We start from the raw sequence: 48,086 nt of genomic DNA on the forward strand, positions 1-48,086 counted from the left end.
TCGACGCCCAGGTGGACGCGGCCGTGCGCCCCTACGACGGGCCCCGCGCCGAGGGTCAGCCGGCCCGCGACCGGGAGTTGGCGATCGCCATCTCGGAGATGAAGCTGGTCAAGGACGAGTGGGAGATCGGCCAACTCCAGGACGCGATCGACGCCACCGTGCGTGGCTTCGAGGACGTGGCCCGGATCCTGCCGGCCGACCGCGCGGTCTCCGAGCGGCTGCTGGAGGGTGTCTTCGCACTGCGGGCCCGGCACGACGGCAACGACATCGGCTACAGCTCGATCGTCGGCGCCGGCGAGCACGCCACGATCCTGCACTGGGTGCACAACCACGGCGCCACCCGGCCGGGTGACCTGCTGCTGATGGACATGGGTGTCGAGGGCCGAAACCTCTACACCGCGGACGTGACCCGGGTGCTGCCGGTGAGCGGGCGGTTCACCGCCCTGCAACGCCAGGTCTACGACATCGTGTACGCCTCACAGCAGGCCGGCATCGAGGCCATCCGCCCCGGGGTGAGGTTCAAGGACGTCCACCTGACCTGCATGCGGGTGCTCGCCGAGGGCCTGTCCGAGCTGGGTCTGCTACCGGTGAGCGTGGACGAGGCGATGGACGAGAAGTCGACGGTCTACCGGCGGTGGACGCTGCACGGCTTCGGCCACATGCTCGGCATCGACGTGCACGACTGCTCGAACGCCCGCAAGGAGACCTACCGCGACGGCGCGTTGGGCGAGGGCTACGTGCTCACCGTCGAGCCGGGTCTGTACTTCCAGCCGGAGGACGAGCTGGTCCCCGCCGAGCTGCGCGGCGTCGGCATCCGGATCGAGGACGACGTGCTGGTCACCGCGACCGGCGCGGTGAACCTGTCGGCCGGGCTGCCGCGCACCTCCGACGAGGTGGAGACCTGGCTGGCCGAGCAGCGCGAGGCCGGCCCCCGCCTGCCCGGCTGACCGCATCGCACCGCACCGCACCGCACCGCAGGCGCATGATCCACTCGGGTTTCTTGAAATCGCGGTGTCCGGACCGCGCCGATACCGCGTTATCAAGAAACCCGAGTGGATCACGCCCGTCCAGTCGGCCCGACATCCACCCGGCCTGCCATCCGACGTGACGTCGACCCGCGCGTACCCGCCCGCGACCTCCCGGCCACGCACCGCCGGGGCCACGGCGAACGTCGACAGGCGCGCACGCGCACCCGCCCGCGACCTCGCGGCCACACACCGCCGGGGCCACAGCGAACGTCGACCCGCGCGCACCCGCGCCCGCGACCCCGGCGACGAGCAACGAGCAACGAGCACCCGACGCCCCGCCCACCCCCACCCAACGTGACACCCACCCGCCACCCGAAGCGGCGTCCACCCCGCCCCGCCCACCGCCCGACGCGGCGGCCGTGACCGCCGCGATGGCGAGCACCTGACGGCGACGCCTGGTCACCACGACGCCTGCTGCGGACTTCCGTACGCCAACAGCACCGTTCGCGTGGGCTCGTGCTGCTCGCACCCTTCGTATCAGCCCCACCGCGCTCACCACCCCTGCCCCCGCCTGAGCCGAATGTGGGGTTATCTCAGATAAGTCCTCATCACGAGGATGGTTCTCATACGGTGTGGATCGGAGGCTACAACCCATTTGTAGCTGGTCGTGGCGCTTCGGGTGGTGCGACCCCGTCTGGCAGCAGGAAAGGGCGGAAGGCTCTGATGTCCAACGACGTAACGAGTACCGACGGCGGGGCCTCGACAGCTCCGCCGACACGACGACGGCGGGCGCTCTGGGTCGCCGGCGTGGCCGGGCTGACCGGCGTGGTCGGCCTGGCGGCCCTCGGCGGTGTGGCCGCCCGGGACGACAAGCCCAAATCCGAACGGGTGTCCGACGCGCAGCCGTCGACCAACCGGCAGAACGTCGGCGACGCCGGCGGCGCGAACGACGACAACACCAAGAAGGACGGCGCCAACGAGGACCGCAGCCGGGACGAGTGGAGCGGCGGCGACTGGAGCGGCTTCGACGACCGGTCCGGCACGGACGACAGGCGCGCGGACGACAGGCGCGCGGAGAAGGACCGCACCAAGCAGGTCCCGTGCGACAGCGACAAGCTGATCCAGGCGATCACGTTCGCCAACGAGGACGGCGGCGTGCTGGAACTGGCCAAGGGCTGCACCTACACGCTGACCCGCAACCAGGACGGCAACGGCCTCCCGGTGATCACCGAGCACATCACCCTCAAGGGTGAGCACACCACCATCGGCCGTGAGGCTACCGCCGACTACTTCCGCATCCTCAACGTCGGTGCCGGCGGGCACCTCACCCTCAAGGGCCTGAGCATCAAGGGCGGCCAGACCCTTCAGCCATCGGTGACCGCCGACCCGGCGACGGTCTGGGCACCCTACTCGGCCCTGGTCCGACCGGTCGCGGCCGGCACGGCGACAAATCCGACGGTCACGGCCGGCACGGCAACCAAGCCGACGGTCACGGCCGGCACGGCAAATGAACCGGCGAGCACGGTGCCCGGATCCCGCGCAGCAACCGCGGCCAAGCCCACGGCGGGGAAGCCCACGGCGGGGAAGCCCACGGCGGGGAAGCCCACGGCGGCCAAGGCCACCGCAGCCAAGCCCACAGCAGGAACAGCAACCAACACCACCGCGACCAAACCCGCGGCAGCAACCCCGGCCAAGCCCACAACGGCCAAGGCCCCAGCAGGAACAGCAACCAAAGCCGCAGCAGCCAAACCGGTAGCCGCGACAGCGCAGGCCGGGGCGGCGGTGGCGCCGCTGGTGGCGGAACCCGGGTTCAACGACGGCGCCGGGGTGCTGGTGCAGCCCGGTGGACGGGCCGAGATCCTGGACAGCGAGTTGCTCTACAACCAGTCCGGTGGCAACGGCGGTGGGCTGGCCAACTTCGGCAGCACCAGGCTCAGCAAGACGACTGTCGCGCACAACACCGCCTTCTTCGTCGGCGGCGGCATCTTCAACGCCGGCGTACTCCAGGTCGACGAGTCGAAGATCAAGGACAACACCGCAGTCATCGGTGGCGGTGGCATCTCCAACGGCGCGCCGGCGATTCGCAGCGAGGGCGTTGTGGGCGGTTCGGTCTGGGTCCACAAGAGCGAGGTCACCGACAACGAGACGCTCGGCTTCGGCGGCGGCGTGCTGGATGTCGAGGGCACCACGACGCTGCACCAGACGACTGTCGGTGACAACACCGCGGTGCTCGAGGGTGGTGGCGTCGCGGTGGCGGACAGCCAGCTCACCCTCAAGGACGCCACGGTGGTCAGGAACAGCACCGCTCGCGAGGGTGGCGGCCTGTTCGTGAGCTCCGACAGCGTCGCGACGATCGAGAGCAGCAGGATCAAGGACAACACCTCGGTCTTGTGGGGCGCCGGCCTCTACAACGACGACGGCGTCACCACGCTGCGCGACAGCGAAGTGGTGGGCAACCGGGCCGTCGGTCCGTCCGCCCGCGGCGGCGGCATCGTCAACGCCGACGGGAGCGAGGTCAGACTCCACCGGACGAAGGTGGCGCACAACTTCTCCACCCTTGAGCCGGGGGGCATCTTCAACAGCGTCGGCGGCACCGTGACGCTGGACGACGAGTCCGCGGTCACCGCCAACCGCCCGACCAACTGTTTCAACGTTTCGGACTGCTTCGCCTGATCGGGTGGGGCTGAACCACATAGAGGGCGCGCCCCTTCGAGCCGTGAACGGCTCGGAGGGGCGTACCCATTTGGGCAGGTCAGGCGCGTGCAGGCCGGCTTGGGCGGCGGCGTGTCGGTCCAGGCCCCACTGGGGGCAACATGAACCGAATGTGGGCCTTTCTCGGATAAGCCCGCGAGGCGAGGAACCTTCTCATACGGTGGTTTTGGGAGCTACAACCGATTTGTAGCAGGGGACGTCCGTCTGAGGGCGGCGACCCTGTCTGGTACGAGGAGAGGGCAGAGAGCTCCGATGTCCAACTACCTAACGAACAACGAAGCCTCCGGGCGGGCGACGGCCAAGCGCCGCCGCAAGCTCTGGCTCGCCAGTGGCGTGGCCGGTTTGACGGGCGTGATCAGTCTCGCGGCGGTGGGCGTCGCGGGCAGCGCCGGTGCGGTCGGCTTGAACTGGAACACCGCGCAGGTCAGCAAGGACGGCGACCAGCGGGGTGAAGAAGGACGCGACTGGGACAAGGACAAGGACCAGGACCGCGACAAGGACCGCGACAAGGACAAGGACAAGGACCACGAGCGCGGGAAGGAGGTGCCCTGCGACACCGACAAGCTGATCCAGGCGATCGTGTTCGCCAACAACAAGCACGGCGGTGTGTTGGAGCTGGCCAAGGGCTGCACCTACAACCTGACCCGCAACGACTACGAGGGCAACGGCCTCCCGGTGATCACCGAGCACATCACCCTCAAGGGTGAGCACACGACGATCTCCCGGGAAGCCACGGCGGACTACTTCCGCATCCTCAACGTCGGCAGCGGTGGGCACCTCACGATCAAGGGCCTGACCATCAAGGGTGGCCAGACCCTGGAGCTGGAGAACGGTGTCGAGCCGGCGGCGGTCTGGGCGGCGTACTCGGACTCCGAGGCGATCGCGGCCCAGGTGAAGGCCGGCACGCCGTTGGCCCAGGTGCTCAGCGTGCGGCAGGCCAACCCGAAGGCGGGCCTGAAGGCCGCGCCGAAGGTCACCCCGAAGGCCACGCCGGGCGTCGTCAAGCCGCTCGTCGAGGAGCCGGAGGAGAACGACGGTGCCGGCATCCTGGTCCAGCCGGGCGGCACCGCCGAGATCCTGGAGTCCGAGGTCGTCCTGAACCAGTCCGGCGGCAACGGCGGCGGCGTGGCCAACTTCGGCACCACGAAGATCTGGCACAGCACCGTCACCCGCAACACCGCCTTCTTCTTCGGTGGTGGTGTCTTCAACGCCGGCCTGCTCAAGGTCGAGGAGTCGAAGATCAAGGACAACACCGCAGTCATCGGTGGTGGCGGCATCTCCAACGGCGCCGCGGAGATCTTCACCGACGACGTCGACGGCGGGACCGTCGAGCTCAAGAAGAGCGAGATCACCGACAACGAGACGCTGGGCTTCGGCGGTGGCTACCTCGACATCGAGGGCAACACCACGGCGTACGAGACGACGTTCGCCTCGAACACCGCGGTCCTCGCCGGCGGCGGTCTCGCGGCGGTGGACAGCCAGTTGAACCTGCACCACGTCACGATCGAGAAGAACAGCACCGTCGGTGTCGGTGGCGGTGTGGCCATCGCCTTCGACAGCGTGGCCACGTTCGAGAAGAGCACCATCAAGGACAACACCGCCGGCTTCTTCGGCGGCGGGCTCTTCAACGCCGACAGCGTCACCACGCTGCGCGACAGCGAGGTCGTCGGCAACCGGGCCGTGGGCCCGATCGGGGTCGGCGGCGGCATCTTCAACATCTTCGGCGAGGTCAACCTGTCGAAGACGAAGGTCGCCCACAACTTCTCCACCTTCGAGCCGGGCGGTGTCTTCAGCTTCTTCGGCGAGGTGAGCGTGGACGACAAGTCCGCCATCACCGCGAACCGTCCGACGAACTGCCTGGCCATCCCGGGCGGCACCATCGAGAACTGCTTCGCCTGATCAGGGCGCAGCGCCAGCACGACGAGCCGGCCCCCTTCCGCACCACGCGGAAGGGGGCCGGTTCACGTCACGACCTCTGGACGAACACCGCCACACTGCGCGCCGGTACGGTGAACGTGCCGGCGGCCCGGTCGAACGAGGCGGTACGCAGCGCCGGGTCGGCCGAGTCGACGAGCACCGGGTGCAGTGCCACGTCGGCACCGCGCAGACCGGTCACCGTCTGCGCAGCCGCCGACGGCGTGCCGTTGAAGACGACTGTCACCGACGTCCACGCCCCGCCCAGCCCACGCGCGTCCAGGGTCATGGTCAACACACCCGGCGTCTCCCGCGCACCGGACAGCGGGAACGCCACCCGCCGCTGCACCTGCTCGGCGGTGGCCAGGCCGAACACCGGCGACGACGCCCGGATGCGCAGCAGCTCGGCGTACCGGGCGTCGGTGGTGTCAATCGCCGTGCAGTCCGGCACCAGCGTCGGGTCGGCCAGCAGGGGCAGCGCGAACGGCCACTTGTCCTCGTTGTCGGGCGCGGGCGGCAGGCCGATGCCGAACCCGTTGCCCCGCTCGCAGCCCCAGCGGATCTGGTTGAACCAGTCACCGGAGTTGTACGAGTTGCGGTCCAGCGACTTCGACCGCAGCCGTTCGGTGCCGGCGGTGACGAACCCGGTGCCCTGTCCCAGCACCACCGTGCCCAACGCCAGCACCTGCATCCGGGAGCGGTCCGCCGCCGAGGTGGCCTGCGGCAGCTTGTACGCCAGCGCGTCGTACAGGATCTCGTTGTCGTGCGCGTCGACGTAGGTGACGGCCTCCCCCGGCGCGGCGGTGTAGCCGGCCGGGGAGCCGTTGTAGTCCACCTGCGCTCCGGTGACCTGCCGTCCGGCGGTGTCGGTGAACCGGTACCCGCGCAGGTTGCCGGTCAGACCCACCTTGATCAGGTCGTGGGCGTGCAGCAGGCGGGCCTTCTGCTCGGCCGGTGACCCGTTGACCGGGTCACCGTTCGGGTCGGTGTAGAGCCCGGACGCGAAGCCCTGCACCCGCGGGTTGGTGTCGAACGGCCCACCGCCGCGCACCGCGTCACGCAGCCGGTCGTTGAAGGTGCCGATGCCGGTGCCCGCCATGTTGGCCTGGGTGGCCTGTACGAACCGGGCGTCGCCTGCCACCTCGCCGAAGTTCCAGCCCTCGCCGTAGAGCAGGATCGAGCGCCCGTCCACGCCGTCGCGGGCGACGGTCAGCCGGTCCAGGGCCGCGCGGACGGCCAGGATGTTCGCCTTCGGGTGGTGGCCCATCAGGTCGAAGCGGAAACCGTCCACCCGGTACTGCCGGGCCCAGGTGACGAGCGAGTCGACGACCAGCTTGCCCATCATGGCGTGCTCGGGGGCGGTGTTGGCGCAGCAGGTGGAGTCGGCCACGCTGCCGTCCTCCAGCAGCCGGTGGTAGTAGCCGGGCACCACCTGGTCGAGCACCGACTTCGGGTCGGTGCCGGCCGCGGCCGTGTGGTTGTAGACCACGTCCATCACCACCCGCAGGCCGGCGTCGTTCACCCCGGCGACCATCCGCCGGAACTCGGTGGTCCGCGCCGCGCCGACCGGGTCGACGGCGTAGCCGCCCTCCGGCACGGTGTAGTGCAGCGGGTCGTACCCCCAGTTGTAGCCGTCGGTGTCGGCGACCGCCGCCACGCACGTCTGCTGCTCGGCGGAGTCCGGCGGCAGCGCCGCCAGGTCGCAGGCCGGCTGCCGCTGGTCGGCCCGCCGCTCCGGGATGGTCGCGAAGTCGAACGCCGGCAGCAGGTGCAGGTGGGTGACCCCGGCGTCGCCGAGCGCCCGCAGGTGGGTCATGCCGGCTGTCGCCGGGTCGGCGAAGGCGAGGAACGTCCCCCGCCGCTCGGCCGGCACGGTGTCGTCGGCGATGGAGAAGTCCCGCACCGACAGCTCGGTGATCTGCGCCTTCGCCGCCGGGGCCGGCTTGCGTAGCGTCCGCCACCCGGGAGGTGCCAGTGCCGGGTCGTTCAGGTCGACCAACTGGCTGTGCGTGGAGTCCGCCGCCAGGGCCACCGAGTACGGGTCGGTCACCGAGGCGGTGACCAGCTTCTGCGCCGCGGGTTGCCACGCCCGCACCTCGTACCGGTAGAACCTGCCGGTCCAGGTGTGGTCGCCGCGCGCCGACCACACGCCGGTGCGGTCGTCGCGGCGCATCGGCACCGTCTTCGGCGACGCGGTGGGCGAGTCGAACAGGTGCAGCGCCACGCTCTGGGCGGTCGGCGCCCACAGCGCGACGCTCGGTGTCCGGCCGTCGAACGTCGGGCCGAGGGTGGCGTCGGTGGCCGGGGAGTACACGTCGTCGAGCACGCCGGGGATCTGCACCCCGGTCGCGGCGAGCAGCGCACCCTCGGCGTCGCGTTCGGTGACCAGCAACTGCCCCCGCAGCGCCGCCGGGACCTTCGCGAGGTCGCGCCGGTCAAGGGCGAAGCTCCGGTACGACCACAGGTGCGGGAACCTGTCGCGTTGGGCCTCGGTCAGCCCGTCGCGCTGCGCCCGCAGCGGCAACGTGGTGTACGCCCCGGTCAGCTCACCGTCGACCACGCTGACCCCGCCGTTCGGCGCGGCGACGAGCGCGTACGTCCTGCCGTCGGTCGGCGGGGTCTGCCACGCCACGGTGGACCTGTCGATCCAGTGCGCCTTCTGCTCGCTGATGTCGGTGTCCCCACTGGTGGTGGTCGGCGGGTCCGGCTCTCCGATGGCCGCCTGCCCGCTCGGGTAGATTGCCGGGTCGCCCTGTTTCAGCCAGATCTCCGCGGTCCGGGTGACGTCGATGCCGCGGTCCTGGGCGACGTCCTTCGAACCGGCCTTGTCGACAACCAGGAAGTTCAACCACGTCGCGCCCGGCTTGAGTCTTACCCACGCGAAGCGGCCGTAGGAGTCCTCCCCCGCGAACGGCTGCCCCGTGGGCCACTCGGTCACGTACGCCGGGTCGATGTCACCCCAGGCGTACAGCCCCCAGTCGTCGTACCCACCCGCGGGGCGCTGGTAGTGCACCACCGCCCACTCCCGGAAACCGCCCTGCGGCGGCTCAGAATCCGCCACAGCGCACCCCGTCGACAGTGCACACCCGGGGGGTGCCGGAGGCCCGCTCCTGGTGGAACCGCAACGACACCGACCCACCGGGCCGCACGTCCACCCCACTGACGTACGTGAAGCCGCTGCCGTCCTGCCGCACCGTCCCCTGTGGCACACCCTCCACCCAGGCGGTCACCAACCGCCCACCGGAGAACTCCAACCGGACCGTCCATCCACGACTCTCGGCGGACCGGTTGACCATCGACACCTCACCGATGAAACCCCCGTCGAAGCTCTGCACGACCCCGTACCGCCCACTCATCGCCGGCTGCCCCTGGGGAGCCCGGCTCGGTGACCGCGACGCACCCCCCGTCGCGCCGACAGACGGGCCGGCCGAGGGTGACCGCGACCCGGCCGTGGCGCTCGGCGGCAGCCCGCTCGCCCGCCCGGACAACCCCGGCCGGACCGGTGGGGGCGACGACGCCGGGCCGGGAGCGCTCGGCACCTCCGCAAGCGTCGGCAGCGGCAACGCCGGCGGCCTCGACGCGCCGTCCGGCGCAGGACTACGCCCCCGGTACGCACCCAGAGCCATGAAGAGCAGCACCACCATCACGAGGACACCAGCGCCCACCACGATCCAGGGCGACGACACGATCGCAACCGGACCGTGCGGCAGTCGCGGGGCACGACGCATGCCGGACATGTACCTCCTTCAGCGCACCGTCCGGGCAGCCTAGCGATCGGCGGCCGGGGCCGGTAGCACCGACGACGCGCCCCGCCGTGACACCGACCCGACCCGGCTCGGCTCAGCCCAACCGACAGTCGACCCCGTTGATCGTGCACCGGAGCGGCCGCTGCGCCGACTCGCCCCAGCCGACACGCAGTCGCAGCGTCCGAGAGTCACCCACGTCCAGCGAACGGGTGCCGCGCAACACGAACTCGCCGTGCCCGCGGCCCCGCACCGAGACCCCCGAGTCGTCAGCGACCCGCAGAGCCCACAGGTCGTCGTCGAACGCCAACTCCACCACCCAGTCCATCGACCGACCCGACTCGTTCGCGATCGACAGCACCGCCGCGTCACCGTCCCAGCCGTTCGTACCGACCTGGTACCGAGCACTGACCGCGCGCTCCGCCGGCGCGCCCGACACCAACGGACCGACAGACACCGCCGGAGCGCTCGTCCGCGGCGGAGTCGGCGAACCGGTCACGGTCACCCGTGGCGACGGCACCCGACTGCTGCGCGACGGCCGCGGCGACACCGAACGCCGCTCCACACCGGCCGGAGTCGGCCCACCGGTCGCCGACGCGGCAGCCGGCACGGTCGGCAGGAACACCGGAGGCTCGGCCCGCGGCGCGACTTCCCGCTCCCGGGTCCGGAACGACAGCAACGCGATCACCAGGAGCACCACCAGCGCACACACACCGAACAGCACCACGATCCACGGCGCCGACGTCAACACCCGAGCCGCTCGCGGCCCCGCCGCACCATCCGGCCGCACTGCCATCAGGTCTCCCCTCGTCCCCACCGACGCGACAGCGTAGCCAGCGGCGCACGGACCGGGAACCGGGCGGGTACGGATCGGGCCGACCGGCCCGGGTCGGTCAGCCCGTCCGGACGACAGTGCAGATGAGTGGCCCGCCAGCAGAGACCCGCAGCAGGTAGCGGTACCGCTCCCCCGGCACCGCCTGCCCCCGACTGTCCAGGAACTCCCACTCGACAGCCACCATCGTCAACATCGCCGACAACGGCTGCACGTCCTCGATCCGGGCGTGGGCCGCGACCAACTCCCGGTCCTGGTAGTCGGGCGCGGCACCCACGAAGGACAGCGCCACCGCCGCCGCCGACGTGAACGAGAAGCTGTAGGTGTCGGCCACCACCAACCCCGGCAGGGCGTAACAGCCGGCGATGGCCGGCAGATCGCCGGAGGTCAACGCCACGCCGTACCGGTCGAAGAAGTCGGCCAACGTGTCAAGATCCGTGGAGGCGTTCACGGTCACAGCAGTTGCCGGTCACCGCCCAGGTCAAACCTCAGCGCGGCGACACCCGTACCTCGATCTCCGCACCCAACCGTGCGTCGGCGGCCAGGCCAAGGTCGTCCCCACTCCAGAACCGCCCCGGGTCATACCAGTTCGGACGCCGGCCCGCCGGCAGCAGCCCCATGGCCTCGTAGGTCACTGCCACCACCTCGGCGCAGTACGCCGTCTCCAGTGCCCGATCCCGTTCTCCCGCCGAGCCGGCCGGGCGGCCGGAGGTGGCCGGGTTGGCGTGGGTGGCCGAGTTGGCGCGCGTGGCCGGGGTTGGCCGGCCAGGGAGCGGCAGCGCGGACAGGCGGCCGGGGCGCGGCAGCGTCGGCACCCGACCACGCACCCAGCGCCACGCCAACTGCGCGGTCGACGGGAACGGCGTGCCGTCGAGCCGCGCGATCGTCCGCAGCACCGCCCGCTCCATCTCAGCGTCGGCCGGCGGGTCGAGTTGCCGCAGCCAGGCTCGTTGGCCGTACCGGTTGGCCCAGACGCAGACCGCGTCGCGCAGATCGTGTAGTTGGACGCCACGCTGGTGGGTGCCCGACCACAGGTCCGGCAACGACCGACCCAGCTCCGCGTGCCACATCAACGGGGGCATGTCGTCCAGCACGACAGCCATCCCGACGTGGTTGACCGGGCTGTTGGTGGTGAACTGGATCGCCCGGTCCGGCACGCTGCGACCCCGGAACACCCACACGTCTCCGGTACGGGTCAACTCGACGGCCTCATCCAGGCTGATGCTCATGAGGGACTAGCCTAGGCCGATGCGGCAAGGATTGCGGTGGTGGAAGGTTCTCGGGCTGGCCGGCCTCGCCGGCGTGGCGGCCTCCGGCGTGGTCATCGCGCGGGCCGAGCGGCGTCGACGCGCGTACACCCCGGAGGAGATCCGGCAGCGGCTCCTGGAACGGCACGCCCAGGCCGGCGACGCCGCGAAACCCGGCAACCCGGCCTGACCCACCGTCCTCCGGAGAAAGCGCGCGGGGCTGGCGTTGGGCTAGGTGCGGAGGTATTTGAGCACGGCCAGCACCCGGCGGTGGTCCGTGTCGGTGGGCGGTAGGTCGAGTTTGGTGAAGATGTTGCTCACGTACTTCTCGACCGCGCTGTGGCTGACCTTCAGTGCCTCCGTGATGCCGGTGTTGGAGCGGCCCTCCGCCATCAGTCGCAGCACGTGCTGCTCGCGCGGTGTCAGGCGCCGCATCGGGTCGTCGCGACGCACCAGCAGTTGGGCGACGACCTCGGGGTCCAGCACGGTGCCGCCGGCAGCCACCCGGCGCAGCGCGTCGAGGAAGTCCGACACCTGCGCCACCCGGTCTTTCAGCAGGTAGCCGACCCCGCTCGTCTCGACCGAGAGAAGGTCGGTGGCGTACCGTTCCTCCACGTACTGCGAGAGCACGCACACCGCGATCTTCGGGTGCTGCCGTCGGATGACGAGCGCGGCCCGGATGCCCTCGTCGGTATGGGTCGGAGGCATCCGCACGTCGACCACCACGACATCGGGTCGGTGCGTGTCGACGGCGGTCAGCAATTGGCCGGCGTCGGGCACCGCGGCGACGACCTCGAAGCCACCGTCGGTGAGCAACTTGGTGAGACCGGCCCGCAGCAGGACCGAGTCTTCGGCTAGCACTACTCGCATCGGAGATAAACCGTAACGGTTGTGGGCCCGCCGGGCGGACTCATCACGGTCAGGCTGCCGTCGACCGCCGCTGCTCGCTGCGCCAGACCGCGCAGGCCGGTGCCGGCACCGGTCACCGACGCGCCGCCGCGACCGTCGTCGGTGATCGTGATGATCAGCCGGTCGCCGGCGCGCTCCGCCACGACCTCGGCACGGCTCGCGTTCGCGTGTTTGGCAATGTTCGTCAGCGCTTCGGAGACGGCGAAGTACGCGATCGCTTCGACGCTCGGCGAGCAGCGCGGCACGACGTCCACGTGCAGTTTCACCGGCAGCGGCGCCCTCGCGACAATGCCCGAGAGCGCCGCGTCGAGCCCCCGGTCGTTGAGGACTGCCGGGTGCAGGCCGCGAACGAAGTCGCGCAGTTCGGCCAGCGCGGCGGTGGCCTCGTCGTGGGCCGCGGCGACGACTCCCAGAATCTCCGACGGCCGGTCGGCGAAGGCGGCGCGGGCCATGCCCAGGTTCATCGCCAGGGAGACGAGGCGCTGTTGCACACCGTCGTGCAGGTCCCGCTCGATCCGGCGCCGTTCGCTGTCGGCGGCCTCGACCAGATCGGCTCGACTGAGCGCCAGGGACTCGACCCGCTCGGCAAGTTCCTCGGCGTGACTGCGGCCGAGGAGACGCCGTGCCACGGCCGTGTCGATCCCGGCAATGCCGCGTGCGACCCACGGCGCGGCGAGCAGCAGGGCTGTGGCGCCGCCGAACCACAGGCCGTGCCCCACCCCGGACACGCGCTCGGCCCACAGGGCGGCGAGCGGGAGCGCCGACCAGCAGAACACGACGATCACCCCGCCGAGGCCGCCCAGCAGCGGGGCGAGCAGGTGGTAGGCGAGCTGGCGCCAGGTGGTTCCGACGCTCCACGGCTGGTAGATCCGGTGCCAGCCGGTGCCAGGGTCGCGCTTCGGCGCGGCTATGTCGACACCGAGTAGCGCCCGGAACCGCTCCCGTTGCAGCGCGCTGAAGAGCCACGCGAACGGTGGCAGCGCCAGCGGGCTCAGGACGGCGACGACCACGTACACCACCGCGAGCAGCCGGTGGCCGGTCGGGCCTTCGACGAGGCTGGCCACGGCTGCCCACCACAGCACGCCCACGAGCCAGAGCACCGTGCCCGTGCTGGCGGCGAGGAACATCCCCGCCACCACGTGGAAGGTCGCCTGCCAGGTACGCGGCGACGACAGCGGGCGCAGCACGGCCAGCGGCCCGGTGGCCCGCTCATCCGTCATCGCTCCTGCTCCCGCTGAGGTCATGTGCTCACGCTAGGTATCCCGGCGTCGGTCGGCTATCGGGAAAACCCACCGTCCGGGGTGGGGGAAACCGCAGTGCGTCCGGCTGGCCGCCCCACTTACCGCGCCGTCATGCGCTGGCAGCGTAAACGTCAGTCGGACGAGGTGAGGAGCAACAGGCGATGATCCAGGTGCGGGAACTGACAAAACGGTACGGCGACAAGCTCGCCGTCGACGGGCTGACATTCACCGTCAGCCCGGGAATGGTGACCGGTTTCCTCGGACCGAACGGCGCCGGCAAGTCCACCACGATGCGGATGATCCTCGGGCTGGACGCACCGACGAGCGGTTCGGTGCTGGTGAACGGAAAACCGTACCGGGCGCACACCGCGCCGTTGCGTGAGGTCGGCGCGCTGCTGGAGGCCCGCGCGATCCACCCGGGCCGCAGCGCGTACAACCACCTGTTGGCGTTGGCCCGCACGAGCGGCATCCACCGCTCGCGGGTCGACGAGGTGATCGAGGCGGTCGGCCTGTCCGGCGTGGCGCGGCGGCGGGCCGGCAAGTTCTCGCTCGGCATGGGGCAGCGGCTCGGCATCGCCACGGCCATGCTGGGCGACCCGCGCACGGTCATCCTCGACGAACCGCTCAACGGGCTCGACACCGACGGCATCCGATGGGTGCGCGCGCTGTTGCGGAGCCTCGCCGCCGAAGGCCGAACCGTTTTCGTCTCCTCGCACCTGATGAGCGAGATGGCGCTCACCGCCCAGCACCTCATCGTCATCGGCAGGGGCCGCCTGATCGCCGACACCGGTGCGGCGGAGTTCGTCGGGGCAGACAGACGCAGCGTGGTCCGGGTGCGCACCACCCATCCGGAGGCGCTCGCCGCCCGCTTGTCCGGGCCTGACATCGAGGTCTCGTTGGACCGGGACAACGCGCTGACGGTGTCGGGGTTGACGACCGACCAGATCGGCATGGCCGCCGGCGCGGCCGGCATCACACTGCTCGAACTCACCGCCCAGCAGGCCTCGCTGGAGGAGGTCTTCATCGATCTGACCCGCGACGCGGTCGAGCACCGCGCGAATGCCTTTGGAGCGACGTCATGACCAACGTCAACCTTCCCGCGTTCCCCGGCGAGCAGCAGGTCAGTCAGGTGCGCGTCATCCGCTCGGAATGGACCAAGCTGCGCTCCCTGCCGTCCACGATCTGGTGCCTGCTGGCCACGGTCGTGCTCGTGGTCGGCGTCGGGCTGGCGTACACCACGCTGCGCGTCGCCCGCCCACCCGCGGATCCGACCACGTTCGACGCCGTCTCGGTCAGCCTCGCCGGCGTGCAACTGGCGCAGCTCGCGATCGGCGTCCTGGGCGTGCTGTTCATCACCGGCGAGTACGCCACCGCACTGATCCGGGTGAGCCTGGCGGCGGTGCCCGACCGCCTGCCAGTGTTGTGGGGCAAAGCTGTCGCGTTCGGGCTCACCACCCTCGTGGTCTCCGTCCCGGCCGTGCTGGCGTCGTTCCTCGTCGGCCAGTCGATCCTGTCCGCCAAGGACCTGGATGTCGGGCTCGGCGAGCCCGGCGTGGTACGGGCCGTGCTCGGCAGCGCGCTGTTCCTGACCGCGGTGGGCCTGCTCGGCCTCAGTCTGGGTGCGCTGCTGCGCAACACCGCAGGCGGGGTCTCGGCTCTGTTCGGGCTGCTGTTCGCGCCACAGCTCGTGCTCGGGCTGCTGCCGGAGTCAGTGTCCGACGCGGCGTACCGGTATCTGCCGACGCCGGCCGGCGCGGCCGTCAGCTCTGTCCACCAGGACCCCCTCGCGCTCGGCCCATGGAGCGGGTTCGCCGTGTTCTGCCTCTACACCGTGGTCGTGCTCGGGCTCGCCGCTTGGCAACTGCGCCGTCGGGATGCCTGAGCCGTCCACCTCGACCGGCATGATCCACTCGGCTTTCACGATGTCGGGGCGTTTCCGGCGCCCGGACGCCGCGTTTTCGGTAACCCCGAGTCGATCATCCCGCCCTCGCCGCCATGTCCAGTTTCCCATGGGCCAATTGTCCGGTTTGACGGACGTCGTCGGGTGGTCGGGGGCACACCGGCGGGGGAATCGGTGGCCGGCCGGGGTCGTTATACCTGGCATACGACCGCGACCATGAGGTCGTGGGGCGTGGCAGCCGCCGGGAACACCCGGCAGGTCGCCCCGGTTACATCCCCGGCACGGCCGAGCACCACCGCAACGGCCGACCCCCCGCGGGTAGGCGGAATGAGACGCCACCGGCAACGGTTACACCCTGTCCCGACGCCGACCCCATTGCGCGGGTCACCGGGCAAGGCTTTCCCCGCAAGGCACGCACCCCCCGTTGACCGCCGTGCGGGCACCCCCGATGCAGAGGAGCACGCCATCATGCGTACCGATCTGATCCGCAAGACCGCTCTGACCGCCGCCGGCCTCGCCTTCACCGGCGGCGCCATCGCCGGACCGGTCACCACCGCCTACGCCGCGTCCGACGCCAAGCCCGCCACGCAGACCCAGACCGACCGCAAGCCCAACGGCGAGCGGGAACTGGGCGTGCGCTACGAGGCACAGCCGAACTTCTACTACTGCGGCCCCGCCGCCACCCGCAACGCCCTGAGCGTGCAGGGCAAGAACATCAACGTCGACGACATGGCCAAGGAGATGGGCACCACCGAGGCCGGCACCAACAGCATCAACGACATCACCCCGGTCCTGAACAAGGAAACCGGCAAGGCCGACGCCTACCACAGCGTGGAGATCAGCAGCCCGGATGCCGACGCCAAGCAGACCGACACGCTGCGCGCCGACATCGTCAAAACGATCGACAACGGTCGGGCCGTGGTCGCCAACATCGCCGGCACCAGCACCGACACCACCGGAACGACGCACTCCTACGAGGGCGGGCACTACATCAGCGTCGTCGGCTACCGCGACAACGGCACCACCGTCACCATCGCCGACTCCGCCGACCCGAACCAGGCCGCCTACCAGATCAGCGTCGAGCACCTCGCCGACTGGATCGCCACCCGCGGCTACGCCACCAGCTGACACCCACACACACCGAAGGGCCGGACCCCACCACGGGGCCCGGCCCTTTCGGCGTACTCGAATCAGGGTTCGCGACCCACGCGCGCCGGCCTGGCGTCCGCCACCGGCCCAGCGTCCACCGCTGGTTCACCACCCACCGCTGGGTCGGCTGCCTCGATGCGGTGGGCCCGTCGGCGTAGCCACCAGGTGCTGCCCAGACCGGCGAGCACCGCGAGGACAAGCCCGGCCCAGGAGATGTCCTTGAGCCAGTGCTCGGCCGCCCGCCCCACGGTGAAGAGCAGGTAGGTGGTGCCGAACGCCCAGACCAGCCCGCCGGCGGCGTTGGCCAGCAGGAACCGCCGGTACGGCACGTACAGCGCCCCGGCAAGCGGGCCGGCCAGGATCCGCAGCAGCGCCACGAACCTACCGAAGAACACCGCCCAGACGCCGTAGCGGGCGAAGCTCTGCTCGGCTCGGACGAGTTGGGCGGGGCCGAGATGACGGGGGAAGCGCCGGCCCAGTCGTGCCAGCAGTGGACGACCACCGCGACGGCCGACCGCGTACCCGATGGAGTCGCCGACGATCGCACCGGTCGCCGCGGCGGTGGCCACCCACTCCGGCTCGACCACGCCCGTGGCGGCGAGCAGCGCGGAGCTGACCAGGACGATCTCGCCGGGCAGGGGAATGCCCATGCTCTCCACGCCGATGACCCCGCCGACGAGCAGGTACACCGCGATCGGTGGCAGCGACACGAGCCAGTGCTGGACGTCGAACACGGTTGACCCCTCCTCCGACCGGGCCCCGAACCCTACCCGCGCCAGCCGCCCCGACCCGCCCGACCGCCCCGACCGCCCCGACCGGCACCGCCCGAGCAACACCGCCCGACCGGCCCACGACACTCCCCCTAACGCGTCCTAGGAGGCTAGGGGTGGGGATGGGGGCGGGGGCGACACTCGGGTTGCGCAACTAGCAAGACGGACGTACGGTTTTGTTGAGAGCGGAATCGGCGGTAAGTGTCACCTAACCTCGGCGGCCTCCCGACCGGTGCGAAAGACTGCTCAGGACTACTCACGGTCGCTGGTGTGAAGGAGTACGACGTGGCGAGCCTCGACACCTTCGGTGCGAAGACCCAGCTACGCGTCGGAGACGCGAGCTACGAGATTTTCAGGATCGACAAGGTGGACGGCCACGCACGGCTGCCGTACAGCCTGAAGATCCTGCTGGAAAACCTGCTGCGGACCGAGGACGGCGCGAACATCACCGCCGACCACATCCGCCAGCTCGGCGGGTGGGACTCCTCCGCCGCCCCGAGCGTCGAGATCCAGTTCACCCCGGCGCGGGTGCTCATGCAGGACTTCACCGGCGTGCCCTGCGTGGTCGACCTGGCCACCATGCGCGAGGCCGTGCGTGACCTGGGCGGCGACGCCAGCAAGGTCAACCCCCTCGCCCCGGCCGAGCTGGTCATCGACCACTCGGTGATCGCCGACCTGTTCGGCCGCGAGGACGCGTTCGCCCGCAACGTCGAGCTGGAGTACGAGCGCAACAAGGAGCGCTACCAGTTCCTGCGCTGGGGCCAGACCGCGTTCAACGAGTTCAAGGTCGTCCCGCCGGGCACCGGCATCGTGCACCAGGTCAACATCGAGTACCTGGCCCGCACCATCATGGCGCGTGCAGAGGCGTCTGGAGTCATGCAGGCCTACCCGGACACGGTGGTCGGCACCGACTCGCACACCACGATGGTCAACGGCCTGGGCGTGCTGGGCTGGGGCGTCGGCGGCATCGAGGCCGAGGCCGCGATGCTCGGCCAGCCGGTCAGCATGCTGATCCCCCGGGTGGTGGGCTTCAAGCTGCACGGCGAGATGCCGGCCGGCACCACCGCCACCGACCTGGTGCTGACCATCACCGAGATGCTGCGCAAGCACGGTGTGGTCGGCAAGTTCGTCGAGTTCTACGGCCCCGGCGTGAGCGCCGTGCCGCTGGCCAACCGGGCCACCATCGGCAACATGTCCCCGGAGTACGGCTCCACCGTCGCGATCTTCCCGATCGACGCGGAGACGGTCCGCTACCTGGAGCTGACCGGCCGCGACGCCGCGCAGGTCGCGCTCGTCGAGGCGTACGCCAAGGAGCAGGGCCTCTGGCACGACCCGGACCACGAGCCGGACTACTCGGAGCGCCTGGAGCTGGATCTGGGCACCATCGAGCCGTCGCTCGCCGGCCCGAAGCGCCCGCAGGACCGGGTGCCGCTGGGCAGCGCCAAGACGCTGTTCCGCTCGGCGCTGACCGACTACGTATCCGACGACTCCGCCGGTGAGCGTGACTTCAAGCCTGGCGTTCCCCGCGAGGAGCTGCCGCGCGGTGCCAACGGCCCGGCCGACGAGGCCAGCGCCGAGTCGTTCCCGGCCAGCGACCCGCCGGCCAACGACTTCAGCGACCCGGCCGACGAGCCGCGTGACCTGGAGACCGCGGCGGTCGGCGCGGGCGGCCGGGCCAGCAAGCCGGTCCGGGTCACCGGCGCCGACGGCGTCGAGTACGAGTTGGACCACGGCGCCGTGGTGATCGCCGCGATCACGTCGTGCACCAACACGTCCAACCCGCAGGTGATGATCGGTGCCGCGCTGCTGGCCCGGAACGCCGTCGAGAAGGGCCTGACCCGCAAGCCGTGGGTGAAGACCACCCTGGCACCCGGGTCGAAGGTCGTCATGGACTACTACGAGCGGGCCGGCCTCACGCCGTACCTGGACAAGCTCGGCTTCAACCTGGTCGGCTACGGCTGCACCACCTGCATCGGCAACTCGGGCCCGCTGCCCGAGGAGGTGTCCGCCGCGGTCAACGAGCACGACCTGTCGGTGGTGTCGGTGCTGTCGGGCAACCGCAACTTCGAGGGCCGGATCAACCCGGACGTCAAGATGAACTACCTGGCGTCGCCGCCGCTGGTGGTCGCCTACGCCCTCGCCGGCACGATGGACATCGACCTGGCCAACGAGCCGATCGGTGAGGACTCCGAGGGCAACCCGGTCTACCTGCGCGAGATCTGGCCGAACAGCACCGAGATCCAGGACGTCATCGCCCAGGCGATCGGCGCCACCGGGTTCAGTGCCGCGTACGCCGACGTCTTCGCCGGCGACGAGCGGTGGCAGTCGTTGCCGACCCCGACCGGCGACACCTTCGCGTGGGAGAGCGACTCCACCTACGTGCGTAAGCCCCCGTACTTCGAGGGCATGCAGCAGGAGCCGAGCCCGGTGGTGGACATCGCCGGCGCCCGGGTGCTGGCCAAGCTGGGTGACTCGGTGACCACCGACCACATCTCGCCGGCGGGCGCGATCAAGGCCGACTCACCGGCCGGGTCGTACCTGGCCGAGCACGGCGTGCCGCGGCACGAGTTCAACTCGTACGGCTCGCGCCGGGGCAACCACGAGGTGATGATCCGGGGCACCTTCGCCAACATCCGGCTGCGCAACCAGTTGGTGCCCGGGGTGGAGGGCGGCTTCACCGTCAACCACCTCACCGGCGAGCAGACCTCGATCTACGACGCGTCGGTGGCCTACCAGGAGGCCGGCATCCCGCTGGTCGTGCTGGCCGGCAAGGAGTACGGCTCGGGTTCGTCGCGGGACTGGGCGGCCAAGGGCACCATGCTGCTGGGTGTCCGGGCGGTCATCGCCGAGTCGTACGAGCGGATCCACCGCTCCAACCTGATCGGCATGGGCGTGCTGCCGTTGCAGTTCCCGGTGGATGTCACCGCCGAGTCGCTGGGTCTCACCGGCACGGAGACGTTCACCATCACCGGGGTGACCGCGCTCAACGACGGTGACACCCCGCGCACCGTGCAGGTCAGCACCGACACCGGTGTGGAGTTCGACGCCGTGGTGCGGATCGACACCCCTGGTGAGGCGGACTACTACCGGCACGGCGGCATCCTGCAGTACGTGCTGCGCCGCATGATCGCCAACTGACGTACCGACGTCCGGCGAAAGGGCCGTTTTCCGCGCTTGCGGGGAGCGGCCCTTTCGTTTCTCCTCGCTCTCTTCGGGAGCGGCCTCCACCGGCCCGGTCGTGGCGCCGGGCCGCAGGGGTTGTCGCCGCCTTCGGTGGGCAGTCGGGCCCGCCGACCGGTTCAGGTTGTGTCTTTGCTCTGCACCCGCCCGTGCACCACGAACGGTCCGTAACTGGCGCATCGGCGGGTGCAGAGCAAAGGACACGAGCGAGCACCTGCACCACCGGGCCGGATGGCGCGAGGGGCGGGTCGGCAGCGCACGCCCCGGCTCAGCGCAGCCGCAGCGCGACCGCGCGGGCCTCCTCGTCGGTGAGCGGCAGGAACCACAGGAAACGACGGACGATGGCGACCGGGTCGGGTCCGCCCGGCTGGCCGCGCAGGTCCCGAATCGCCCGGCGGGTGATCCGGGAGAACTCGGGGATCAGGGTCGCCCGGCGCGCGAAGTCCGTCGGGGTCGCGCGCAGCGCCGGGCAGGGCCAGTCCTGACCGCAGGCGTCGCACGTCCAGAGTGGGCCGTCGGCGGTGTGCGCGACCGGCGGGCCGCACCGGGACCGCCAGCGTGCTGAGGGTACGACGTTCCCCTGGCGACCGGGGCCACGGTACGGAGGGTGGCGTGGCCCGGTCGGCCCGGCGCTGATCGCCCGGGGCGAGGTCGGCGGGCTCGGTCGATTGTCCGGCCGATGGGGACGGTTGCAGGGCTTGTCCTCGGGCATTCCGCGCTCCCTCCGCAATGCTGTCTTCACGACACGCTGCCGAGGGTTGGCAAGCGATTACACCGCGTAGAAGTATTTCCTTCCAACGTCTGGAACGTTCTGGAGGGTCTGGAGATGAATCGAGCCGTACAGGCGGCGATGGCCGAGCGGGGCCACACGGCGGACAGTCTGGCTGCGCAGATTGGTGTCGATCCGAAGACGGCCGCCAAGTGGGCGAGCACGGAACGAATTCCGCAGACGCGTCATCGTGCGCGGGTCGCCGAGGTGCTCGGTCGGGACGTCGACGACCTGTGGCCGGAGGCGCTGAAGCGCCGGACGCCGGTCTGGTTCCGACACTGGGCCGAGCTGGAGCGTGAGGCACTGGCGCTGCGATGGTTCGAGCTCACATGGATACCGGGCCTTCTGCAGACGAAGGCGTACGCGCTGGCCACGCTGGTCGGCGAGGCATTCACGCCGGCCGAGGCCGACAATCTCGCCGAGGCGCGGCTGAGCCGGCAGGCCATCCTGCGCCGGGAACGCCCGCCGCTGCTGATCGCGGTCATCGACGAGGGAGTGCTCCGGCGCGCCCTCGGCGGCGACCGGGCCATGATGCGCGAGCAGTGCGAGAAGCTGGCCGAGCAGGCCACGTTGCCGAACGTGTCGCTGTTCGTCGTGCCGTCCGACGTCGGCATGTATCCCGGCCTCGGTGGGCCGTTCACCATCGCGGAAATGCCGGACGGCGCGCGGGTCGCCCACGTCGACAGCCAGGCCCAATCACAACTCATCGACAAGACCGCCGACCTTGCTAGGCTGGAACGACGGTGGGAGCGCATTCGCGACGCAGCCCTGTCGCGCGCGCAGTCCCTCAACCTCATCAGAGAAGCGGCAGCATCATGGACCTGACCGGCGCACGGTGGCGCAAGAGCAGCAAGAGTGGCAACAACGGCGGCAACTGCGTCGAGGTGGCCGACAACCTCACGGGCGTCATCGGCGTACGTGACTCCAAGGACCCGGCCGGCCCGACGCTCGCCTTCGACCCGGCGGCCTGGACCCGGTTCCTGGCCCTGGCCAAGCGCGGCTGACCACGCGACCCAACGGCCCCCGGCGAATCGCCGGGGGCCGTTGACGTTTCACCGGGCGCGCATCCGTGCCATCGTGGACACCCGCCGCTGAGACGTCTCGCCGACCGGCGGTCAGTTTCCGTTGGCGGCGCGGCGGCGGGCCTCGCGGGTCTTCATGGCGTGCTCCATCAGCGTGACGAGCACCTCCTTGCTGGACTCGCGCTGCCGGGCGTCGCAGAGCAGCACCGGCACCCCCGGGTCCAGGTTGAGCGCGGCCTGCACCTCGTCGAGCCGATACTGCCGGGAACCCGCGAAGCAGTTCACCGCCACCACGAAGGGCGTGCCCCGGCCCTCGAAGTAGTCGATCGACGGGAAGCAGTCGGCGAGCCGGCGCGTGTCGGCCAGCACCACCGCGCCGATGGCGCCCAACGCCAGCTCGTCCCAGACGAACCAGAACCGGTCCTGACCGGGCGTACCGAACAGGTACAGCACCAGGTCGTCGCTGATGGTGATCCGACCGAAGTCCATGGCCACGGTGGTGGTGGTCTTGCCCTCCACCCCGGACAGGTCGTCGATGCCGACCCCCGACTCCGTCAGCACCTCCTCGGTGCGCAACGGTCGGGTTTCGCTGACCGCGCCGACCATGGTCGTCTTGCCCACACCGAAGCCGCCGGCGACCAGGATCTTGATCGCGGTGGGCAGTGGGGTCGCTCCCGCCGGCCGGTCAGAGTGCCCGTAGTCCATTGATTACCGCCTCGAAGATGCTGTTGTCGGGAAGGCCGGCCGTGGTCTGCGGCTCGCGGACCTGCACGAGGCTGCGAGCCGCCAGGTCACCGAGGAGCACCCGGATGGTGCCCACCGGCAGATCGAGATGGGCGGCGATCTCGGCGACGGACTGTATGCGTTGACACAGCCCGACGATCGCCAGGTGCTCCGGACCGAGACCAACCTCCGGCGTTACCTCGGCTCGGGTCGCGGTGACCAGGGAGATCAGGTCGAACGTGCCGGTGACCGGGCGGGCCCGCCCGCGGGTCACCGCGTATGGGCGCACGACCGGGCCCGCATGGTCGTCCACCCACTGCTGCTCTGCTGACTCCCCCTTCACCGTCATCGCCGCTACCTCTCGCCGGCCGGCTGCTCGGTGCGCGACGGCGACGCGACGTACTTGCCGACGCGGGTCACCAGCATCGCCATCTCGTAGGCGATCAGCCCGACGTCGGCGTCCTCGCTGGCCAACACCGCCAGGCAGGCGTTGCGGCCGGCCGCGGTGACGAACAGGAACGACGACTGCATCTCGATGATGGTCTGCTGCACCTGCCCGCCACCGAAGCGCTTGCCTGCGCCCCGGGCCAGACTCTGGATACCAGCCGCCATCGCGGCGAGATGCTCGCCGTCGTCCCGGCTCAACCCCTGGGAGGAAGCCATCAACAATCCGTCGGTGGAGAGCGCGACCGCGTGCTCGGCCTGCTTCACCCGGCCCACCAGGTCATCCAGCAACCACGTCAGGTCGGCACTCGAAGCCGTCTTCTGCGCCACTTCGTCGTCCTCTTCTCGCCCGGCTCATGCGCCGTACTCGTCTCGGGCTGACCGTCACTTCGTGCGAAACCGCGTCCGCGGCGGTCGGGTCAGGTAGCGGTGGGGTCCTCGTCGGTAGGCTCGGACGCTCCCGTCGACGGGGCGTCGGACCCGCCGCCGAGCAGTCGTGCCGCGTCGGTCCGACCTCGCCGGGTGCCGGTCTGGTAGGAGCTCATCATGCGGCGCACCTGCTCCGGCGGACGTATCACGTCGTCGTCGTCGGTCTCGCTGGCCGCCGGGTCGTCGCGCAACTCGGGGACGATGTTCGCCTGCCGCACCCGGACCGGCAGGCCCGAGTGGGTGCGGTCCGTCTCGGCCCCGGCGGGCACCGGCCCACCGAGAGCGGGCTCGACGACGCTGTCCGCCCGCTGCGAACGGTTGACGGCGCTGTCCGCTCGCCGGGAGGCATCAACGGCGGGCAGGCCGGTGGGTACCGTGGGGGCTTCCAGGGCGGGCTGCCCCAGGGCCCGGCGGGCACGGATCGGCAACTCCGGCGTATCGGTCGCCGGCGTCGTCCGCTGTCGGGTGGGTAGACCGGCCTCCACGACGCTCCCCTCCCCCGGCTGTGTCGCGGTGCTGTCCGCGGCCAGCGGGTCGGTCTGGTCCACCGGATCCGACGTCCCCTGTGCCGCCGAGCCCGGTACGTGTGGTGCGGTGGCCAGCGCGACCGGCGCGAGGATGGCCGGTCGGCCGCTGCTGTCCGCGTCGAGAGCGGGAGTGCCGCTCGCCGTCGACGGCAGTGCGATGGCCGGGGACCCGGTCCGCAACTCGCCGGAGTCCTCCGCGCCCGCGCCGGTCTCGGCGACCAACTCGCGCGGGATCAGCACGACCGCCGTGGTGCCGCCGTACGCGGATTCCTTGAGCCGGACCCGTACGCCGTGCCGCTCGGTCAGTCGGCTCACCACGTAGAGCCCCAGCCGGGCGGCGTTGGCGAGGTTCAGCTCGGACTGGTCGACGATGCGGTGGTTCGCGGCGGCCAGGTCCTCCTCGCTCATGCCGAGGCCCCGGTCCTCGATCTCGAGGGCGAACCCGTTGGCCACCAACTGGCCGCGAACCTCCACCGTGGTGTGCGGCGGCGAGAACGACAGGCCGTTCTCGATCAGCTCGGCGAGCAGGTGGATGATGTCGCCGACCGCGCGGCCGGCGAGTGAGACCGGCCCGAGTGGCAACACGTTGACGCGCGTGTAGTCCTCCACCTCGGCGACCGCGCCCCGCACCACGTCGACCATCGGCACGCTGCGCCGCCACGCCCGACCCGGCGTGGAGCCGGAGAGCACGATCAGGTTTTCCGCGTTGCGCCGCATCCGGGTGGCCAGGTGGTCGACCCGGAACAGGTCCTCCAGCTCCTCCGCGTCGTGCTCGCGCCGCTCCATCGCGTCGAGCAGGGTGAGTTGGCGGTGCACCAGTGCCTGCGTACGCCGAGCCAGGCTGAGGAAGACCTCGCGGACGTTGCGCCGCAGCTCGGCCTGCTCGACGGCGGTGCGGATCGCGGTCTCCTGGACCGCGTTGAAGGCCTTGCCGACCTGGCCGATCTCGTCGGTGCCGAACTCCAGGGGTGGCGCCTCGGTGGCCACGTCGACCTCTTCGCCGCGACCGAGCCGCTCGACCACACCGGGCAGCCGCTCGTTGGCGAGGCGGAAGGCCGCCCCGCGCAGCCGTTCCAGTTGCCGCACCAGGGCGCGGGCGGTGGTGATGGACACGATGATCGACGCGATGACGGCGAGCAGACCGAGGCCGGTGGCCAGCGCCAGCCGGACGACGACGCCGACGGCGACCGGGGTGGCGCGGTCGACGACGCCGTCACCGCCGGCCAACACGACAGCACGGATCTCGGTGAGCGCCGGGCCGGTGGTGTCACCCCACTCCATCGCGGTGAGCGGCGGGCGGCCGGCACCAGCGCCCTGCATGACCTGGGTCTCCAGGACGGTCAACCGGGTGAAGGTCGGCCCCGTCGACATCGCCTGGTAGCGGCCCTGGTCGCTGGCGGGGAGCCGGACCAGCGCGGAGGAGGCGACGAACTGCCGGGCACCGACGATCCGGGTGAACTCCGCCCGCTCGGCCGCGGTGATCCGCCCGGCGGCCAGCACACCGGCCAGCAGCGCGTCCTCCTGGGACAGCAGCTCCCGAGACCGGTTGAGGCCGATCAGCGCGGCGGTGTCCTCGGCGACCTGGTCGTCGTCGAGGTTGCCGAGCGCGTCGTACACCCGGTAGATCGACTCGATCACGCCGGTGAAGGTCGCGATGGCCGCGGCCCGGTCGATGCTGCGGTCGTCGACCGCCGCGCGGGTCTTGTTCAGCTCGTTCAGGCCGGTGAGGAGAGCCTGGATCCGCTGGTCGAGGGCGTCACTGCCCAGCGTGCCGACCTGCCAGTCCTCGGTGGAGCTGGTGAAGGTCGCGGCCAACTCGTCGGTGCGCTGCCGCAGTTGGGCCAGCGCGACGCGCTGCGCCTCGTCGGGCTGGCCCAGGTAGGTCAGCGACGCCCGACGCTCCGACTGCAACTGCAACAGCAGCGGCTCGGTGGGATCGAAGACCTTGGTGTCCAGCGTCTGCACACCGAGCAGGTTGACCCCGTCCCGGACGGTGACCCAGGCCGTGAAGCCCCAGAGCGCGACAAGCGAGACGAGGAGAGCAACAACCTTGGTACGCAGATTCGTACTGCGGGAACCCATTACACCGTCCCTGGCGCGGCCTGTGTGATTGTTCAGTCAGGAGTGCGTCGTGCACGCATCGACCCCGGCGCACGCTAGCAGCGTCCGGGGCCAATGCTCAAGCGCTGCCGATCATGTGACCACCGTACGGACGCGCGACGGCGACCGGGCCCGAGTTGTTGACCAGGTCGGACCTGGTCATCGCCAACTGTCGGGCGGCGAGGACTGCCGCACGGACGATCAGCACGGGGGCGTAGAGATCCTTGTCATGCCACAATGGAGGGTGTTCGTCACGATCGTCTACTTCGGTCAGACGACGCAGCCCACGGCGGATCGCCTCCGGCACACCCGGGCGCGTCGGTCGACGCACCCCGAGCAGCACGTGCAGGGCGTACGCCGTCTCCTCCGCGGTGCCCGCCCAGCGCCCCCAGGTCCCGTCCGCCCGTTGGGTGGCGACCAACCAGTCCACGGCCCGGTCCACCGCCGGTCCGGCGATGTCGGCCGGGGCGTAGGTGTCCAGGGCCGCCACGACGCAGGACGTGGCGTAGTACGGCGACGCGTGCCAGCGGTCGGCCCAGGAGCCGTCGGGCTGTTGCTCGTCGCCCAGCCACCCGGCCAACGCCACCACCCGGTCGGCGTAGCGGCTCGCACCCGCCGACGTGTGCCGGGCGTGCCAGCCGAGTGCCTCCAGCACGTGCGCGTTGGTGGTGACCGACCGGCCATCCTCCCCCTGCCAGGTGCAGAAGTGGGTGCCGAGGTCGAAGTGCAGCAGGCTTGCCGGGTCCACCGGGTGACCGAAGCGGGCGAGCGCGTAGAGCGTGACCGAGGTGGTGTCCGCGTCGGCGGGTAGGCCCGGCCCGGTCGGGGTGCCCTGCGGCCCGAGCGCGGCGGTCAACTCGGCGATCAGCTTCGGGGCGGGCCGGACCGGCACTCCCGCTCGCGCCAGGTTGCCCAGCGCCCAGGCCCGCTCGAACACGGTGATCGGCGTACAGCAGGGCACCGGCCCGTCGAGAGGGCCGACAGCATCCCGCAGGTAGGCAAGCGCCTCCGGGTCGGCGCCGGGCGTCGCCGGGTCGCCGATCCAGGCGGCGGTCGCCGCCGGTGACGCGCCGACGGCCCCGGCGACCGGGGACACGCCACCGTGCCGGCGCGCGACCGGCCCGAGCACCTCGAAGGCGTGCACCAGTTTCTGCGGCACCGGGCGCCCGCTGCCCACCAGCGCGTGTACGGCGTCGAGCCGCCGTCGGTCCCCGCCGGGCAGGGCACGGAGCCCGTCGGCGAACCTGCGATCGTCGCGGGTGGCGAAGAACGCGAGGTGGTCGTTGATCCGCTCCACCAGGGCCGGAACGATGAGGTCGGCCGCCGGTGTGTCCGGGAGTGACGTGCCCCTGCCGAGCCAGCCGGCGAGCACCTCCAACCCGCGGGTGGCCGCGGCGGCCAGCGGGTCTCCGACGGAGTCCTCGGTGCCACGCAGCGTGCTGAGCAGCGCCTCCACCGCGCTCACCGTCGGCACCACGGCGTAGCCGCCGGCACCACCCCAACCGCCGTCGGCACGCTGGGCGTCCAGCAGATACCGCAGCCGTCGGTCATGACCGGTGAGCCACGGTGCGTCGGCGACGACCCGGCCGGTCTCGTACACCGACGGGCTGACCCGGCCCGCCGGCTCAAGCACCATGGCGGCGAGCAACTCCCGGGCCGAGGCGGCCACCGCCGAATCGTCGCGGGCACCGGCGGCGGGCGCGGCGGTCACGACACGCCCCAGAAGTCGGTCGACCCGTAGAAGCCCGTGCTGAAGCCGATCTGCCGGGCGAGGTAGTCGGCCGGCACCGGGCAGGTGGTGCGTAACGGGTCGAGCAGGTCGCGGGCGTACGCCACCAGCTCGGTGATCCGGCGCTCGACGTCGGCCCGCTCCGGCACCACCATCAACGCGTTGAGGTCACCCCACCGCTTGTCACGTTCGTAACTGGCCAGGTCGTTGACCAGCCGGATGATCCGTTGCACCTGGTCACTGGCCGCCACGAGCGCATCGAGGTGGGCCAGCGTCGCGGGATCGTCGGAGTGGATCCAGTGCGCGACGTTGACCACCGTGCAGGCGAGGTTCGCCGCGTTGGCCAGGTACTCGTCGAGGGTGGGCAGCACGCCGGTGTCGGCGGTCTGCTTCCAGTCCCACTCCCGCGCCATGGCGTCGAACATCGTCCGCAACTCGCTGCGCCACACCGCCCCGTGGGTCGCGTACGCCGGCACGGCGGCCAGTTCGTCGCGCAACTCGGCGAGGAAGCGGCCGAGGGAGTCGTCCTCCGCCGGTGCCCCGCCCTCGGCCACCGCGAGGCAGCCCGCCGTCAACCTGTCGATCTCGTCCCGGCTGCGCGCCTCGTGGTCGACGAGCCAGTCGACCGCGAAGCCCCAGAGCACGGCCCGGTTCGTGACGCGCAACTGGTCGAGGTCACACCAGGGCGCCCCGAACGCGATGGCCATCGCGACGTTGCCGAACAGCGCCGGGTCGAACGGTCGCGCCGGGAAGAGATCGGGGTACGCGGCGGCACGCTCGGCCAGGTCACGTTGACCCTTCGCGGCGAGTGCGCAGATCCGGCCCTGCTCCGCGGCCAGCGCCATCTGGTCGCCGGCGACTGCCGGCGGCGACGCGAGCTGTGCGGTCATGCGGAGACGCCCCGTACCGGTCGCAGGGTCACCTCGACCCGTTCAAGGGGACGCAGCGCGGCGGCCACCTTGATGCCGGGCACGGCCTGCCGCTGCAGGGTGAAGCGGAACCGGCTCAGCACGGTGGCCACGATCAGCATCGCCTCCAGGTAGAACAGGTACATGCCGATGCACTGGTGCGGGCCGCCGCCGAAGGGGAAGTGCGCGTACCGGTGCCGGTGTCGGACCTGCTCGGGGTCGAAGCGGTCGGGGTCGAACACGTCGGGCCGGTCCCAGAAGGCGGACATCCGGTGGGTGATCAGCGGGCTGACCACGAGCGTGGCGCCGGCCTCGATCCGGACTCCGCCGATCACGTCTTCCTCCACCGCGCTCCGGGGGAAGAGCCAGCCGATCGGGTAGAGCCGCAGCAACTCGTCGAGCACCTGCCGGGTGTAGCGCAGCTCGCGCAGGTGCTCGCGTCGAACCGGCGCGTCACCGACCACCCGGTCGATCTCCTCGTACAGTCGCCGCGCGACCTGCTCGTCCTGGGCGATGTGCGGCCAGAGCCAGGTCAGGACGCTGATCGTGGTCTCGGTGGTGGTGGCGACCATGGAGACGGTGTCGTCGCGGACCTGCCGCTCGTCGAGCCGCCCACCGGTCTCCGTGCGACCCCGCCACAACGTGGAGATGATGTCGTCGCCGTCGGTCTCGGCCGTCTCCCGGGCCGCGCGCACGATCGGGAGTAGCGTGTCGTCGATGACCTGGACGGCACTGCGGAAGGCCCGGTCGCCGGGCATCGGCATGGCCAACGGCGCCCACGGCACCATCAGCCGCGGCATCACCGACCAGGCGATCTCGTCCTGCGCCTGCATGATGCGCATCGCCTGCGGCACCGAGATCTTGTCGGCGAAGAAGACCCGCATGATCGCCGAGCAGACGATCTGGGCCTGGACGGTGCCCATGTCGACGGGCTGGCCGGTGCGGGCCGGCTCGTCGAGCTCGTCGACGGCATCCTCGATCGCCTCGGCCATCCGGTCCACCAGCGAGTCGACCCGCCGAGCGGTGAACAGCGGCTGGAGCACGTGGCGGCTGTTCTTCCAGTATTCGCCGTCGCTGAGGATGCCGTCGCCGAACAACCGCTTCAGCGGGCGCCACTGCAGACCGTCACCGGCGCGAACGTAGTTGTCGGGCTTCTCGCGCAGAACCCGTTGCAGGTGCTCCGGCCGGGTGACCAGGTAGGGCCGGAACGCACCGAGGCTGAGCTTCACGACCTCACCCCGTGACCGTTCGCCCATCTCGACCAGGGTGCGGGCCGGATCGCGGAACAGGTTGGGCACCACGTGGCGCAGCGGGACCGAGCCCGCTCGTCGTGGCTGAACCGGCACGGTGTGAGGTGCTACCACGGGAACTGACACTCCCTTGTGGATACTCGGTGTCGCGGAACGACTATGCGGAGTTAGGTATCCGTGGAGCATGCCATCGGGCAACCGACTTCATCTAGGCGCAGTACGTGAAATTTTCATGCGCAAGGATCGCGTTCCCGGAGAATCGGAGCGCCGACCTGAGCGCAGGCGACGGATGTCGCAGGTGACGACGGTCGGGATCCCGGACCAACAGGGATGATCTTCGATAGTGACGAAGGTCACTTTTTGTCCACCGGCCGGTCGGCGCGAGGAATCGCCGGCTCGGCCCCACCCGACCCGCGCCCCGCACGCCGACCCGGCGGAACGACCGAATCCGGGCGATGCCCGGCACCCTGTGCCAGGCTCTTGTCATGGACGACAAGACCATCCTGAACCGGATCACCGAGCTGGTCGACGAGGAACACAAGCTGCGGGCGGATGCCCAGGCCCACGAGTCGGGCACCGAGGGCGAGACCAGCGAGCGGCTACGCGCCCTGGAGGAGTCCCTCGACCAGTGCTGGGACCTCCTGCGCCGCAGGCGGGCCGCCCGGGACACCCACGGCGACCCGGACGCACAGGGCGAACGGCCCAAGCCCGAGGTGGAGCGCTACCTACAGTAACCGTGGCGGGTCGGGCGGCCCGCGCCGCCCGACCCGCACCGATCAGCGCAGGCCCGCCTCGCGCAACAGCTCGCCGGTCAGGGTGGCGGGGTCGGCCTGCTCGGCGGGAAGACCCCGGGCCGCGAACCAGGCGCCGACCACCCGCACGTCCCGGGCCAGGAACTCCGGCCCCTGCGGGTTCGCCACCACGTCGACCACCTGTGGCAGGTCGATCACCACCAGTCGACCCTGGTGGACGAGCAGGTTGTACGGCGAGAGGTCGCCGTGGGCGTAGCCGGCCCGCGCCAGCACCCGCAGCGCCTCCACCAGTTGTGCCCACAGGTCGCGCAGCTCGGCCGGGCCGGGTCGCAGCTGGGCCAGTCGGGGTGCCGCCTCCCCGGACTCGGCGTCACCGACGAACTCCAACATCAGCTCGGTGCCCCGCAGTTGCACGGGGTACGGCACGGCGATCCGGTCGTTCCCGACGCTGATCTCCCAGAGCCGGGCCAGGGCGGCGAACTCGGCGGCCGCCCACTGCCCGGCGATCATCTGCCGGCCGAACGCCGTCCGGCCGGCCATGGCCCGGTTCTCCCGGGAGCGACGCACCCGGCGACCCTCCAGGTAACCGGCGTCCCGGTGGAACAACCGGTGCTCGGGGTCGCGGTAACGCTTGACCGCCAGCAGGCAGGACCGGTCGGTGTCGGGCACGGCCCGGCGGACCAGGTGGACGTCCGCCTCCTTGCCGGTCTTCAGCACACCCAACTCGGCGTCCTTGGCGGCCAACTCGGTGACGAGCCAGTCGGGATGTGGCTCGGGTCCGTGGACGGCGTCGTCCCAGGACGACCAGCGTTCGCCGGTGGCCGGGTCAGGGTCGCTGTCCGGGTCTGCGGGCGGCTCGGTGTGCCGCCCGCGCTTCAGAAACTGCGGTTCGTCGTCGTCGAAGCGGCTCTTGCCGCGGCTCCGGCGCTCCAGCGCCGGAAGATCGTGATCGCGCACTGTGGTGAGGTTCCCTTGGTCGAGGCTGAGAAAGGCAGCTGGAAGCGACAGGCGAAGACAGCCACGGCTGACCTCCTCTTCCCTCGACCGGGCACACGCCCGGGATGCACCATGCGCCGACAATGCTCGCCGCGGCGCGTCGACCGGTCAACCGAATTACCGAGTCCCGCCCGCGCGTCGGGCGTCAGCGGGCGAGGATGGTGGCGACCGCGGCGATCAGCCCGTCCACGGTGCGGCTGGGCGCGAACCGGGCGTCCGACCAGGTGCGGCCCCGGTGTAGCCAGACGCTGGGCAGCCCGACCGCGGCGGCGCCGCCGATGTCGGCCTCCGGGCTGTCGCCGACCACCCAGGCACCGCGCAGCGGCATCCGTACCCGTTGGGCGGCGAGCGCGAAGATCCGGGGGTTGGGCTTGCTGACCCCGGCCTCCTCGGAGATCACCCAGTCCGCGACGTAGCGGTCCAGGCCGGTCCGGCGAATCTTGGCGTCGTCGACGCGTAGCGTGCCGTTGCAGACCACCACCGGCACCCAGCCGGCGTCGTCGGCGATCCGCAGCGCGCAGGCGGTCAGCGGGTCGAGCCGGGTCTGCTCCACCACCCCGTCGTGCAGGTCCTCCACCAGGTCGATCGAGGGGATGCGCAGCTCGTAGCGGTCCCGGATGGCGTCGGCGAGGTCCCAACGGTCGGTCAGCCCGTCGGCGTCGATCGAGATCAGCCAGTCGATGTCGGTGGGGGGCGCGCCGATGCCGTCCAGGAAGCGTTCACCCCAGCGGCGGAACGGCCCGGCCCGATCCAGCAGGGTGTTGTCCAGGTCCAGCAGGAGCAGTGGCACTCGGGCACCCTACGGGACCGACGTGTCCGCCAACAGATGCAGCGGGTACCTACCTGACGATGTGCTCAGCCCGACATCGACGACCGGGGGGCGCCCTGGTCCGCGAGTCGATCGGCGAGCATCGAATGGGCCGATCGGGTGGCCGCGAGCGCGGCCGGGTCCAGTGTCGCCACCAGCACCGCCGTGCCCTCGTCGGCGCCCCGGGCCAGCACCCGTCCCTGTGGGTCGTAGATCGCGGCGCCGCCGTTGAACCGCCACGGGTCGAGGCCGCCGACCGCGTTGGCGAAGACCACGAACATCGTGTTGTCGAGGGCTCGCGCCGCGTAGTAGAGGTCCCGGCGGTGCTCGGAGCCGGTCAGGTATCCGCTGGGGCACAGGTAACCGTGTGCGCCGTCGAGGGCGGCGGCCCGGCCGTGCTCCGGGAAACAGCCGTCGTAGCAGATGCCGAGCCCGAGCCTCCAGTCGTCGACGAGGAGCGTGGCACCCCGGTCGCCGGCGCTGAACAGCTCGCGCTCGCCGCCCCAGAGCTGCTGCTTGTCGTAGCCGACCCGGACCGCGCCGGCCCGGTCGACCACCAGCGCGGCGATGGTCCGCCGCCGGTCCGGGTGTCGGGCGGCGGCACCGACGAGCGCGGTGACGCCGGACTCCCGCGCCGCGACGCGCAGCGGGTCGAGCCGGGGATCCGCGACGTCACCGGCCGGATCGGCCGCGACGTCCGTGCCGGCCGGGTCGGCGGCGAGGGTCGGCGGGTGGTACGCGCAGAGGAACAGCTCCGGGAGGACGGCGACCCGGGCGCCCAGCTCACCGGCTTGGCGGACCAGCTCGGCGGCGGCGACCGCGTTTCCGGCGACGTCCCCCGGGGTGGGAGTGGCCTGGACGGTGGCCACGGTCAGTGGGGCGGTGGGCACGGTGTGGGGCGGGGTCACCGGGCGATGGTAGTCGGCGGCATACCAAGCCGTACGTACGGTTTGCGTGCCCCGGGGTGACCTGCGACGATCGACGCGTGCCCAGAGTAAGCCAGGACCAGCTCGACGCGCGCCGGCAGGAGATCCTCGCCGCCGCGCGGGCGTGTTTCGCCCGGCTCGGCTACGAGGGAGCGACAGTCCGCCGCCTCGAGGAGGCCACCGGCCTGTCCCGTGGCGCGATCTTCCACCACTTCCGCGACAAGGACTCGCTCTTCCTGGCCGTCGCCGAGGACGACGCCGCCGCCATGGTGGAGACGGTGGCCCGCAACGGTCTGGTGCAGGTGATGCGCGACCTGCTCGCCCGGGCCATGTCGCCGGACACCACCGGCTGGCTGGGCAGCCAACTGGAGGTCTCCCGCCGGCTGCGCACCGACCCGGCGTTCGCCAAGCGCTGGGCCGAGCGGTCCGCCGCGATCGCCGAGGCGACCCGCGACCGGTTGGCCCGCCAGCGCGACGCCGGGGTGCTGCGCGAGGACGTCCCCATCGACGTGCTGGCCCAGTTCCTGGAGCTGGCCTACGACGGCCTGGTGCTGCACCTGGCGATGGGCCGACCGGCCGGTGACCTGGGGCCGGTGCTCGACCTCGTCGAGGAGGCCGTTCGCCGTCCCTGACCGCGGGGCACCGGTCCGCCGACCGTGGCGACGCTGCTCCACAATGGGGCCGCCGATCCCTCCGGCGACAGGAGCAGTCAGTGATCGTCAACGCCGCGTCGAGCGACACCTGGGGCATCCCCGGCCCGACCTTCCTCCGGTACTACCTCGTGGCAGTCGCCGTGGCGGTGGCGATCGTGGCCTACCACCGGATCCGCCCGCTGACCGCCCACGGGCGGACCACCCACGATCCGCTCGGGCCGCAGCAGGTCGCGTACCTCAACGGCGGCCCCCAACTCGCCATGAACGCCGCGCTGGGCGGGCTGCGCGGCGGCGGTGCGATCGCCGTGCGACCGGACCGACGGCTGACCACCGTCGGCCCCGCGCCGACCGGGCTCACGCCGCTGGAACAAGGCATCCACTGGGCCGCCCACCACCACTCGCGGGTCCGGGACCTGCGGCAGCACCGACACGTACGCTCCGCGCTGGACCAGCTCTGCAAAGACCTGGAGCAGCGCGGGTTGCTGACGAGCCACAAGCAGCGGGAAAGTTACGGCTTCTGGATCGCGTTCCTGGCCATCCTGCTGGCCCTCGGTGTGTTCCGGTTGATCTCCGGCCTGGTCAACGGTCACCCGGTCGGTTACCTGCTGCTGGTCCTGGTCCCGCAACTCACCTTCGTGCTGGTGCTGCGCCGGGCACCCCTGCAGACAAGGGCCGGACGCGCCGCGCTGCGCGACGTCCGCCGCCAGCACACCCACCTCGAACCCGCCTCCGCGCCGGCCTACGCCACCTACGGAGCGGCCGGCGCGGCGATGGGCGTGGCCCTGTACGGCACCGCCTCGCTCTGGGCGCTCGACCCGGGCTTCGCCGAGCAGGCCGAGATCCAGCGCCAGGCCATCTCCAGCAGCGGCGGCTCGACGGGCGGCTCCGACGGCTGGGGCGGCGGAGGCGACAGCTCCGGCGGTGGCTCCGATGGCGGCAGCTCCTGCGGCGGTGGCGGTGGCGGCTGCGGCGGTGGCGGGGGGTGCGGCGGATGACCGGGCCGTCCGGGGTGGGCATCGGCTGGCGGCCGGAGATCGCCGGCTTCGTGGCCGAGCTGCCGGGGCTGCGCTTCGTCGAGGTGGTGGCCGAGGGGATACCCGCCAACGGGCCACTTCCGCCCGGCCTGACGCAGCTGCGGGAACGCGCGGTGACTGTCGTACCGCATGGGGTGCGGCTCTCCCTCGGCGGCGCCGAGCCGGTCGACCCGGCCCGGGTCGCCCACCTGGCGGCGGTGGCGCAGCGCGTCGACGCGCCGCTGGTCAGCGAGCACATCGCGTTCGTCCGGGCGGGCGGCCTGGAGGCCGGGCACCTGCTGCCGCTGCCGCGCAGCCGGGAAGCCGTCGACGCGGTCTGCGCCAACGTGGCGCGGGCACAGGCCGAGCTGCCGGTGCCGATCGCGCTGGAACCGATCGCCGCGCTTGTCGACTGGCCCGACGACGAGCTGGACGAGGCGGACTTCCTCACCGAGATCCTCGACCGGACCGGGGCGCTGCTGCTGCTGGACGTGGCGAACGTGCACGCCAACGCGCGCAACCGCGGCGGCGACCCGCTGGCGTTGCTGGACCGGCTGCCGCTGGAACGTGTCGCGTACGCCCACGTGGCCGGCGGCGCGGAACACGGCGGGTTCTACCACGACACCCACACCGACCCGGTGCCGGCGGTGGTGCTGGAGCTGGTCGAGGCGCTCTGCGCCCGACGTCGACCGCCGGCTCTGCTGCTGGAACGCGACGGCCACTACCCGCCGGCCGCCGAGCTGCGCGCCGAACTGGACGCCCTGGCCGCCGCGGCGGGCTTCCCGGCCGTGACATGACGGGCACACCCGACGCCGCGCCCACACCCCGCGCGGGGCTCGCCGAACGGCAGGCCGAACTGGTCGCGGCGCTTGTCGCCGGGGGTGCGCCACCCGCGGGGTTCGCACCGGGCCCGCTGGCCGCCACCCGCGCGGCCCTGCTGCGCAAGCGGGCCGGCGAGGTGGCCCGGCACTGGCCACTGCTCGCCGCCGGCCTCGGTGCCGGGTGGTCGACCACCTTCGCCGACTGGGCCGCCCGGCGACCCAACGCCGGAGCACTGCGCGACGGTTGGGACCTGGCCCGGACGTTACGCGACCAGCAGGCGCTGCCCCCGATGGCCGCCGAGGAACTGGCCGTCCGGGAGGCGCGCCTGCGCTACGACGGGCTTCGGGCACCGCGTCCGCGCCGGACGCCGGCGGTGGGCCGCGCCGGCGGCGCCGTCGCGGTGCAGGTCGCCGGCCGGGTACGCCTGCTGCGCCCCGCCCCACGGGTGTCCACCGTTGCTGGCGACGCCGTACCGGATGCGGCAGGATCGAAGTTATGGATCTCGGACTGACCGACCACGTGTACGTCCTCACCGGCGCCTCTCGCGGCCTGGGCTTCGCGACCGCGCAGAGCCTCGTCGCCGACGGGGCGCGGGTGGTGCTCTCGGCACGGGACCCGGACGCGGTGACCGCCGCCGCGCAGCAACTCGGCGGTCCCGAGCACGCCGTCGGGCTGACCGCCGACCTGGCCGACCCGGAGACCCCGGGGCAGCTCGTCGCCGCCGCCCGGGAGCACTTCGGCCGGCTCGACGGCGCGCTCATCTCGGTCGGCGGGCCACCGGCGGGCAACGCCGCCGCGATCAGCGACGAGCAGTGGCGGCTCTCCTTCGAGACCGTCTTCCTGGGCACCATCCGTGCGGTCCGTACGATCGCCGCCGCACTGCCCGAGGGCGGTGCGATCGGGCTGGTGCTCTCCACCTCGGCCCGAGGTCCGGTGCCCGGCCTCGGCATCTCCAACGGCCTGCGGCCCGGCCTGGTCGGGGCCGCGAAGGACATCGCCGACGACTACGGCCCGCGCGGCGTACGGGTGGTCGGCCTGTTGCCCGGCCGGATCATGACCGATCGCAACCGGGAACTCTTCGGGGCGACCGGCGACCCGGAGCGGGCCCGCGCCGAGGCGGAGGCCACCATCCCGCTGCGCCGCATCGGCGACCCGGCCGAGTTCGGCCGGGTGGCCGCGTTCGTGCTCTCCCCCGCCGCGAGCTACCTCACCGGCATCACCCTGCCGGTCGACGGCGGCGCGCTGCGCGGGCTGTGACAGCCGACAGGGCGCGACCTGCCCGTGCCGTGCCGTCGTCCGAGAAGGCCAAGCCTGACTATCCGGCCGTTGATCGACTCGGCTTCAAGGAAACCGGGCGGTCGACGCGACCAGGACACGGCGACTTTCAGGAACCCGAGTCGATCAACGCGCGGCACACCGGACGGCCGGGACCCCGGAACCCGGCCGATCGTCACCCGACGGCACCGTCCGGGACGGCTCGGCCGAGCCGCGCCGATCTGGCGGCGGCGGCCGATCGGACCATTCCCGACGTGCTCACGCCGGGGTTGGCGGTGCTCTTCGTCGGCATCAATCCGGGCCTCTGGTCGGCCGCGACGGGCTGGCACTTCGCCCGGCCCGGCAACCGGTTCTGGCCCGCCCTGCACCGGGGCGGGTTCACCCCCCGCCTGCTGCATCCGAGCGAACAGGACGAGTTGCCCGCGCTCGGGCTCGGCATCACCAACATGGCCGCCCGGGCCAGCGCCCGCGCGGACGAGCTGAGCAGCGAGGAACTTCTCGACGGCGCGGCGATCCTGACCGACAAGGTGGCCCGGTACCGGCCGCGCTGGGTGGCGGTGGTGGGGGTGACCGCGTACCGGATCGGTTTTCGACGGCCGAAGGCCACCTTCGGGCCGCAGCCGGAGTCGCTGGCCGGCGCCCGGCTGTGGGTGCTGCCCAACCCGAGCGGCCTGAACGCGCACTTCACCCCGGTCACCCTCGGCCTGGCCTTCGCCGAGCTGCGCGCGGCGACCGATCTGCCGGGCCGTCGACCGGCCGGACCACCCGACCGTTGATCAACTCGGTTTCAAGGAAGTCGGGTGGTCAGTGCTACCAGGACACCCCGACTTCCGGAAACCCGAGTCGATCAACGCTGGGCTCGCCGGAGTGTGGGCGACGGACACGACCCGTGATTGGTTGCCGTCAGTTGGCGGCGGCGGGCGGCAGCACCTCGTCGGCGCGGTAGGTGCCCAGCGGCATGACCACCGGCTCGGGGCCGGTCGCGTCGACGAACGGGGTGGGCGAGTCGGCGACCGCGAACTGGGTGCGGTACAGCTCGGCGTAGAGCCCGCCGACCGCGACCAACTCCTCGTGCCGCCCCCGCTCGACGATCCGACCGCCGTCGAGGACCAGGATCTGGTCGGCGTCGCGCACGGTGGAGAGCCGGTGTGCGATCACCAGCGCGGTACGCCCGGCCAGCGCCACCGACAGCGCCCGCTGCACCGCCGCCTCGCTCTCCGAATCCAGGTGTGCGGTCGCCTCGTCGAGGATCACGATCGACGGGGCCTTGAGCAGCAGCCGGGCGATCGCGATGCGTTGCTTCTCGCCACCGGAGAACCGGTAGCCGCGCTCCCCGACGGTTGTGTCCAGCCCGTCGGGCAGCGCGCGGACCAGGTCGGCCACCTGCGCCCCGGCCAACGCGGCCCAGATCTCGTCGTCGGTGGCGTCCGGCTTGGCGTAGCGAAGATTCTCGGCGATCGTCTCGTGGAACAGGTGCGAATCCTGCGTGACCACCCCGATCTCGTCGCGCAGGGACGCGAGCGTCGCGTCCCGCACGTCGACCCCGCCGACCAGCACCTGCCCGTCGGTGACGTCGTAGATCCGGGAGATGAGCATCGACAGCGTCGACTTGCCGGCGCCGGACGGGCCGACAAGCGCGACCATCTGCCCCGGCTCCACGCTGAACGAGACCCCCTTGAGCACCGGCTCGTTGACCGTGCGGTCCAGTGTGGCGACCTCCTCCAGGGAGGCCAGGGAGATCTCGGCGGCACTCGGGTAGCGGAACCGCACATCTCGGAAGTCGACCCGGCCGGCGCCTCGGGGCACCACCACCGCGTCGGGCTTCTCCACGATGCCCGGCTGGAGGTCGAGCACCTCGAAGACCCGGTCGAACGAGACAAGCGCGCTCATCACGTCCACCCGGACGTTGGAGAGCGCGGTGAGCGGACCGTACAGGCGGGTGAGCAGCAGTGCGAGCGTCACGACGGTGCCCGCGCTGACGCCGCCGGTCACCGCGAGCCAGCCGCCGAGGCCGTAGGTGAGCGCCTGCGCCAGTGAGGCGACCAGCAACATCGCCACGAAGAACGTGCGGGAGTACATCGCGGACTGGATGCCGATGTCGCGCACCCGCTCGGCCCGCCCGGCGAACCGGTGGGCCTCGATCTCCGGCTGGCCGAAGAGCTTCACCAGCAGCGCGCCGGCCACCCCGAACCGCTCGGTCATGGTGGCGTTCATCTTGGCGTCGAGGTTGTACGACTCGCGCGTGATGTCGGCCAGCCGCCGACCCACCCGACGGGCCGGGATGATGAAGATCGGCAACAGCACCAGCGAGAGCGCGGTGATCTGCCAGGAGAGGGTGAACATCACCGCGGCGGTGAGCACGAGTTGGATGACGTTGCTGACCACGCCGGACAACGTCGAGGTGAACGCCCGCTGGGCGCCGAGCACGTCGTTGTTGAGTCTGCTGACCAGGGCACCGGTCTGGGTGCGTGTGAAGAACTGCAACGGCATCCGCTGCACGTGGTCGTAGACCCGGGTGCGCAGGTCGTAGATGATGCCCTCGCCGATCCGGGCCGAATACCATCGTTGGGCCAGCGAGAGCAGGGCGTCGGCGACCGCCAGCCCGGCGATGAACAGGGCCAGCCGCACCACGAGTCGGCCGGCCTCGGTGCCGCCCCGGTTGATCGCGTTGATGACGTCGCCGGCGAGCACCGGTGTGGCCACGCCGATGATGGCGGCCAGGACCACGGTGATCAGGAAGACGACGATGTCGCGCCGGTAGGGCTGGGCGAAGGCCACGATCCGTCGGGCGACCCCGCGCTTGAGCCGGTGCGTGGAGACCTCGTCGCTGTTGCGCATCGCCCGGAGCATGCTCCACCCGGCCATGCCACCGCCGGACATCGGATTGGACATCGCTCACCTCCGGGTCGTCGGTCGGACTGCACCGTCAGGTCAATTCTCCCGACGAGTGTGACAACCTCGGTCGTAACCCGGATCTTCCCGTCCGGTCCTTACCTATTCTCCCTGGCCAGCCAGGTCGCGCAGTCGGCGGGTCTGTGCCTCCCGCTCGGCGCGCTGCTGGTCGGCGTGCGACCGCCCGGCCGCGCCCGCCAGCAGCGCCTTGATCTCCACCACCGCGTCGCGGGCACCGGCGAGCAGCCCCGCGGTGAGGTCGCGGACCGCGCCGTCCAGCTCGGCTGGTGGCACCACCAGGGTCGCCAGCCCGATCCGGTCCGCCTCGGCGGCGTCCAGCCGGCGGCCGGTCGCGCAGATCTCCAGTGCCCGCGCGTAGCCGACCAACTCCACGAGGCGCTTCGTGCCGGCCAGGTCGGGCACCAGACCGAGGGTCACCTCAGCCATCGACATCTTCGCATCCGCGGCCAACACCCGCAGATCGCAGGCGAGCGCGAGCTGGAAGCCGGCACCGATCGCGTGCCCCTGCACGGCCGCGACGGAGATGACGTCCGGGCGGTGCAGCCAGGTGAAGCCCGCCTGGAATTCCGCGATGAGCTCGGCGCACTCCTGCTCGGGCAGCGCGGCCAGCTCCGCGAAGGAGCCGGGGCCGGAAGCGCCAGCCACCGCGAGGTCGAGGCCGGCGGAGAACGAACGCCCCTCGCCCCGGACCACCACCACCCGCACGTCGCCGGGCAGGTCGCGGGAGAAGTCGCTCATCGCCCGCCACATCGCAGGTGTCTGGGCATTGAGCACGTCGGGCCGGCACAACGTCACCGTGGCAACCGGCCCGTCGCAGGTCAACCGAACCCCGGTCGCCTCGGTGGTCACCGGGCGGGCCGGGGCGTCGCGCTTGTCGACGACGCGGGGAGGCGGGTCACGCCTTCTTGCGGCGCCGGGCACCGCCGCGCTGACGCAGCTGCACCCCTGACTCGGTGAGCACTCGGTGGATGAACCCGTAGGAGCGGCCGGTCGAGGCCGCCAACGCGCGGATGCTCTCCCCCGACGTGTACCGCTTTACCAGGTCCTTGGCGAGCGTCTGACGCTCGGCTCCGACGATCCGGCGACCCTTCTCAGTGCTGGTGGCTGTGCCAGTGGCTGCCATGCTGTGTCCTCACGTCCCAGACTGTGCGGTTCGGATACGGTCCCACCTATTAGACCGCCTCGAACGATCATGCGCCAGATATCAACTCTTCGCCAACCGACACGCTATGCAATGTCAGCTTCCCGATAGAGTGATCCTGGCAATCGGCCTCGGGCGGAGTTCGGGCGTACCACCCGCCGGATGTTGGCGGCTGCCGACGACCCGTAACCTTCGGTCGTGATCGACCTGCTGGGCACCGCGGTCGGAGCCGCCGTGGTCTTCGCCGCCACCGACATCGACGACATCGTCATCCTGACCCTGTTCTTCGTCGCGGCCCGCACCACCGGACGGCCCCGCCCCTGGCAGATTGTCGCCGGTCAATACCTCGGCATCGGCGCGCTCGCACTGGCCAGCGCGGTGATCGCAGCCGGACTGCTGGTGGTGCCGGACCCGTGGACGGGGCTGCTCGGGTTGCTGCCGATCGCGCTGGGCGTCCGCGCGCTGCGGGGTTCCGACGACGACGAGACCCCGACTGTCGTCACCGGCATGCTCGGCGTGGCCGGCGTGACGATCGCCAACGGCGCCGACAACGTGGCCGTCTACGTGCCGGTGTTCCGAGCCCTCGGTGCCGCCGACAGTGCAGTGTTCCTGCTGGTCTTCGTGCTGCTGATCGCGCTCTGGTGCGCCGCCGGAGCCTGGTTGGGCGGGCACCGCAGGGTGGTGCGGCTGGTCGAGCGAGCCGGCGCCTGGCTGGTGCCGACGATCTTCATCGGGATCGGCGTGGTGATCCTGGTCAGCTCCGGCGTGCTCGGCCGGCTCGTCGACCTGCTCGGCTGAGCCGCCCTCGGTCCGGCCACCTCGACGCCGCCCTCGGTCCGGCCCGCTCGACGCCGTCGGTCCCGGCCAGCTCGACGCCGCCCTCGGTCAGGCCAGCTCGACCAGTTCGAGCAGGTCGTCGCTCCAGGCGTCCTCGTCGCCGTCGGGCAGCAGGATCGCGCGGTCCGGCTTGAGCGCCAGCACCGCGCCCGGGTCGTGGGTGACCAGGACGATCGCCCCCGGGTAGTTGGCGATGGCGTCGAGCACCTGCTCCCGGCTGACCGGGTCGAGGTTGTTCGTCGGTTCGTCGAGCAGCAGCACGTTGGCGCCGGAACAGACCAGGGTGGACAGGGCCAGCCGGGTCTTCTCGCCACCGGAGAGCACACCGGCCGGCTTGTTCACGTCGTCGCCGGAGAAGAGGAACGCGCCGAGGATCTTGCGCAGGTCGGTGTCGGACTGCTCGACCGCCGCGGCGCGCATGTTCTCCAGCACGGTCCGCTCCACGTCCAGCGTCTCGTGCTCCTGGGCGTAGTAGCCCAGCCGCAGACCGTGACCCGCGTGCACCTCGCCGGTGTCGGGAGTGAGCAGCCCGCCGAGCATCCGCAGCAGGGTCGTCTTGCCGGCGCCGTTGAGCCCGAGGATGGCCACCCGGGAGCCCCGGTCCACCGCGACGTTGACGTCGGTGAAGATCTCCAGCGAGCCGTACGACTTGGACAGGCCGGTCGCGGTGAGCGGTGTCTTGCCGCACGGCGCGGGGTTGGGGAACCGCACCTTGGCCACCCGGTCGGCGACCCGCACCTCCTCCAGGCCGGAGATCAGCTTCTCGGCGCGGCGGGCCATGTTCTGCGCGGCCACGGTCTTGGTCGCCTTGGCCCGCATCTTGTCGGCCTGCGCCATCAACGCGCCGGCCTTCTTCTCCGCGTTGGCCCGCTCCCGACGGCGGCGCCGCTCGTCGGTCTCGCGCGCCTCCAGGTACGCCTTCCAGCCCAGGTTGTACACGTCGACGACGGAGCGGGTGGCGTCGAGGAACCAGACCTTGTTGACCACCGACTCCAGCAGCGCGCCGTCGTGGGAGATCACGATCAGGCCGCCCTTGTGGTTGGCGAGGAAGCCGCGCAGCCAGGTGATCGAGTCGGCGTCGAGGTGGTTGGTCGGCTCGTCGAGCAGCAGGATGCCGCCGCCGTTCTCACCCGCGTCGCGGAACAGGATCCGGGCCAGTTCGATGCGCCGGCGCTGGCCGCCGGAGAGGGTGCCGATGGTCTGGGCGAGCGCCCGGTCGGGCAGACCGAGGTTGGCGCAGATCCGGGCTGCCTCGGCCTCGGCGGCGTACCCGCCGAGCGCGGCGAACTGGTCCTCCAGCGCGCCGTAGCGCCGGACCAGCTTGTCGGTGGCGTCCTCGGCGAGGCGGGCCTCGATCTCCTGCATCTGGGACATCAGCACGTCCAGGCCACGCGCGGAGAGCACCCGGTCGCGGCCGGTCACCTCCAGGTCGCCGGTGCGCGGGTCCTGCGGGAGGTAGCCGATGGCGCTGCGCTGATCGATCTGGCCGGAGTAGGGCTGCCCCTCGCCGGCGAGCACCTTCAGCGTGGTGGTCTTGCCGGCGCCGTTGCGACCGACCAGGCCGATCCGGTCACCCGGCTGCACGCGCAGGGTGGTGTCGGACAGCAGGATCCGGGAACCGGCACGCAGTTCCAGGCCGGTGGCAGTGATCATGTTTGCGGGCTCGCTCTCGGGGTTCGGAAGGCTGACTCGGGGCACGCGAAACGGCCGGCGGGCTCAAGGGGGCCCGACGGCGCGGGGCGGTTCAGCCTTCGCAGCGCAGCACCTGACAAGTGTACCGGGCGCCGCCGAACGGCCCGCCCGGATTACCGATCAAGATCATCGGGTACCGGAACGCCTGTCCGGACCCCGTCCGGCACTCGATGGACGAAACGACACACAAAAGACACTCACCGGCATACGGCGATCGGGGTCAGCATGGAACTCAACGAGCGGGCCGAAATCGACACCTCCCAGGTCAACGACCGGGGTCGGGGCGGTGGAGGGGGCGGTGGCTTCGGCATCCCGATCCCCGGAGGCGGCGGCCGGGGCGGCATCATCGGCATCGTGGTGGCGGTGCTCGTCGCGCTGCTCGGCGGCGGCTTCGGCCTCAACGCCATGACCAACGGCAACGAGGGCGGCGGTCAGGCCGGCGGCACCGACCTGGAGCAGTTGTGCTCCCGCGACAACCCCGACCGTCTCGACGACGCGCGCTGCCGCAACGCGCTCTACGTCAACAGCATCCAGGCCTACTGGCAGAAGGCGTACCCGGAGTTGGGCAACGGAAAGTACGAGGCGACCGACACCAACTTCTTCCAGGCCGCCGTGAGCACCGGCTGCGGGCAGGCCGACTCGGGCGTCGGCCCGTTCTACTGCCCCGCCGACAAGCAGGTGTACATCGACCTGAGCTTCTACGACGAGTTGGCCTCCCGGTTCGGCGCCAAGGGCGAGTTCGCCCAGCCGTACGTGCTCGCCCACGAGTACGGACACCACGTCCAGAACCTGCTCGGCACCAACGCCAAGGCCGGCCAGGGCGACCAGAGCGGCCCCGGCTCCGCCTCGGTACGGCTGGAATTGCAGGCCGACTGCTACGCCGGCGCCTGGGCCAAGCACGCCACCGAGAGCAAGGACAAGACCGGCCAGGAGCCGCTGTTCACGTCCATCACCCAGACCGACATCAGTGAGGCCGTGCAGGCCGCCGAGGCGATCGGCGACGACAGCATCCAGGAGCGCTCCGGCGGGCGGGTCAACCCCGACCAGTTCACCCACGGCACGTCCGAGCAGCGCAAGCGCTGGTTCACCCAGGGCTACGACCGCGGCGACCCGAAGACCTGCGACACCTTCGGCACCGACCAGCTCTGACCTCGCCCCGAGATCGTGGCAGGCCCCCTCGGCGGGCCTGCCACGATCGTTCTTCCTGCCGAAGCTCCCGGGTCAGGTGAGCCGCGAGACCTGGTAGTGGCCGATGAGCCAGTCGTCGTCGACCCGCCGCAGGAGCACGCCGAGGTTGACGGCCAGGGCCGGCCGGTCGGTGAAGCCGAACTCCACCTCCAGGTAGCCGAGGACCACGTCGTCGGCGAGACGGCGGATCTCCCGGATGTCGTACGCGGCGGTCAGGCCGAGCGGCTGCCCGGCGTAGTACGCGGCGACGCCGCCACGACCGACCGTGTACGGCTGCAACCCCTGAAAGATCGCGTCGTCGGTGAAGCACGCCGCGACCCGATCGGGCTCGTGGGCGTCAACAGCCGATTTCCACCGGTCGAGGACGGTACGCAGAATCTGCGCCTCGGACATGATGATCTCCCTGCTGACGGACGTGTCCCATGGCGTGCCTGTCGAGCCGGCGTGCCCTCGCAGGGTCAGCGAGGCGGCTGACCCGGGTCGTTCGGGTGCGGCGTCAACGGCGTCACGGTCTCGCGCCGCCAGGCGCGCAGCGGCATCGACGCGAGCACGGCCTCCAGCTCATCGGCGTCGTCGGCCTGGAACAGCCCCCACGTACGCCACTCCCCCGGTGCCAGCGGCGGCCGCCACAGCCGCAGGAGACTGCCCTGGGCCGTCAACTCGGCCGAACGCGCGGCCTCTCGCGCACGCATGTCGGCGACGCCGTCCTCCGACGTTCCCTGCGGCACCGTCGTCACCATGTCAACCAGAAACTCCACGCGCCCATCCTCCCGCCGCCGGCCGGGCAGCACGCCGCGAACCCCGTTTTGGGTGGCGACCGTCTCCGCTCCCACGCCCGCCGGCGCAGGCCGAGGTCAGTCGGGGTCGCGCACCAGGATGCGTACCGCCCGGGCCGCACCCACCGCCGCGACCAGCACCGCGTGCCGGGGCTCCGGCACGTCGAGCAGGCGCTCCGCCCGCAACGGCACGAGCGGGGCCAACCGCCGGTCGGCCAGCACCCCGTCCACCGCCCGCCGGTCACCGCCGCAGACCAGGGCAGCGAGCGTCGCCGCCTGCGGCAACAGCAGCCGTACGGCCAGGTCCGCCGCGTCACCCAGCGCAGCCTTCGCCTGGTTGTCGCGGCGGCGGGCGAACCGGTGCTGCGACCATCCCCCCGCGGCGGTGCGCCCCTGCACGTACCGGGTGTCCACCTTGGAGACGACGAGGTCGGCGCCCTCGGCAACCCCGAGCGCCACCGCGCCCTTGCGGGCCAGCAGGAGACCGATCCGGCGGGGCAGGACGGCGGAGGCCACGAACCCGGCCAGATCCACGCCGGCCGCCGCACCCGGTGGGGCGTACAGCTCGGCGGTTGCCCCGTCCGGGGCGGCGAGCAGCAGGCCGTACTCCTGGGCGCTGGTGGTGGGCGGACCGTGCCGGTCGGCGAAGCCCTCGACCCAGCGGCCGACGCGGGCCGGGTCGACCTCGACCCACCGGCCTCCGCCGGCTGCGGGTCGACTGGTCATCGCCCGACCGTACGGCACAGCGAACCCACCCGGGCCCCCGGGCGGCCCCAGGCCCGGCCCGGAACACACCGGAGGCGACACCGCCGACCCGGCGCCGACCGGGTGGCTGAGCCGTCGGACGGTCGCCGCGACCGTTCAGCCTGGCAGCAGCGCGGCCACCGCCAGCGCGGCGATCAGCGCGCTGGAGACCAGACCGGTGACCAGCCGGCCACGCGACCCGGTCAACGCCCGGCCGACCACAGTGCCACCGCCGGCGATGACCAGTTGCCAGCTCGCCGACGCCAGGAACACCCCGGCCACGAAGAGCGCCACCGGGACCATGCCCTCGTCGGCCGTGTCCCGTCGGCCGAGCACCAGGGCGGTGAAGTAGAGCACTGTCATCGGGTTCAGCAGGGTCAACCCGAGCAGCGCCGCGTAGGCCCGCCCCGGGGTGCTCATGCCTCCACCGTCGCGTGCCATCGGCGGTCGCCGCGAGCGGTGCGTGGACCAGGTCCGCCACAGGCCATGCCCGGCGAGGCCCAGCAGGACCACGGCGGCGACCACCCGCAGTGGCCCGGCGACCGGCGCGATGATCCCGGCCAGGCCGGCGCCGCCGAGCACTGCCACCATCGCGTAGAGCCCGTCGGCCGTCGCCACCGCGAGCGCTGCGGCCGCACCCACCCGAAACGAGGTACGGGCGCTGAGCCCCAGAATGAGAATCGCGATCGCGCCGACCGGAATGGCGACGCCGTAGCCGGCCACGAGACCGGCGAGGAACGCGCCGCTCACGACGGCGGGCGCGGCATCGAGGCGGGCCGCGGCACGGTGCGCTGTCGACGCGCGGCAGTGGCCGCACGGACAGGAACCTGCTTCGGGTACGCCTCAATCACACGCGCATCCTCCGCGCCGAACCCGCACCCCCGCCACCGAATATCCCCGCGCCCCGCGCCCCGCGCCCCGCGCCCAAGATCGTGCTCAAACGAGGATGTAGTGGCCTCGGCGACGCACCGGGGCCACCACATCAATGGCAACGCCGTTGCGTTTAGCGCTGTGGCCTGGAGGCAAGCCCTTTGTCGAAGGTTGTGATGGTGGCGTGGAAGGTGTAGGTCTGCGGGGTTACGGG

46 protein-coding genes (1 of these 46 running past the window's edge) are annotated in these 48,086 nt (G+C 71.5%); 19 read left to right on the plus strand and 27 right to left on the minus strand.

What is annotated here, in order from left to right; genetic code table 11:
• From ACGFIQ_RS24670 to ACGFIQ_RS24680, 3 genes are all read left to right on the plus strand, one after another.
• Positions 1-947 carry the 3' portion of an aminopeptidase P family protein gene (locus ACGFIQ_RS24670; RefSeq protein WP_393247294.1) on the plus strand. It extends 535 nt beyond the left edge of the window, so only the last 947 of its 1,482 coding nucleotides appear in the window; the start codon falls outside the window, past its left edge; it ends in the stop codon at positions 945-947.
• A gap of 744 nt (positions 948-1,691) precedes the next feature.
• Positions 1,692-3,641 carry a hypothetical protein gene (locus tag ACGFIQ_RS24675; RefSeq protein WP_393247296.1) on the plus strand — a complete coding sequence of 650 codons (1,950 nt, stop codon included), beginning with the start codon at positions 1,692-1,694 and terminating at the stop codon, positions 3,639-3,641.
• Between the two features lie 291 nt (positions 3,642-3,932).
• On the plus strand, positions 3,933-5,579 hold the full coding sequence (locus ACGFIQ_RS24680; protein ID WP_393247298.1) for a hypothetical protein: 1,647 nt from the start codon (positions 3,933-3,935) through the stop codon (positions 5,577-5,579).
• A 67-nt stretch (positions 5,580-5,646) separates the two neighbouring features.
• Here ACGFIQ_RS24680 and pulA read toward each other — a convergent pair whose 3' ends face one another.
• The 5 genes from pulA to ACGFIQ_RS24705 form a co-directional block, all read right to left on the minus strand.
• A complete protein-coding gene (pulA, locus tag ACGFIQ_RS24685) occupies positions 5,647-8,655 on the minus strand; it encodes a pullulanase-type alpha-1,6-glucosidase (RefSeq protein WP_393247300.1) in 3,009 nt (1,002 codons plus the stop codon).
• Positions 8,642-9,331, minus strand: a complete 690-nt coding sequence (locus tag ACGFIQ_RS24690) for a cellulose binding domain-containing protein (RefSeq protein ID WP_393247302.1) — start codon at positions 9,329-9,331, stop codon at positions 8,642-8,644. Before ACGFIQ_RS24690 ends, pulA begins: the two co-directional genes overlap by 14 nt.
• A gap of 103 nt (positions 9,332-9,434) precedes the next feature.
• A complete protein-coding gene (locus tag ACGFIQ_RS24695) occupies positions 9,435-10,133 on the minus strand; it encodes a hypothetical protein (protein WP_393247304.1) in 699 nt (232 codons plus the stop codon).
• Between the two features lie 97 nt (positions 10,134-10,230).
• Positions 10,231-10,620, minus strand: a complete 390-nt coding sequence (locus tag ACGFIQ_RS24700; protein ID WP_393247306.1) for a hypothetical protein — start codon at positions 10,618-10,620, stop codon at positions 10,231-10,233.
• 37 nt (positions 10,621-10,657) lie between these two features.
• Positions 10,658-11,398, minus strand: a complete 741-nt coding sequence (locus ACGFIQ_RS24705; RefSeq protein WP_393247308.1) for a hypothetical protein — start codon at positions 11,396-11,398, stop codon at positions 10,658-10,660.
• Between the two features lie 19 nt (positions 11,399-11,417).
• Between ACGFIQ_RS24705 and ACGFIQ_RS24710 the strand changes: the two genes are divergently transcribed.
• Positions 11,418-11,606: a hypothetical protein gene (locus ACGFIQ_RS24710; RefSeq protein ID WP_393247310.1), complete on the plus strand. Its 189-nt coding sequence runs from the start codon at positions 11,418-11,420 to the stop codon at positions 11,604-11,606.
• 41 nt (positions 11,607-11,647) lie between these two features.
• On the opposite strand, the gene ACGFIQ_RS24715 is transcribed toward ACGFIQ_RS24710, so the two are convergent.
• Positions 11,648-12,286, minus strand: coding sequence for a response regulator (locus ACGFIQ_RS24715; RefSeq protein WP_393247312.1), 639 nt, complete (start codon positions 12,284-12,286; stop codon positions 11,648-11,650).
• Positions 12,277-13,545: a histidine kinase gene (locus ACGFIQ_RS24720; protein WP_393247314.1), complete on the minus strand. Its 1,269-nt coding sequence runs from the start codon at positions 13,543-13,545 to the stop codon at positions 12,277-12,279. Before ACGFIQ_RS24720 ends, ACGFIQ_RS24715 begins: the two co-directional genes overlap by 10 nt.
• A 182-nt stretch (positions 13,546-13,727) precedes the next feature.
• On the opposite strand from ACGFIQ_RS24720, the gene ACGFIQ_RS24725 reads away from it, so the two are divergent.
• The 3 genes from ACGFIQ_RS24725 to ACGFIQ_RS24735 all read left to right on the plus strand — a co-directional run bounded on the left by ACGFIQ_RS24725 (position 13,728) and on the right by ACGFIQ_RS24735 (position 16,594).
• Positions 13,728-14,648: an ATP-binding cassette domain-containing protein gene (locus ACGFIQ_RS24725; protein WP_393247316.1), complete on the plus strand. Its 921-nt coding sequence runs from the start codon at positions 13,728-13,730 to the stop codon at positions 14,646-14,648.
• Entirely contained in the window at positions 14,645-15,448 is an 804-nt protein-coding gene (locus tag ACGFIQ_RS24730; protein WP_393247318.1) for an ABC transporter permease, read from the plus strand. Before ACGFIQ_RS24725 ends, ACGFIQ_RS24730 begins: the two co-directional genes overlap by 4 nt.
• A gap of 486 nt (positions 15,449-15,934) precedes the next feature.
• Positions 15,935-16,594 carry a C39 family peptidase gene (locus tag ACGFIQ_RS24735; protein WP_393247320.1) on the plus strand — a complete coding sequence of 220 codons (660 nt, stop codon included), beginning with the start codon at positions 15,935-15,937 and terminating at the stop codon, positions 16,592-16,594.
• A 62-nt stretch (positions 16,595-16,656) separates the two neighbouring features.
• Here ACGFIQ_RS24735 and ACGFIQ_RS24740 read toward each other — a convergent pair whose 3' ends face one another.
• Entirely contained in the window at positions 16,657-17,349 is a 693-nt protein-coding gene (locus ACGFIQ_RS24740; RefSeq protein WP_393247322.1) for a DedA family protein, read from the minus strand.
• A 306-nt stretch (positions 17,350-17,655) separates the two neighbouring features.
• Between ACGFIQ_RS24740 and ACGFIQ_RS24745 the strand changes: the two genes are divergently transcribed.
• The gene (locus ACGFIQ_RS24745) at positions 17,656-20,523 is read left to right on the plus strand and encodes an aconitate hydratase (protein WP_393247324.1); all 2,868 of its coding nucleotides are present in this window, start codon (positions 17,656-17,658) and stop codon (positions 20,521-20,523) included.
• Positions 20,524-20,833: 310 nt separating this feature from the next.
• Here ACGFIQ_RS24745 and ACGFIQ_RS24750 read toward each other — a convergent pair whose 3' ends face one another.
• Complete coding sequence (locus ACGFIQ_RS24750) at positions 20,834-21,277, minus strand: hypothetical protein (protein WP_393247326.1); 444 nt, start codon at positions 21,275-21,277, stop codon at positions 20,834-20,836.
• Between the two features lie 114 nt (positions 21,278-21,391).
• Here ACGFIQ_RS24750 and ACGFIQ_RS24755 point away from each other — a divergent pair, with 114 nt between their 5' ends.
• Positions 21,392-22,159 carry a Scr1 family TA system antitoxin-like transcriptional regulator gene (locus ACGFIQ_RS24755; RefSeq protein ID WP_393247328.1) on the plus strand — a complete coding sequence of 256 codons (768 nt, stop codon included), beginning with the start codon at positions 21,392-21,394 and terminating at the stop codon, positions 22,157-22,159.
• Positions 22,150-22,338 carry a DUF397 domain-containing protein gene (locus ACGFIQ_RS24760; protein WP_393247330.1) on the plus strand — a complete coding sequence of 63 codons (189 nt, stop codon included), beginning with the start codon at positions 22,150-22,152 and terminating at the stop codon, positions 22,336-22,338. The genes ACGFIQ_RS24755 and ACGFIQ_RS24760 overlap by 10 nt, the downstream gene beginning before the upstream one ends.
• A 111-nt stretch (positions 22,339-22,449) precedes the next feature.
• On the opposite strand, the gene ACGFIQ_RS24765 is transcribed toward ACGFIQ_RS24760, so the two are convergent.
• The 7 genes from ACGFIQ_RS24765 to ACGFIQ_RS24795 form a co-directional block, all read right to left on the minus strand.
• Positions 22,450-23,061, minus strand: coding sequence for an ATP/GTP-binding protein (locus ACGFIQ_RS24765; protein ID WP_357069898.1), 612 nt, complete (start codon positions 23,059-23,061; stop codon positions 22,450-22,452).
• On the minus strand, positions 23,042-23,428 hold the full coding sequence (locus ACGFIQ_RS24770; RefSeq protein ID WP_357069895.1) for a DUF742 domain-containing protein: 387 nt from the start codon (positions 23,426-23,428) through the stop codon (positions 23,042-23,044). The genes ACGFIQ_RS24765 and ACGFIQ_RS24770 overlap by 20 nt, the downstream gene beginning before the upstream one ends.
• A gap of 5 nt (positions 23,429-23,433) precedes the next feature.
• Complete coding sequence (locus tag ACGFIQ_RS24775) at positions 23,434-23,853, minus strand: roadblock/LC7 domain-containing protein (RefSeq protein ID WP_355032793.1); 420 nt, start codon at positions 23,851-23,853, stop codon at positions 23,434-23,436.
• 89 nt (positions 23,854-23,942) lie between these two features.
• Positions 23,943-26,561, minus strand: a complete 2,619-nt coding sequence (locus tag ACGFIQ_RS24780; RefSeq protein ID WP_393247334.1) for a nitrate- and nitrite sensing domain-containing protein — start codon at positions 26,559-26,561, stop codon at positions 23,943-23,945.
• Positions 26,562-26,658: 97 nt separating this feature from the next.
• Entirely contained in the window at positions 26,659-28,290 is a 1,632-nt protein-coding gene (locus ACGFIQ_RS24785) for a prenyltransferase/squalene oxidase repeat-containing protein (RefSeq protein WP_393247336.1), read from the minus strand.
• Positions 28,287-29,198 (minus strand): terpene synthase family protein, encoded by a 912-nt coding sequence (locus ACGFIQ_RS24790; protein WP_393247338.1) that lies wholly within the window; start codon positions 29,196-29,198, stop codon positions 28,287-28,289. The genes ACGFIQ_RS24785 and ACGFIQ_RS24790 overlap by 4 nt, the downstream gene beginning before the upstream one ends.
• Complete coding sequence (locus ACGFIQ_RS24795) at positions 29,195-30,472, minus strand: cytochrome P450 (protein WP_393247403.1); 1,278 nt, start codon at positions 30,470-30,472, stop codon at positions 29,195-29,197. The genes ACGFIQ_RS24790 and ACGFIQ_RS24795 overlap by 4 nt, the downstream gene beginning before the upstream one ends.
• A 479-nt stretch (positions 30,473-30,951) precedes the next feature.
• On the opposite strand from ACGFIQ_RS24795, the gene ACGFIQ_RS24800 reads away from it, so the two are divergent.
• Positions 30,952-31,200, plus strand: coding sequence for a DUF2630 family protein (locus ACGFIQ_RS24800; RefSeq protein ID WP_357069883.1), 249 nt, complete (start codon positions 30,952-30,954; stop codon positions 31,198-31,200).
• A gap of 42 nt (positions 31,201-31,242) precedes the next feature.
• Here the strand turns inward: ACGFIQ_RS24800 and ACGFIQ_RS24805 are convergent, their stop codons facing one another.
• The 3 genes from ACGFIQ_RS24805 to ACGFIQ_RS24815 form a co-directional block, all read right to left on the minus strand.
• On the minus strand, positions 31,243-32,175 hold the full coding sequence (locus ACGFIQ_RS24805; protein WP_393247341.1) for an RIO1 family regulatory kinase/ATPase: 933 nt from the start codon (positions 32,173-32,175) through the stop codon (positions 31,243-31,245).
• Positions 32,176-32,359: 184 nt separating this feature from the next.
• Positions 32,360-33,004, minus strand: a complete 645-nt coding sequence (locus ACGFIQ_RS24810) for an HAD family hydrolase (protein WP_393247343.1) — start codon at positions 33,002-33,004, stop codon at positions 32,360-32,362.
• A gap of 65 nt (positions 33,005-33,069) precedes the next feature.
• Positions 33,070-33,930, minus strand: coding sequence for a carbon-nitrogen hydrolase family protein (locus ACGFIQ_RS24815; RefSeq protein WP_393247345.1), 861 nt, complete (start codon positions 33,928-33,930; stop codon positions 33,070-33,072).
• A 77-nt stretch (positions 33,931-34,007) separates the two neighbouring features.
• Here ACGFIQ_RS24815 and ACGFIQ_RS24820 point away from each other — a divergent pair, with 77 nt between their 5' ends.
• The 6 genes from ACGFIQ_RS24820 to mug all read left to right on the plus strand — a co-directional run bounded on the left by ACGFIQ_RS24820 (position 34,008) and on the right by mug (position 38,487).
• Positions 34,008-34,580: a helix-turn-helix domain-containing protein gene (locus ACGFIQ_RS24820; RefSeq protein WP_365069814.1), complete on the plus strand. Its 573-nt coding sequence runs from the start codon at positions 34,008-34,010 to the stop codon at positions 34,578-34,580.
• A gap of 80 nt (positions 34,581-34,660) precedes the next feature.
• Positions 34,661-35,596 (plus strand): TIGR04222 domain-containing membrane protein, encoded by a 936-nt coding sequence (locus tag ACGFIQ_RS24825; protein ID WP_393247348.1) that lies wholly within the window; start codon positions 34,661-34,663, stop codon positions 35,594-35,596.
• On the plus strand, positions 35,593-36,411 hold the full coding sequence (locus tag ACGFIQ_RS24830) for a DUF692 domain-containing protein (RefSeq protein WP_393247350.1): 819 nt from the start codon (positions 35,593-35,595) through the stop codon (positions 36,409-36,411). The genes ACGFIQ_RS24825 and ACGFIQ_RS24830 overlap by 4 nt, the downstream gene beginning before the upstream one ends.
• Positions 36,408-36,947, plus strand: coding sequence for a hypothetical protein (locus tag ACGFIQ_RS24835; protein ID WP_393247352.1), 540 nt, complete (start codon positions 36,408-36,410; stop codon positions 36,945-36,947). Before ACGFIQ_RS24830 ends, ACGFIQ_RS24835 begins: the two co-directional genes overlap by 4 nt.
• On the plus strand, positions 36,932-37,693 hold the full coding sequence (locus ACGFIQ_RS24840; protein ID WP_393247354.1) for an SDR family oxidoreductase: 762 nt from the start codon (positions 36,932-36,934) through the stop codon (positions 37,691-37,693). The genes ACGFIQ_RS24835 and ACGFIQ_RS24840 overlap by 16 nt, the downstream gene beginning before the upstream one ends.
• A gap of 143 nt (positions 37,694-37,836) precedes the next feature.
• Entirely contained in the window at positions 37,837-38,487 is a 651-nt protein-coding gene (gene mug, locus ACGFIQ_RS24845; protein ID WP_393247405.1) for a G/U mismatch-specific DNA glycosylase, read from the plus strand.
• A 127-nt stretch (positions 38,488-38,614) separates the two neighbouring features.
• Here the strand turns inward: mug and ACGFIQ_RS24850 are convergent, their stop codons facing one another.
• The 3 genes from ACGFIQ_RS24850 to ACGFIQ_RS24860 all read right to left on the minus strand — a co-directional run bounded on the left by ACGFIQ_RS24850 (position 38,615) and on the right by ACGFIQ_RS24860 (position 41,747).
• On the minus strand, positions 38,615-40,591 hold the full coding sequence (locus tag ACGFIQ_RS24850) for an ABC transporter ATP-binding protein (protein ID WP_393247407.1): 1,977 nt from the start codon (positions 40,589-40,591) through the stop codon (positions 38,615-38,617).
• Between the two features lie 114 nt (positions 40,592-40,705).
• Positions 40,706-41,473, minus strand: a complete 768-nt coding sequence (locus ACGFIQ_RS24855) for an enoyl-CoA hydratase/isomerase family protein (protein ID WP_393247356.1) — start codon at positions 41,471-41,473, stop codon at positions 40,706-40,708.
• Between the two features lie 46 nt (positions 41,474-41,519).
• The gene (locus ACGFIQ_RS24860) at positions 41,520-41,747 is read right to left on the minus strand and encodes a helix-turn-helix domain-containing protein (protein ID WP_007462679.1); all 228 of its coding nucleotides are present in this window, start codon (positions 41,745-41,747) and stop codon (positions 41,520-41,522) included.
• 216 nt (positions 41,748-41,963) lie between these two features.
• Here ACGFIQ_RS24860 and ACGFIQ_RS24865 point away from each other — a divergent pair, with 216 nt between their 5' ends.
• A complete protein-coding gene (locus ACGFIQ_RS24865; RefSeq protein ID WP_393247358.1) occupies positions 41,964-42,563 on the plus strand; it encodes a cadmium resistance transporter in 600 nt (199 codons plus the stop codon).
• Between the two features lie 87 nt (positions 42,564-42,650).
• Here ACGFIQ_RS24865 and ACGFIQ_RS24870 read toward each other — a convergent pair whose 3' ends face one another.
• A complete protein-coding gene (locus ACGFIQ_RS24870) occupies positions 42,651-44,255 on the minus strand; it encodes an ABC-F family ATP-binding cassette domain-containing protein (protein ID WP_357069855.1) in 1,605 nt (534 codons plus the stop codon).
• Between the two features lie 264 nt (positions 44,256-44,519).
• On the opposite strand from ACGFIQ_RS24870, the gene ACGFIQ_RS24875 reads away from it, so the two are divergent.
• Entirely contained in the window at positions 44,520-45,443 is a 924-nt protein-coding gene (locus ACGFIQ_RS24875; RefSeq protein ID WP_393247361.1) for a neutral zinc metallopeptidase, read from the plus strand.
• 72 nt (positions 45,444-45,515) lie between these two features.
• Here ACGFIQ_RS24875 and ACGFIQ_RS24880 read toward each other — a convergent pair whose 3' ends face one another.
• The 4 genes from ACGFIQ_RS24880 to ACGFIQ_RS24895 form a co-directional block, all read right to left on the minus strand.
• Positions 45,516-45,875, minus strand: a complete 360-nt coding sequence (locus ACGFIQ_RS24880) for a YybH family protein (RefSeq protein WP_393247363.1) — start codon at positions 45,873-45,875, stop codon at positions 45,516-45,518.
• Positions 45,876-45,940: 65 nt separating this feature from the next.
• On the minus strand, positions 45,941-46,240 hold the full coding sequence (locus tag ACGFIQ_RS24885) for a muconolactone Delta-isomerase family protein (RefSeq protein WP_238682673.1): 300 nt from the start codon (positions 46,238-46,240) through the stop codon (positions 45,941-45,943).
• A 96-nt stretch (positions 46,241-46,336) separates the two neighbouring features.
• Positions 46,337-46,984: an acVLRF1 family peptidyl-tRNA hydrolase gene (locus ACGFIQ_RS24890; RefSeq protein WP_393247366.1), complete on the minus strand. Its 648-nt coding sequence runs from the start codon at positions 46,982-46,984 to the stop codon at positions 46,337-46,339.
• Between the two features lie 135 nt (positions 46,985-47,119).
• Positions 47,120-47,752, minus strand: a complete 633-nt coding sequence (locus tag ACGFIQ_RS24895; RefSeq protein ID WP_393247368.1) for a LysE family transporter — start codon at positions 47,750-47,752, stop codon at positions 47,120-47,122.
• Positions 47,753-48,086 lie beyond the last annotated feature (334 nt).

Origin of the sequence: Micromonospora sp. NPDC048898, assembly GCF_043198035.1 — a bacterium.
In the GTDB taxonomy this organism is placed as follows: Bacteria; Actinomycetota; Actinomycetes; order Mycobacteriales; family Micromonosporaceae; genus Micromonospora.

What these genes read in the sequence shown, in the direction of transcription:
- ACGFIQ_RS24795 (WP_393247403.1), bottom strand. Translation starts at nt 30,472, where the DNA reads ATGGGCGAACGGTCACGGGGTGAGGTCGTGAAGCTCAGCCTCGGTGCG.
- ACGFIQ_RS24860 (WP_007462679.1), bottom strand. Translation starts at nt 41,747, where the DNA reads ATGGCAGCCACTGGCACAGCCACCAGCACTGAGAAGGGTCGCCGGATC.
- ACGFIQ_RS24760 (WP_393247330.1), top strand. Translation starts at nt 22,150, where the DNA reads ATGGACCTGACCGGCGCACGGTGGCGCAAGAGCAGCAAGAGTGGCAAC.
- ACGFIQ_RS24780 (WP_393247334.1), bottom strand. Translation starts at nt 26,561, where the DNA reads ATGGGTTCCCGCAGTACGAATCTGCGTACCAAGGTTGTTGCTCTCCTC.
- ACGFIQ_RS24715 (WP_393247312.1), bottom strand. Translation starts at nt 12,286, where the DNA reads ATGCGAGTAGTGCTAGCCGAAGACTCGGTCCTGCTGCGGGCCGGTCTC.
- ACGFIQ_RS24755 (WP_393247328.1), top strand. Translation starts at nt 21,392, where the DNA reads ATGAATCGAGCCGTACAGGCGGCGATGGCCGAGCGGGGCCACACGGCG.
- ACGFIQ_RS24675 (WP_393247296.1), top strand. Translation starts at nt 1,692, where the DNA reads ATGTCCAACGACGTAACGAGTACCGACGGCGGGGCCTCGACAGCTCCG.
- ACGFIQ_RS24835 (WP_393247352.1), top strand. Translation starts at nt 36,408, where the DNA reads ATGACGGGCACACCCGACGCCGCGCCCACACCCCGCGCGGGGCTCGCC.
- ACGFIQ_RS24770 (WP_357069895.1), bottom strand. Translation starts at nt 23,428, where the DNA reads ATGACGGTGAAGGGGGAGTCAGCAGAGCAGCAGTGGGTGGACGACCAT.
- ACGFIQ_RS24680 (WP_393247298.1), top strand. Translation starts at nt 3,933, where the DNA reads ATGTCCAACTACCTAACGAACAACGAAGCCTCCGGGCGGGCGACGGCC.
- ACGFIQ_RS24790 (WP_393247338.1), bottom strand. Translation starts at nt 29,198, where the DNA reads ATGACCGCACAGCTCGCGTCGCCGCCGGCAGTCGCCGGCGACCAGATG.
- ACGFIQ_RS24735 (WP_393247320.1), top strand. Translation starts at nt 15,935, where the DNA reads ATGCGTACCGATCTGATCCGCAAGACCGCTCTGACCGCCGCCGGCCTC.
- ACGFIQ_RS24720 (WP_393247314.1), bottom strand. Translation starts at nt 13,545, where the DNA reads ATGACGGATGAGCGGGCCACCGGGCCGCTGGCCGTGCTGCGCCCGCTG.
- ACGFIQ_RS24870 (WP_357069855.1), bottom strand. Translation starts at nt 44,255, where the DNA reads ATGATCACTGCCACCGGCCTGGAACTGCGTGCCGGTTCCCGGATCCTG.
- ACGFIQ_RS24840 (WP_393247354.1), top strand. Translation starts at nt 36,932, where the DNA reads ATGGATCTCGGACTGACCGACCACGTGTACGTCCTCACCGGCGCCTCT.
- ACGFIQ_RS24690 (WP_393247302.1), bottom strand. Translation starts at nt 9,331, where the DNA reads ATGTCCGGCATGCGTCGTGCCCCGCGACTGCCGCACGGTCCGGTTGCG.
- ACGFIQ_RS24850 (WP_393247407.1), bottom strand. Translation starts at nt 40,591, where the DNA reads ATGTCCGGCGGTGGCATGGCCGGGTGGAGCATGCTCCGGGCGATGCGC.
- ACGFIQ_RS24730 (WP_393247318.1), top strand. Translation starts at nt 14,645, where the DNA reads ATGACCAACGTCAACCTTCCCGCGTTCCCCGGCGAGCAGCAGGTCAGT.
- ACGFIQ_RS24695 (WP_393247304.1), bottom strand. Translation starts at nt 10,133, where the DNA reads ATGGCAGTGCGGCCGGATGGTGCGGCGGGGCCGCGAGCGGCTCGGGTG.
- ACGFIQ_RS24800 (WP_357069883.1), top strand. Translation starts at nt 30,952, where the DNA reads ATGGACGACAAGACCATCCTGAACCGGATCACCGAGCTGGTCGACGAG.
- ACGFIQ_RS24765 (WP_357069898.1), bottom strand. Translation starts at nt 23,061, where the DNA reads ATGGACTACGGGCACTCTGACCGGCCGGCGGGAGCGACCCCACTGCCC.
- ACGFIQ_RS24725 (WP_393247316.1), top strand. Translation starts at nt 13,728, where the DNA reads ATGATCCAGGTGCGGGAACTGACAAAACGGTACGGCGACAAGCTCGCC.
- ACGFIQ_RS24750 (WP_393247326.1), bottom strand. Translation starts at nt 21,277, where the DNA reads ATGCCCGAGGACAAGCCCTGCAACCGTCCCCATCGGCCGGACAATCGA.
- ACGFIQ_RS24880 (WP_393247363.1), bottom strand. Translation starts at nt 45,875, where the DNA reads ATGTCCGAGGCGCAGATTCTGCGTACCGTCCTCGACCGGTGGAAATCG.
- ACGFIQ_RS24890 (WP_393247366.1), bottom strand. Translation starts at nt 46,984, where the DNA reads ATGACCAGTCGACCCGCAGCCGGCGGAGGCCGGTGGGTCGAGGTCGAC.
- ACGFIQ_RS24830 (WP_393247350.1), top strand. Translation starts at nt 35,593, where the DNA reads ATGACCGGGCCGTCCGGGGTGGGCATCGGCTGGCGGCCGGAGATCGCC.
- ACGFIQ_RS24710 (WP_393247310.1), top strand. Translation starts at nt 11,418, where the DNA reads ATGCGGCAAGGATTGCGGTGGTGGAAGGTTCTCGGGCTGGCCGGCCTC.
- ACGFIQ_RS24705 (WP_393247308.1), bottom strand. Translation starts at nt 11,398, where the DNA reads ATGAGCATCAGCCTGGATGAGGCCGTCGAGTTGACCCGTACCGGAGAC.
- ACGFIQ_RS24875 (WP_393247361.1), top strand. Translation starts at nt 44,520, where the DNA reads ATGGAACTCAACGAGCGGGCCGAAATCGACACCTCCCAGGTCAACGAC.